The organism is Streptomyces sp. NPDC002588 (assembly GCF_040295925.1).
Classification (GTDB): domain Bacteria; phylum Actinomycetota; class Actinomycetes; order Streptomycetales; family Streptomycetaceae; genus Streptomyces.
The window spans coordinates 229,383-284,642 of the sequence record NZ_JBEOWF010000003.1 but is presented as its reverse complement, the minus strand read 5'-3'; the positions used below and the strand labels follow the sequence as shown (position 1 = coordinate 284,642).

General features: G+C 72.0%; 53 protein-coding genes and 2 pseudogenes (2 of these 55 running past the window's edge). 30 read left to right on the top strand and 25 right to left on the bottom strand.

What is annotated here, in order from left to right; all coding sequences use genetic code 11:
* Positions 1 to 42: the end of a sugar kinase gene (locus ABT057_RS05835; protein ID WP_352341229.1), read on the top strand. Its footprint begins 879 nt before the window's first position; only the last 42 of its 921 coding nucleotides appear in the window; the start codon falls outside the window, past its left edge; the stop codon is at positions 40 to 42.
* 15 nt (positions 43 to 57) lie between these two features.
* A complete protein-coding gene (locus tag ABT057_RS05830; protein ID WP_352341203.1) occupies positions 58 to 942 on the top strand; it encodes an SMP-30/gluconolactonase/LRE family protein in 885 nt (294 codons plus the stop codon).
* 7 nt (positions 943 to 949) lie between these two features.
* Here ABT057_RS05830 and ABT057_RS05825 read toward each other — a convergent pair whose 3' ends face one another.
* Positions 950 to 1,483, bottom strand: coding sequence for an ABC transporter permease subunit (locus tag ABT057_RS05825; protein WP_352341202.1), 534 nt, complete (start codon positions 1,481 to 1,483; stop codon positions 950 to 952).
* A 48-nt stretch (positions 1,484 to 1,531) separates the two neighbouring features.
* Here ABT057_RS05825 and ABT057_RS05820 point away from each other — a divergent pair, with 48 nt between their 5' ends.
* From ABT057_RS05820 to ABT057_RS05800, 5 genes and pseudogenes are all read left to right on the top strand, one after another.
* Positions 1,532 to 2,848 (top strand): cellulose-binding protein, encoded by a 1,317-nt coding sequence (locus ABT057_RS05820; protein WP_352341201.1) that lies wholly within the window; start codon positions 1,532 to 1,534, stop codon positions 2,846 to 2,848.
* A 28-nt stretch (positions 2,849 to 2,876) separates the two neighbouring features.
* Positions 2,877 to 4,394 (top strand): glycoside hydrolase family 43 protein, encoded by a 1,518-nt coding sequence (locus ABT057_RS05815; protein WP_352341200.1) that lies wholly within the window; start codon positions 2,877 to 2,879, stop codon positions 4,392 to 4,394.
* A gap of 124 nt (positions 4,395 to 4,518) precedes the next feature.
* Positions 4,519 to 5,199 (top strand): annotated as a pseudogene (locus ABT057_RS05810) (glycerate kinase); the annotation flags it as partial.
* 42 nt (positions 5,200 to 5,241) lie between these two features.
* A complete protein-coding gene (locus ABT057_RS05805; RefSeq protein WP_352341199.1) occupies positions 5,242 to 6,141 on the top strand; it encodes a LysR family transcriptional regulator in 900 nt (299 codons plus the stop codon).
* A 112-nt stretch (positions 6,142 to 6,253) separates the two neighbouring features.
* A complete protein-coding gene (locus ABT057_RS05800) occupies positions 6,254 to 7,348 on the top strand; it encodes a tartrate dehydrogenase (protein ID WP_352341198.1) in 1,095 nt (364 codons plus the stop codon).
* Between the two features lie 194 nt (positions 7,349 to 7,542).
* Here ABT057_RS05800 and ABT057_RS05795 read toward each other — a convergent pair.
* Positions 7,543 to 8,064 (bottom strand): annotated as a pseudogene (locus ABT057_RS05795) (fumarylacetoacetate hydrolase family protein); the annotation flags it as partial.
* 146 nt (positions 8,065 to 8,210) lie between these two features.
* On the opposite strand from ABT057_RS05795, the gene ABT057_RS05790 reads away from it, so the two are divergent.
* A complete protein-coding gene (locus tag ABT057_RS05790) occupies positions 8,211 to 8,513 on the top strand; it encodes a type II toxin-antitoxin system Phd/YefM family antitoxin (protein WP_352341197.1) in 303 nt (100 codons plus the stop codon).
* Positions 8,514 to 8,708: 195 nt separating this feature from the next.
* On the opposite strand, the gene ABT057_RS05785 is transcribed toward ABT057_RS05790, so the two are convergent.
* Both ABT057_RS05785 and ABT057_RS05780 read right to left on the bottom strand, forming a co-directional pair.
* Entirely contained in the window at positions 8,709 to 9,356 is a 648-nt protein-coding gene (locus ABT057_RS05785) for a class I SAM-dependent methyltransferase (RefSeq protein ID WP_352341196.1), read from the bottom strand.
* A 56-nt stretch (positions 9,357 to 9,412) separates the two neighbouring features.
* The gene (locus ABT057_RS05780) at positions 9,413 to 10,504 is read right to left on the bottom strand and encodes a saccharopine dehydrogenase NADP-binding domain-containing protein (RefSeq protein ID WP_352341195.1); all 1,092 of its coding nucleotides are present in this window, start codon (positions 10,502 to 10,504) and stop codon (positions 9,413 to 9,415) included.
* A gap of 122 nt (positions 10,505 to 10,626) precedes the next feature.
* Here ABT057_RS05780 and ABT057_RS05775 point away from each other — a divergent pair, with 122 nt between their 5' ends.
* The 8 genes from ABT057_RS05775 (at position 10,627) to ABT057_RS05740 (ending at position 17,744) form a co-directional block, all read left to right on the top strand.
* Positions 10,627 to 11,214, top strand: a complete 588-nt coding sequence (locus tag ABT057_RS05775) for a TetR/AcrR family transcriptional regulator (RefSeq protein WP_352341194.1) — start codon at positions 10,627 to 10,629, stop codon at positions 11,212 to 11,214.
* 314 nt (positions 11,215 to 11,528) lie between these two features.
* On the top strand, positions 11,529 to 11,831 hold the full coding sequence (locus tag ABT057_RS05770) for an urease subunit gamma (RefSeq protein ID WP_010355509.1): 303 nt from the start codon (positions 11,529 to 11,531) through the stop codon (positions 11,829 to 11,831).
* Between the two features lie 14 nt (positions 11,832 to 11,845).
* Positions 11,846 to 12,157 carry an urease subunit beta gene (locus ABT057_RS05765; protein ID WP_352341193.1) on the top strand — a complete coding sequence of 104 codons (312 nt, stop codon included), beginning with the start codon at positions 11,846 to 11,848 and terminating at the stop codon, positions 12,155 to 12,157.
* Entirely contained in the window at positions 12,150 to 13,871 is a 1,722-nt protein-coding gene (locus ABT057_RS05760; protein WP_352341192.1) for an urease subunit alpha, read from the top strand. Before ABT057_RS05765 ends, ABT057_RS05760 begins: the two co-directional genes overlap by 8 nt.
* Before the next feature lie 10 nt (positions 13,872 to 13,881).
* Entirely contained in the window at positions 13,882 to 14,544 is a 663-nt protein-coding gene (locus ABT057_RS05755) for an urease accessory protein UreF (RefSeq protein WP_352341191.1), read from the top strand.
* A 46-nt stretch (positions 14,545 to 14,590) separates the two neighbouring features.
* A complete protein-coding gene (ureG, locus tag ABT057_RS05750; RefSeq protein ID WP_352341190.1) occupies positions 14,591 to 15,268 on the top strand; it encodes an urease accessory protein UreG in 678 nt (225 codons plus the stop codon).
* 1 nt (position 15,269) lies between these two features.
* The gene (locus tag ABT057_RS05745) at positions 15,270 to 16,028 is read left to right on the top strand and encodes an urease accessory protein UreD (protein ID WP_352341189.1); all 759 of its coding nucleotides are present in this window, start codon (positions 15,270 to 15,272) and stop codon (positions 16,026 to 16,028) included.
* Positions 16,029 to 16,220: 192 nt separating this feature from the next.
* On the top strand, positions 16,221 to 17,744 hold the full coding sequence (locus ABT057_RS05740; protein ID WP_502973792.1) for an alpha/beta hydrolase: 1,524 nt from the start codon (positions 16,221 to 16,223) through the stop codon (positions 17,742 to 17,744).
* 37 nt (positions 17,745 to 17,781) lie between these two features.
* Here ABT057_RS05740 and ABT057_RS05735 read toward each other — a convergent pair whose 3' ends face one another.
* From ABT057_RS05735 to ABT057_RS05710, 6 genes are all read right to left on the bottom strand, one after another.
* Positions 17,782 to 18,498, bottom strand: a complete 717-nt coding sequence (locus tag ABT057_RS05735; protein ID WP_352341187.1) for a lysophospholipid acyltransferase family protein — start codon at positions 18,496 to 18,498, stop codon at positions 17,782 to 17,784.
* A 127-nt stretch (positions 18,499 to 18,625) separates the two neighbouring features.
* On the bottom strand, positions 18,626 to 19,870 hold the full coding sequence (locus ABT057_RS05730) for a PP2C family protein-serine/threonine phosphatase (protein WP_352341186.1): 1,245 nt from the start codon (positions 19,868 to 19,870) through the stop codon (positions 18,626 to 18,628).
* 159 nt (positions 19,871 to 20,029) lie between these two features.
* Positions 20,030 to 22,447 carry a SpoIIE family protein phosphatase gene (locus tag ABT057_RS05725; RefSeq protein WP_352341185.1) on the bottom strand — a complete coding sequence of 806 codons (2,418 nt, stop codon included), beginning with the start codon at positions 22,445 to 22,447 and terminating at the stop codon, positions 20,030 to 20,032.
* Between the two features lie 111 nt (positions 22,448 to 22,558).
* Entirely contained in the window at positions 22,559 to 23,833 is a 1,275-nt protein-coding gene (gene rocD / locus ABT057_RS05720) for an ornithine--oxo-acid transaminase (RefSeq protein WP_352341184.1), read from the bottom strand.
* Positions 23,830 to 24,642 (bottom strand): dimethylargininase, encoded by an 813-nt coding sequence (ddaH, locus tag ABT057_RS05715; protein ID WP_352341228.1) that lies wholly within the window; start codon positions 24,640 to 24,642, stop codon positions 23,830 to 23,832. The genes rocD and ddaH overlap by 4 nt, the downstream gene beginning before the upstream one ends.
* Before the next feature lie 87 nt (positions 24,643 to 24,729).
* Complete coding sequence (locus ABT057_RS05710) at positions 24,730 to 25,242, bottom strand: Lrp/AsnC family transcriptional regulator (protein WP_352341183.1); 513 nt, start codon at positions 25,240 to 25,242, stop codon at positions 24,730 to 24,732.
* A 78-nt stretch (positions 25,243 to 25,320) separates the two neighbouring features.
* Here ABT057_RS05710 and ABT057_RS05705 point away from each other — a divergent pair, with 78 nt between their 5' ends.
* From ABT057_RS05705 to ABT057_RS05690, 4 genes are read left to right on the top strand one after another with little or no spacing between them, the layout of a single operon-like run.
* Positions 25,321 to 26,070, top strand: coding sequence for a LytR/AlgR family response regulator transcription factor (locus ABT057_RS05705; protein ID WP_352341182.1), 750 nt, complete (start codon positions 25,321 to 25,323; stop codon positions 26,068 to 26,070).
* Between the two features lie 2 nt (positions 26,071 to 26,072).
* The gene (locus ABT057_RS05700; protein WP_352341181.1) at positions 26,073 to 26,432 is read left to right on the top strand and encodes a hypothetical protein; all 360 of its coding nucleotides are present in this window, start codon (positions 26,073 to 26,075) and stop codon (positions 26,430 to 26,432) included.
* A gap of 13 nt (positions 26,433 to 26,445) precedes the next feature.
* Complete coding sequence (locus tag ABT057_RS05695; protein ID WP_352341180.1) at positions 26,446 to 28,161, top strand: sodium/solute symporter; 1,716 nt, start codon at positions 26,446 to 26,448, stop codon at positions 28,159 to 28,161.
* Complete coding sequence (locus tag ABT057_RS05690; protein ID WP_352341179.1) at positions 28,158 to 29,363, top strand: sensor histidine kinase; 1,206 nt, start codon at positions 28,158 to 28,160, stop codon at positions 29,361 to 29,363. Before ABT057_RS05695 ends, ABT057_RS05690 begins: the two co-directional genes overlap by 4 nt.
* Before the next feature lie 68 nt (positions 29,364 to 29,431).
* Here ABT057_RS05690 and ABT057_RS05685 read toward each other — a convergent pair whose 3' ends face one another.
* From ABT057_RS05685 to ABT057_RS05665, 5 genes are all read right to left on the bottom strand, one after another.
* Entirely contained in the window at positions 29,432 to 29,602 is a 171-nt protein-coding gene (locus ABT057_RS05685; RefSeq protein WP_352341178.1) for a hypothetical protein, read from the bottom strand.
* An 83-nt stretch (positions 29,603 to 29,685) separates the two neighbouring features.
* On the bottom strand, positions 29,686 to 30,636 hold the full coding sequence (locus ABT057_RS05680; protein ID WP_352341177.1) for a cytochrome c oxidase assembly protein: 951 nt from the start codon (positions 30,634 to 30,636) through the stop codon (positions 29,686 to 29,688).
* 104 nt (positions 30,637 to 30,740) lie between these two features.
* Positions 30,741 to 31,766 carry a 6-phosphofructokinase gene (locus tag ABT057_RS05675; RefSeq protein ID WP_352341176.1) on the bottom strand — a complete coding sequence of 342 codons (1,026 nt, stop codon included), beginning with the start codon at positions 31,764 to 31,766 and terminating at the stop codon, positions 30,741 to 30,743.
* A gap of 212 nt (positions 31,767 to 31,978) precedes the next feature.
* Positions 31,979 to 32,707: a type 1 glutamine amidotransferase gene (locus ABT057_RS05670; RefSeq protein ID WP_352341175.1), complete on the bottom strand. Its 729-nt coding sequence runs from the start codon at positions 32,705 to 32,707 to the stop codon at positions 31,979 to 31,981.
* 31 nt (positions 32,708 to 32,738) lie between these two features.
* Positions 32,739 to 33,977 carry a MurT ligase domain-containing protein gene (locus ABT057_RS05665; protein WP_352341174.1) on the bottom strand — a complete coding sequence of 413 codons (1,239 nt, stop codon included), beginning with the start codon at positions 33,975 to 33,977 and terminating at the stop codon, positions 32,739 to 32,741.
* Positions 33,978 to 34,134: 157 nt separating this feature from the next.
* On the opposite strand from ABT057_RS05665, the gene def reads away from it, so the two are divergent.
* Positions 34,135 to 34,671 (top strand): peptide deformylase, encoded by a 537-nt coding sequence (def, locus tag ABT057_RS05660; protein WP_352341173.1) that lies wholly within the window; start codon positions 34,135 to 34,137, stop codon positions 34,669 to 34,671.
* 85 nt (positions 34,672 to 34,756) lie between these two features.
* Here def and ABT057_RS05655 read toward each other — a convergent pair whose 3' ends face one another.
* A complete protein-coding gene (locus ABT057_RS05655; protein WP_352341172.1) occupies positions 34,757 to 35,401 on the bottom strand; it encodes a TetR/AcrR family transcriptional regulator in 645 nt (214 codons plus the stop codon).
* A gap of 177 nt (positions 35,402 to 35,578) precedes the next feature.
* Here ABT057_RS05655 and ABT057_RS05650 point away from each other — a divergent pair, with 177 nt between their 5' ends.
* Positions 35,579 to 36,805 (top strand): acyl-CoA dehydrogenase family protein, encoded by a 1,227-nt coding sequence (locus tag ABT057_RS05650; protein ID WP_352341171.1) that lies wholly within the window; start codon positions 35,579 to 35,581, stop codon positions 36,803 to 36,805.
* A 20-nt stretch (positions 36,806 to 36,825) separates the two neighbouring features.
* Here ABT057_RS05650 and ABT057_RS05645 read toward each other — a convergent pair whose 3' ends face one another.
* The 5 genes from ABT057_RS05645 to ABT057_RS05625 all read right to left on the bottom strand — a co-directional run bounded on the left by ABT057_RS05645 (position 36,826) and on the right by ABT057_RS05625 (position 41,539).
* Complete coding sequence (locus ABT057_RS05645; protein ID WP_189927474.1) at positions 36,826 to 37,062, bottom strand: DUF6213 family protein; 237 nt, start codon at positions 37,060 to 37,062, stop codon at positions 36,826 to 36,828.
* A gap of 25 nt (positions 37,063 to 37,087) precedes the next feature.
* Entirely contained in the window at positions 37,088 to 38,473 is a 1,386-nt protein-coding gene (locus ABT057_RS05640) for an NADP-dependent succinic semialdehyde dehydrogenase (protein ID WP_352341170.1), read from the bottom strand.
* Positions 38,474 to 38,544: 71 nt separating this feature from the next.
* Positions 38,545 to 39,009, bottom strand: coding sequence for an NUDIX hydrolase (locus ABT057_RS05635; RefSeq protein ID WP_352341169.1), 465 nt, complete (start codon positions 39,007 to 39,009; stop codon positions 38,545 to 38,547).
* Positions 39,006 to 40,544, bottom strand: coding sequence for an ATP-dependent DNA ligase (locus tag ABT057_RS05630; protein WP_352341168.1), 1,539 nt, complete (start codon positions 40,542 to 40,544; stop codon positions 39,006 to 39,008). The genes ABT057_RS05635 and ABT057_RS05630 overlap by 4 nt, the downstream gene beginning before the upstream one ends.
* Before the next feature lie 29 nt (positions 40,545 to 40,573).
* Positions 40,574 to 41,539 carry an NAD(P)/FAD-dependent oxidoreductase gene (locus ABT057_RS05625; protein ID WP_352341167.1) on the bottom strand — a complete coding sequence of 322 codons (966 nt, stop codon included), beginning with the start codon at positions 41,537 to 41,539 and terminating at the stop codon, positions 40,574 to 40,576.
* Positions 41,540 to 41,616: 77 nt separating this feature from the next.
* Here ABT057_RS05625 and ABT057_RS05620 point away from each other — a divergent pair, with 77 nt between their 5' ends.
* The 6 genes from ABT057_RS05620 (at position 41,617) to ABT057_RS05595 (ending at position 46,873) form a co-directional block, all read left to right on the top strand.
* Positions 41,617 to 42,189, top strand: coding sequence for a helix-turn-helix domain-containing protein (locus ABT057_RS05620; protein ID WP_352341166.1), 573 nt, complete (start codon positions 41,617 to 41,619; stop codon positions 42,187 to 42,189).
* 96 nt (positions 42,190 to 42,285) lie between these two features.
* Positions 42,286 to 43,263, top strand: a complete 978-nt coding sequence (locus ABT057_RS05615; RefSeq protein ID WP_352341165.1) for an NADPH:quinone oxidoreductase family protein — start codon at positions 42,286 to 42,288, stop codon at positions 43,261 to 43,263.
* On the top strand, positions 43,260 to 44,441 hold the full coding sequence (locus ABT057_RS05610) for an acyl-CoA dehydrogenase family protein (protein WP_352341164.1): 1,182 nt from the start codon (positions 43,260 to 43,262) through the stop codon (positions 44,439 to 44,441). Before ABT057_RS05615 ends, ABT057_RS05610 begins: the two co-directional genes overlap by 4 nt.
* Positions 44,438 to 45,529, top strand: coding sequence for an acyl-CoA dehydrogenase family protein (locus tag ABT057_RS05605; protein ID WP_352341163.1), 1,092 nt, complete (start codon positions 44,438 to 44,440; stop codon positions 45,527 to 45,529). Before ABT057_RS05610 ends, ABT057_RS05605 begins: the two co-directional genes overlap by 4 nt.
* Positions 45,530 to 45,713: 184 nt before the next feature.
* Positions 45,714 to 46,574, top strand: a complete 861-nt coding sequence (locus ABT057_RS05600; protein WP_352341162.1) for a phosphatidylinositol-specific phospholipase C/glycerophosphodiester phosphodiesterase family protein — start codon at positions 45,714 to 45,716, stop codon at positions 46,572 to 46,574.
* 104 nt (positions 46,575 to 46,678) lie between these two features.
* Positions 46,679 to 46,873: a hypothetical protein gene (locus tag ABT057_RS05595; protein ID WP_352341161.1), complete on the top strand. Its 195-nt coding sequence runs from the start codon at positions 46,679 to 46,681 to the stop codon at positions 46,871 to 46,873.
* An 18-nt stretch (positions 46,874 to 46,891) separates the two neighbouring features.
* On the opposite strand, the gene ABT057_RS05590 is transcribed toward ABT057_RS05595, so the two are convergent.
* Entirely contained in the window at positions 46,892 to 48,121 is a 1,230-nt protein-coding gene (locus tag ABT057_RS05590; protein WP_352341160.1) for a phosphodiester glycosidase family protein, read from the bottom strand.
* Positions 48,122 to 48,489: 368 nt separating this feature from the next.
* On the opposite strand from ABT057_RS05590, the gene ABT057_RS05585 reads away from it, so the two are divergent.
* Positions 48,490 to 49,845: a dihydrolipoyl dehydrogenase family protein gene (locus tag ABT057_RS05585; protein ID WP_352341159.1), complete on the top strand. Its 1,356-nt coding sequence runs from the start codon at positions 48,490 to 48,492 to the stop codon at positions 49,843 to 49,845.
* Positions 49,846 to 49,855: 10 nt separating this feature from the next.
* On the opposite strand, the gene ABT057_RS05580 is transcribed toward ABT057_RS05585, so the two are convergent.
* Positions 49,856 to 50,311 carry a carboxymuconolactone decarboxylase family protein gene (locus tag ABT057_RS05580; RefSeq protein ID WP_352341158.1) on the bottom strand — a complete coding sequence of 152 codons (456 nt, stop codon included), beginning with the start codon at positions 50,309 to 50,311 and terminating at the stop codon, positions 49,856 to 49,858.
* A gap of 135 nt (positions 50,312 to 50,446) precedes the next feature.
* Here ABT057_RS05580 and ABT057_RS05575 point away from each other — a divergent pair, with 135 nt between their 5' ends.
* Positions 50,447 to 51,637: an alginate lyase family protein gene (locus ABT057_RS05575; RefSeq protein WP_352341157.1), complete on the top strand. Its 1,191-nt coding sequence runs from the start codon at positions 50,447 to 50,449 to the stop codon at positions 51,635 to 51,637.
* Positions 51,638 to 51,690: 53 nt separating this feature from the next.
* Here the strand turns inward: ABT057_RS05575 and ABT057_RS05570 are convergent, their stop codons facing one another.
* Positions 51,691 to 54,801 carry an alpha-N-acetylglucosaminidase gene (locus ABT057_RS05570; protein ID WP_352341156.1) on the bottom strand — a complete coding sequence of 1,037 codons (3,111 nt, stop codon included), beginning with the start codon at positions 54,799 to 54,801 and terminating at the stop codon, positions 51,691 to 51,693.
* Between the two features lie 20 nt (positions 54,802 to 54,821).
* Positions 54,822 to 55,260: the 3' portion of a beta-sandwich domain-containing protein gene (locus ABT057_RS05565; protein ID WP_352341155.1), read on the bottom strand. Its footprint extends 458 nt past the window's final position; 439 of the gene's 897 nt are visible here — the last part of the coding sequence; its start codon lies off the right edge, out of view; the stop codon is at positions 54,822 to 54,824.

Here is a 55,260-nt window from a genome sequence, read left to right as displayed (position 1 = left end):
CTCGGCCTGTTCGACCAGCCCGACGGCACGACCATCCGCTGACCCGGAGGACCGATCATGACATCCACGGCAGTACCGACGGCGGTCGTCGTAGACGGAGCGTATGAACTCGCCGAAGGCGGCCGCTGGGCCGACGGCCGGTACGTGTACGTCGACATCCTCAGCGGCAGGCTCTTCGAACTGCGCGACGACACCGAACCGACCCCGCGCCAACTCGCCCGACTCGACGTACCGTTGGGCGCCGTCGCACCCGTGGCCGACCCGCCGGGCGCCTGGATCGCCGCCGCGGGCACCGGCATCGCACTGCTCACCCCTGACGGCGCGCTCGAATGGCTGGACCGCCCCGAGGACCGCACGCCGGTCCCCAGCCGGATGAACGACGGCGTCGCCGATCCCGCCGGCCGCTTCTGGGCGGGCAGCATGGCCTACGACGCCACCCACGGCGCGGGCTCGCTCTACCGGACGGACCCCGACGGCACGGTCGTACGCGTCCTCGACGGCCTGACCATCGCCAACGGACCCGCGTTCACCGCCGATGGCACCCTCCTGTACCTCGCCGACACGGCCGCCGGCACCATCCTCCGCTGCCGGGTCGACCCCGTCTCCGGCGATCTTCTCGACGGCCCGGAGACCTTTGTCCAACTGCACGTTGGTGAAGGCAGCCCCGACGGCATGACCGTCGACGCCGAGGGCTGCCTATGGGTCGCGATGTGGGGCGCGGGCGCGATCCGCCGCTACCACCACGACGGCTGGCTGCTCCACACCGTGACCGTCCCCGCCCCGCACCCCACGTCGGTGTGCCTGCATCCCAGCGACAACCGCCTCTACGTCACCACGGCCCGCTACGGGGTGAAGAGTCCGACCGCCGCCTCCGGCGCGGTGCTCCGCCTCCCCGTACCGGTCAGGGGAACGGCGGCCTCTTCCTGGCGCGGCGGACGCTGAGACACCGTCAGCCCTTGATCGCTTCGGTGAGCACACCGGTCCTGAAGTGCTTCTGCATGAACGGGTAGACGACGAGCAGGGGGACGAGGGTGAGCACGACCACGGCCATCTGCAACGACAGCGGAGCAGTCTCGGCGTGGGCGTTGCCGAAGCCGCTGTTGACGGATCCCGGCAGGCCGTTGCCGCGGTTCACGTAGGTCAACAGCACGTACTGCAAAGGCCACTTCTGGCTCTCCGTCGGCATGTAGAGCATGACGTTGAAGAAGGCGTTCCAGTAGCCGACGGCATAGAAGAGCGTGATGACCGCGGTGACGGCGCGGGAGGTCGGCAGGACCACCGACCACAGGGTCCGCCAGTCGCCGGCTCCGTCCATCCGGGCGGCGTCGATGAGTTCCGCCGACGTGCCGACGTAGAAGGAGCGCAGCACGAGGATGTTGAAGACCGACACCGCGCTGGGCAGGACGAGGGACCAGTACCTGCCGTAGCCGCCCAGGCCGGTGACCACCAGGAAGGTGCGGATCAGGCCGCCGCTGACGAACATGGTGTCACACCGTCAGCGGCGGCCGCTCCCGCTGCCGTCAGCGCCTCGGTGTCGGTCGACGCGAACCGTGCGCTGGCGACCGTCCCGGCGACCGGTGTCGGCATGAACGTCGCGGTCTACGACGGCAACATGAACCACCCCGACGTCCCGGGGCTGCTGAAGAACGCCGGTACCGGCATGGTCCGCTACCCGGGCGGCAGCTACGCCGACGGCTACCACTGGCAGACCCACACCGTCGAGGGCGGCTACGTCGCGCCCAACACGGAGTTCGACACCTTCATGGGCACGGTACGCGCCGTCGGCGCACAGCCGATCATCACCGCCAACTACGGCTCGGGCACACCCGAGGAGGCGGCGGCCTGGGTGCGCTACGCCAACGTGACCAAGGGCTACGGCGCGAAGTACTGGGAGATCGGCAACGAGGTCTACGGCAACGGCCTCTACGGCGCCACCTGGGAAACCGACCACCATGCCTGTAAGGCCGCCACGACCTACGCGACCAACCTCGTCCAGTACGCCACCGCCATGAAGGCCGTCGACCCGTCCATCAAGATCGGCGCGGTGCTGACCACCCCCGGGGCCTGGCCGGACGGCATCACGGGCCCCGGCGACTCGACGGACTGGAACCACACGGTCCTGTCGATCGCCGGGTCGAAGATCGACTTCGTGATCGTGCACCACTACCCGATCGGCGGCAGCCAGGCGGACCTGCTGGGCAAGCCCCAGGCGGAGATCCCGAACATGGCCGCCCCCCTGCGCTCGCTGATCAACCAGTACGCCGGGAGCAACGCCCCCGACGTGGGCATCGCGGTGACGGAGGTCAACGCCAACGCCTACAAGGACACCTCGCCGAACGGCCTGTTCGCCCCGGACGAGTATCTGACCTGGATGGAGAACGGCGCGTTCACCATCGACTGGTGGAACCTGCACAACGGCACGGACTGCACCCACGTGACCACGGTCGAAGGCGCCACGGACTACGACGACGGAGGAATCCTGTCCAGCGGTGCCTCCTGCGAGCCGCCCCTGAACACACCCTTCCCGCCGTACTACGGCACCCGCATGATCACCAAGCTGGGCGCGCCCGGCGACACGCTGGTCCGGGCCGTCGGCTCGACCCCGATCATCTCCGCGCACGCCGTTCGGCGGGCAGGCGGCGACCTCAGCGTCCTGCTCATCAACAAGGACCCCGTCAACGCCGCCACGGTCACGCTGTCGTACAGCGGGTTCAGCCCATCCGCTGCCGCCCCGACCGTGTACTCGTACCTGAAGAACGCCACCTCGATCGGCTCCGCGACGACGGGCAGCGCGACCCGCCAGACGGTACCCGCCTACTCGATCGTGGTCGTCCAGCTCCGCCGCTGAACCAACCCACCTACGACGTAAGGATTCGATGAGGGTGCCGAGCAAGTCCGAGAAGGCCAACACCATCAACAATCCGGTGATCCCCGGCTTCCATCCCGACCCCTCCGTCTGCCGGGCGGGCCAGGACTACTACCTGGCCTGCTCCAGCTTCGAGTACTTCCCCGGGGTGCCCGTCTTCCACAGCCGGGACCTTGTGAACTGGGCCCAGATCGGCAACGCACTCGACCGGCCGAGTCAGCTGCGCCTGCCGCTCGACACCCCGTCCTCGGGCGGCATCTACGCACCCACCCTTCGCCACCACGACGGCCGCTTCTGGCTGATCGTCACCAACGTGAGCGGGGACGGCAAACTGCTCTTCACGGCCACCGATCCGGCCGGACCGTGGTCCGATCCCGTGCGCCTGCCCGGAGTACAGGGCATCGACCCGGACCTCGCCTGGGACGAGGACGGCAACTGCTGGTGCACCACCGCCGGAGTCGGACAGATCCGCCTCGATCCCCACACCGGGGAGACGTTCGGTCCGTCGCGCCGGCTCCGGTCGGGCGCCCCCGGTGCCAAGGCGCCGGAAGCACCGCACCTCTACAAGATCGGCGACTACTGGTACCTGCTGATCGCCGAGGGCGGCACCGAACGCTGCCACAGTGTCTCGATCGCCCGCAGCCGCACGCCCACGGGTCCGTTCGAGCCGTGCCCGGCCAACCCGGTCCTGACCCACCGGGGCACCGACCACCCCATCCAGAACACCGGCCACGCCGACCTGGTGCAGGCACCGGACGGCTCGTGGTGGATGGTGCTGCTCGGCGTCCGGCCGGGCGGTGGCACCCCGGGCTGGCACGTACTCGGCCGCGAGACGTACCTGGTGCCGGTCGACTGGGTGGACGGCTGGCCGGTCGTCGGCGAACTGGCGACCTCGATGCCCGCCCCGAACTGGCCGCTGCAACTGCAGGCCGCGGTGCCGGGCCGGGAGGACTTCGACCTGCCCGCACTGGCCCCGCACTGGATCTCACTGCGGCACCGACCGCCGGAGGTCTGCACTACGAAGGAACGGTGCGGCTGGCTCACTCTCCAGGCGCGCGGCGGGTCCCTCGACGACACCGACGTGACGTTCGTCGGCCGGCGGCAGCAGCACGTGTCGTGCCGCGTGCGAGCCCTGGTCGACGCCGCGGACGGCCGCGGCGGCCTGGCCGTCCGCCTCGACGAGCAGCATCACTACGACATCGAGGCGTCGTCCGGCGAGGTTCGAGTGCTGGCCCGTATCGGCCCGTTGAGCACGGTCGTCACGTCCTGTCCGACACCCCCCGGGCCTCTGGTGCTCCGCGTCGAAGTGACGGCCGTACACGCGCTGGACGATGCGCGCTCCGGCCCGGACACCGTCAAGATCGGCATCGAGGAGCCGGACGGCACCTTCGTCGAACTCGCCTCCCTGGACGGGAAGTACCTCTCGACGAAGGTCGCCGGGGGTTTCACCGGCCGGGTGATCGGCATGTTCGCCGGCGCCGGTTCCGTCCACTTCGACTGGTTCGAGTACGAGCCGGTCGATCGCTGACGCGGCCCGCGCCGGGCCGGTGTCGCACCGCGCTGGGCCCGACAGGCGAGACGTTCGCCCGTCGGGCCCCGACCAGCCATGACCGCGGGCCGAACGGCGGACCGTCGGGCGGGAGGACGGCACACCGATCGGCCCGGGCGGCCGGGGGCTGGCCGCTCTCCGCACGGTCGACCTCGCCGAGGCCCGCGCGGCTCTGGCGGGAGTCGATCTCGTCCTCGCCACCGATGTGGACAACCCGCTGCTCGGGGAGACGGGCACGGCCGCCGTCTACGGTCCCCAGAAGGGGGCGAACGCGAGCGCGGTGCGGGAACTGGACGACGCGCTCGCCGGCTTCGTACGGCGACTGGAGGCGGCGGGCCTCGCGTAGGCGGCAGGTCTTGCCGACGCCCCCGGTGCCGGGGCGGCCGGCGGGCTCGGGTATGCCGGGATGCTGCTGGGCGGCAGGGTGCGCTCCGGAGCCGACTACTTCCTCACCCTGCTCGGCGCCGACGATCTGCTGGCCGGGCGCGACTTCGTCGTCACCGGCGAAGGCAGCCTCGACGAGCAGACCCTGTCGGGCAAGCTGCCGGTCGCGCTCGCCCGGCGGGCCCGTCGGCAGGGCACGCCGGTGCACGCGGTGGCCGGCCGCTGCACCCTGTCGGCCGACAGGACCGCAACCTACTTCCGCTCCGTCCAGGCCCTGACGGACCTGACGGACCAGGACTGCGCGAACGACAGCGCCCTGTCGGCGCGACTCCTCGCCCAGTGCGGGCGGACCCTCGCCGAACGGTGGATAGGGCACGAGAGGACGGAAACCGGCAGGTAGGCTCGCTCCGCCTGTCGTACCAGCACACAGCGGGGAGGCGCCGTGGACGCCCGGCAACTGGAGTACTTCCTCGCCATCGTGGAGCACGGCGGTTTCAGCAAGGCCGCCGCCGCCCTGCACGTGGCCCAGCCGTCGCTGTCCCAGGCGATGGCCAACCTGGAGGCCGATCTCGGGGTGGCGCTCTTCCACCGGGTCGGACGGGGCGTCGTACTGAGCGAAGCCGGTCAGGAGCTGCTGGAGCCGAGCCGCCGCGTGCTGCGGGACCTGGCCGCCGTACGGGACACCGCGGCCGCCCTCGCCGGGCTGCACGGCGGCACCGTCGAGATCGCCACCATGCCCTCGCCCGGCATCGAACCGCTCACCACCCTCATCCACCGTTTCTCCGAGCTGCATCCCTCGGTGACGGTGAGCACCCAGGCCGCCTTCACCCCCGACGAGGTCGTCTCCCTCGTCCGCAGCGGCGCCTGCGAACTGGGCCTGCTGGGCGGCGCCGCACCCGTGCACCCGTCCGGGCTGGACGTCCTGCACGTCGAGGACCAGCCGTTCGTGGTCGTCGCCGCGCCCGGCGGGGCGATCCAGGACGACGTCACCATCCGGCCCGAGGATCTCGCCGGCCAGAAGCTCATCGCCTCCCGCACCGGGAGCCTGATGCGCAGCATCGTGGACGACGTCACCGCGGGCGGCACCGGCACGGAGATCGTGACGGTCGTGGACCACCGCACGTCGATCCTGCCGCTGGTCCTCACCGGGGTGGGCGTCGCGATCCTGCCCTCCTCCTGGACCCGGCTGGCCCGCCGTTGCGGAGCCGTGGTCGCCCCCATCGAGCCCACGGCCCGCCTCCACGTGGCGATGGTCAGTCTGCCCGCGCACCTCACACCGGCCGCGCGGGCGTTCCTCACTCTCACCAGGTCCCTGGCCGAGCGGCGGGCACACCCCGCCTGACGCGGGACCGATCGGCCACGCCTATACGTCGTATCGAAAGCCGGTCTTGGACGCGTCCCGACGCCGGTGTGTTGACTCGGACCGACCGCACGACAGCGAGCCGGAGGCACCCATGACAGCCGCACCCCGCACGTTCCGCATCGCCGCCATCCCTGCAGACGGGGTGGGTGAGGAGGTCGTCGCCGCCGGGCGAGCCGTCCTGGACGCCCTGGCCGAGACCTCGAAGAACTCCGCGGCCCCCTTCGCCTTCACCTGGGAGGAGTTCCCCTGGGGCTGTGACTTCTACGAGCGTACCGGCAAGATGATCGACGACGACGGCCTGGAGCGGCTCAAGGACTTCGACGCGATCTACTTCGGAGCGGTCGGCTGGCCCACCGTCCCCGACCACATCAGCCTGTGGGGCCTGCGCCTGAAGATCTGCCAGAACTTCGACCAGTGGGCCAACATCCGTCCGGTGCACTTCCTGCCCGGCGTCCAGAGCCCGCTGCGCAAGGCCGACGACACGGAACTCGACTGGGTCGTCGTCCGCGAGAACAGCGAGGGCGAGTACGCGGGCCTCGGCGGCCGCAACCTCTCCGCCCGCGGGCACGGCGGTGAAGTCGCCGTCCAGTCGGCCCTGTTCACCGAGGTGGGCTGCGAACGCATCATGCGCTTCGCCTTCGACCTGGCCCGGACCAGGGCGCACAAGAAGGTCTCCTCCGTGACCAAGAGCAACGCCCAGCAGTACGGCATGGTCCTGTGGGACGACGTCTTCAAGCGTGTCGCCGCCGACTACCCGGACGTCGAGACCGAGAGCGTGCTCGTGGACGCCATGTCCGCCAAGTTCGTCCTGCGCCCCGAGGACCTCTCGGTCGTCGTCGCCTCCAACCTCAACGCCGACATCCTCTCCGACCTCGGCAGCGCCCTGGCCGGCAGCCTGGGCCTGGCCGCCAGCGCCAACCTCAACCCCGAGCGCCGCTTCCCCAGCATGTTCGAGCCCGTCCACGGCTCCGCCCCGGACATCGCGGGCCAGGGCCTCGCCAACCCGATCGGCGCGGTCGGCAGCGCGGCCCTCATGCTGGAGCACTTCGGCCTGCCCGACCAGGCGGCCCGCCTGAACAAGGCGATCGAGGCCACGACCGCCGCGGGCATCCTCACCCGCGACGTCGGCGGCACGGCCACGACGGAGGACGTGACCAAGGCTCTGATCGACGCGCTCGACGCCTGACGGTCCGAAAACGGGCTTGAGCCCGGCCTCGGCACCCGCCATCTCCGCTGGGCTGGTCACGACCCGGCTCGCGCTCCACTCTCCGCCGGATGCTGTGTCGGGCACCGGGGTCTGCCAGAGGCAGGTTGTTCAGCGGGCGGAGGCTTCGGGTGGGGGAGAGCCGTCGCTTCGGCCCGATGCCTGCCGGCACGGGGTCATTGCCTGCGGCGGGCGGAGGGTAGAGGCACCGGGGCAACGCCTTCGACGACGGTGTTGCTGATGGTGCCGATGCCGTCGACCGTCATGGTGACGATGTCGCCAGGGGTGAGCGGTGGGGGTTCCAAGAGGCCGTTGCGGCCCCAGAGTTCAGCCAGGCAGCCACCGTTGCCACAGGTGCCGGAGCCCAGGATGTCACCGGGGCGGATCCAGGTGCCGCGGGAGGCGTACGCCACCATCTCCTCGAACGTCCAGGCCATGTTGGCCAGTCGGTCCTGGCCGACGGTCTCGCCGTTGACCTGCACGGTCAGGGCGAGGTCGAGGAAGCCCTCCGGGGTGCGATGAGTTTCGAGTTCGTCGGCGGTGACCAGCCAGGGGCCGAGGGTGGTGGCGGTGTCCTTCCCCTTGGCCGGCCCGAGTTTCACCTTCATCTCGCGGCCCTGCAGGTCACGGGCGGACCAGTCGTTGAGGATCGTGTAGCCGAGGATGTGCTCGCGTGCCTGCTCGGGGGTCAGGTTGCGGAGGAGTAGGGCTGACAGACGGCTGCCGCCTCTCACACATTTCTCACGGACTGTATGAGAGGCGGCGGCTGAGAGGCGTCTGACCTGGTCTTTCCTTGCGCCCAGTGGAACTGATGGACTCCAGGGATGCCCCGTAAGCTAGGGGTATGGCCTACGAGATTCCGGTGACGCAAGCCAGGGCTGAACTCGCCGACCTGATCAACCGGGTGGTGTACGGCGGTGAGCGCGTCGTGGTGACGCGGCACGGCAAGCCCCTCGTCGCCCTCGTCTCCGCCGCTGACCTGGAGCGACTCGACGAGCTGGACCGGCCGGCCGAGGAGCCGGTGATCAGCTCGGTCTCCGCGGTCCGCGAAGTGGCGTCCGCTCCCCGCGAACGGCACCGTTTCGGCATCGCCGCCGAGCACCGGGGCGGGATGGCGGCGGAGCACCGGGGTCCGAACCCGTCGTAGACGGGGCGAAGGCCGCACACCGGTACGGGGCGCGGCCTCCGAAGGGGCGTCGGGCCGGCCGGTGGGCGCGGGCTCCTGGCCCGGCGGCACGGCTCGCCTTCCTGTGCCTGGATGCAGGTGGGGCGGAGACCCTCCGCGACGGCGGGCTCCCGGCTGTGCCGCGGGAGGAGCACGACTCGGTGTGAGGGTGACGGCTCAGGCCTTGCGGGCGAGCAGGTGAATCGACCGGAACTGCCGCCGGTCGGTGGGCTGGGGCTCGCGAACCATCCGGGCCACCTCGGCCAACCCGGACCTGCGCAGCATCGCGGCGAGGTGATCGGGCCACCACCGATAGGCCGGCGCGACCGTGTGATCGAAGACCTGCGTCGGGTGGGACGGGTCGTCGCTTGCCGAGAAGCCGATCAGGAGGTGGCCACCGGGTGCCAGCACTCGATGGAACTCCGCCAGGATGACGGGGAGTTCCTGCGGCGGGGTGTGGATGACGGACCAGCGCGAGAGTACGCCGCCCAGCGTGCCGTCGGCGATGTTCAACGCGGCCATCGAGCCCACGTCGAACCGCAGGCCCGGACAGGCCTGTCGAGCCAGCTCGATCATCGCGGGAGAGGCATCGACACCGAACGCCGAAAGCCCCAACTCCTCCAGATGGGCGGTGACATGGCCAGGCCCACACCCCAGGTCCGCGACCTGGGAGTTCCCACTCGCACTCACGACCTCGGCGAAGGCGGCCAAGATCGCACGGTCCAGGGGGTGTTCGCGCAGCGTGTCGCGGAACAGCTGCGCATAGGTGAGGGCGGCAGCGTCGTAGGCCTCGCGGGTGGCGCTGAGGGCATCGTGTTCGACCATGCTCGCGACAGTAGTTCCCGGCGCCGAGGCGAGCCGCGAGCAGTCGTCGATCGCCCTCAGTTCATGATGAAGGCTCCGCCCGTGGCAGTGGCGAGTCCGGGGCCGAAGGCGGCTGCCGGGGTGAAAGCGCCGTGCGGTGCCCGGCCGTCGGCGAGGCGGACGGCGGTCTCGGTGATGATGTCGGCGGTGTAGTCCATGCCGTCGTCCGCACGCAGCCAGGCTTCCCGCTGATCGCCGTCGGGCCAGGTGACCACGGCGTGGCCCCATGAGTGGGTACGGGGGCGGGGCGCTGCCTTGATCGGGGCCCTGGCCATCTGGCGCACGGCGAGACGGCGCATGGGCGGGACGGACAGCAGTGCGGCGAACAGCGGCAGCACCGCCCGCACGAGCGGAGAGGTGGGGGCGAGGCCGGAGGTGACGGTGACATTCGGCGCGCCGCTGGCCGACTGGGCGGCGAGCAGTTCGGCGGAGGGCGCGCCGGCGGATTTCGCCGTCTGCCCGTCGGGCAGCGTGTGGGACCGCACGTCGGCGCCGAGCCGGGTCTTGACCAGGCGGCCGTTCCGGTAGCGGCGGCCGCCGCTGGTGATCACATCCACGATGGTGGCGGCGAACGCCGTTCCCGTCGTCCCGGCCTCGGTGGCCACCGAGGCCAGAGCGTCGACCCGGACCGTCTCAGGGGTGGGCCGGCCCTCGCACAGTGTGACGACCAGGGCTTCGGTGGCCAGCACACCGAAACCGGCGCCGGTGACCAGCGTGCTGCCGGCGTCGGCCGCCTCCTGGTGCAGCGCGAGCAGGCGCGGAACGGCGGACAGGTCGGCGGCCAGGTCCGCGTAGTGCCCGCCCGGCATGCAGGCCCGGGCGAGCAGGGTCGCGGTCCCGGCGTACCCGCCGATGGTGTTGACGACCACGGCCGGGCGTCGTCGGGTGATCTCCGCCGCCATCTGCTCGACCGAGTCGGTCACGAGCGTCCCCGCCTCCGGGCAGCCGGCATCCGCCGCCACCTTGCGCAGGCTCTCGCCGTTCCGGCCGACCAGGACGAGATCCGCACCGCGGGCGGCCAGCCGGGCCGCCGCCGCGCGGCCGATGCGGCCGGTGGCCCCGAGAATCCATATCCCGCCCGTTCGGGCGCCTGAGCCGGGATGCGTCATGACCCGTTCCTCCCCTCGGGATCGGCCGCGTTCGACGGCGAGCCCGATCCGTGATGTCTCACTGTGACATCACCAGGCTAGCACCGATGACACGGTGAGACATCACTTGTTACGATCGGCCCATGGCGAGATGGGATCCCGGCACCGAGCAGCGCCTGACCAGGGCGGCGCTCGACCTCTTCGGAGAACACGGATACGACGACGTGACCGTGACGCAGATCGCCGAACGTGCGGGGATCACTCGGCGCACGTTCTTCCGCTACTTCCCCGACAAGCGCGAAGTCCTGTTCGCGGGCTCCGACCGGCTGCCCGTCGCCGTGGCCGAGGCCGTCCTCGCCGCAGACCGGGGCGGCACCCCGCTGTCCGCGGTCCTCGACGCCCTCGCCCAGGTCGGCACAGAGCTCGTCGGGCACATCGACCACGCCGCCGAGCGCCGCGCCGTGATCGGCGCCAGCCCGGAACTCCAAGAGCGCGAACGCACCAAACTCGCCGCGGTGGCCGACGCGATCCGCCTCGCGCTCCAGCAGCGCGACGTGGACCACGGCCGGGCGAAGCTGGTGGCGCAGACCGCCACGCTCGTCTTCCAGAACGCCTTCGAGCGGTACATCGACGCCGACGGGCACGACGACTTCGCGGCCTGCCTTCGCACAGTCGCCGAGTCCCTCCGGGACGCGCTGGCCACCGGCGCGGACTGCGCGCCCCGCAGCTGAGACCGCATCCCGCCACGACGCCCTCGCCGTGTACGAGTCCGGCGGGGCGCACCAAGGCCCGACGACGCCGGCCGGCCGGCGACCGGGCTGCCCGAGATGCGTCCCCCACCCCCCGTCACCCGCCCCTTCGGCCCCGTCGCCGAGCTGTCGACGACGCTCGTGGGACCGGCGGCTGGTTCGGGGAGGATCACAGGTCGGTTAACTTGCCTGAAATGCGGTCCAACTAGCCTGCCCATCCACGCCACCAGGGATTTTGCCCCGTGGCCGCGGCAGCCGGGCCCCGCACGGTCCGGAGCGAGGATGTGAGGTGGGACGTGCAACTGACCCCGCACGAGCAGGAGAGGCTGCTGATCCATGTCGCGGCCGACGTCGCCGAGAAGCGCCGGGCCCGCGGTCTGAAGCTCAACCACCCCGAGGCGGTGGCCCTCATCACCTCGCACATCCTCGAGGGCGCGCGCGACGGCCGCACGGTCGCCGAACTCATGGCCTCCGGGCGCAAGCTGCTCACCCGTGACGACGTCATGGAGGGCATCCCCGAGATGATCCACGACGTCCAGGTCGAGGCCACCTTCCCCGACGGCACCAAGCTCGTCACCGTCCACGACCCGATCGTCTGACGAGGGAGGCCGCCATGATTCCCGGAGAGATCCTCTTCGCCGAGGACCCCGTCGTCTACAACGAGGGCCGCGAGGTCACCCGGCTCACCGTCCTCAACGCCGCCGACCGGCCCGTCCAGGTCGGCTCCCACTACCACTTCGCCGAGGCCAACCCCGGCCTGGAGTTCGACCGCGCCGCCGCGCGCGGCAAGCGGCTGAACGTCGCCGCCGGCACCGCCGTGCGCTTCGAGCCCGGCATCCCGGTCGACGTGGAACTCGTCCCGCTCGCCGGCGCGCGGATCGTGCCAGGTCTGCGCGGGGAGACCGGAGGTGCCCTCGATGCCTGAGATCTCGCGTGCCGCCTACGCCGACCTGTTCGGCCCGACCACCGGGGACCGGATCCGCCTCGCCGACACCGATCTGCTGATCGAGATCGAGGAGGACCGCAGCGGCGGTCCCGGACTCGCCGGCGACGAGGCGGTGTTCGGCGGCGGCAAGGTCATCCGGGAGTCCATGGGCCAGGCGCGTGCCACGCGCGCGGAGGGCACCCCGGACACGGTCATCACCGGCGCCGTCATCGTCGACCACTGGGGGATCGTCAAGGCCGACGTCGGCATCCGCGACGGGCGGATCACCGCCATCGGCAAGGCGGGCAACCCCGACACCATGGACGGCGTCCACCCCGACCTGGTGCTCGGCCCGGAGACCGAGGTCATCGCGGGCAACGGACGGATCCTGACGGCCGGCGCGGTCGACGCGCACGTCCACTTCATCTGTCCGCAGATCGCCGACGAGGCGCTGTCGGCCGGTGTCACCACCCTGGTCGGCGGCGGCACCGGACCCGCCGAGGGCTCCAAGGCCACCACGGTCACCCCGGGCCCCTGGCACCTCGCCCGCATGCTGGAGGCGATGGAGCAGTACCCGCTGAACATCGGCTTCCTCGGCAAGGGCAACACCGTCTCGCACGAGGCGATGCTGTCCCAGATCCGCGGCGGCGCGCTGGGGCTGAAGCTGCACGAGGACTGGGGTTCGACGCCCGCCGTCATCGACGCGTCCCTGACGGTCGCGGACCGGACCGGCATCCAGGTCGCCATCCACACGGACACCCTCAACGAGGCCGGGTTCGTCGGCGACACGCTCGCCGCGATCGCCGGCCGCGGCATCCACGCCTACCACACCGAGGGCGCGGGCGGCGGGCACGCGCCGGACATCATGACCGTGGTCTCCGAGCCGCACGTACTGCCCAGCTCGACCAACCCGACCCGCCCGTACACCGTCAACACCGCCGAGGAACACCTCGACATGCTGATGGTGTGCCACCACCTCAACCCGGCCGTCCCGGAGGACCTCGCCTTCGCCGAGTCCCGCATCCGCCCCTCCACCATCGGCGCGGAGGACATACTCCACGACCTGGGCGCCATCTCGATCATCTCCTCCGACGCTCAGGCCATGGGCCGGGTCGGCGAGGTGATCCTGCGGACCTGGCAGACGGCCCATGTGATGAAGCGGCGGCGCGGCGCCCTGCCGGGTGACGGCCGAGCGGACAACCACCGGGTCCGTCGCTATGTCGCCAAATACACGATCAACCCGGCGCTCGCTCAGGGGCTGTCCCGCGAGATCGGCTCCGTGGAGACCGGCAAGCTCGCCGACCTGGTCCTGTGGGAGCCGGCGTTCTTCGGCGTCAAGCCGCACCTGGTCATCAAGGGCGGGCAGATCGCGTACGCCCAGATGGGCGACGCCAACGCGTCCATCCCGACCCCGCAGCCGATCCTGCCGCGTCCGATGTACGGCGCGATCGGCCGGGCGCCCGCCGCCAACTCGTTCAACTTCGTGGCACCGCTCGCGATCGAGGACGGGCTGCCGGAGCGGCTGCAACTGGGCAAGAAGTTCGTCGCCATCGAGTCCACGCGCGGGGTGACCAAGGCGGACATGCGGGAGAACGACGCGCGCCCGAGTGTCCGGGTCGACCCCGACAGCTTCGCCGTGCACATCGACGGCGAGCTCGTCGAGGCCGCTCCCGCGGCCGAACTGCCCATGGCCCAGCGCTACTTCCTGTTCTGATGGCAGCGGCATGACACGGGCAGCACTTCTCGTCCTCGCCGACGGCCGCTTCCCCGCCGGAGGGCACGCCCACTCCGGCGGGGCGGAGGAGGCGGTCAAGGCGGGCCGGATCACCGGCGCCGCGAGCCTCGAGGCCTTCTGCCGGGGCCGGTTGCACACGGCCGGCCTGGTGGCGGCGGCGCTGGCCGCGGCGGCGGCCGCCGGGGCGGACCCGGTGGAGCTGGACGCGGCGGCCGACGCCCGCACACCGTCCCCGGCACTGCGGCTGGCCGCCCGCAAGCTGGGCCGGCAGCTGATGCGGGCCGCCCGCTCCACCTGGCCGAGCACCGAACTGGACGCCCTGGCCCGGGAGTTCCCCAAGGGCGCCCACCAGCCGGTGGTCCTGGGCCTGACGGCCCGCGCGGCCGGCCTCGGCCCCGAGGACGCGGCCCACTGCGCGGCCTACGAGAGCGTCGGCGGACCGGCGACGGCGGTGGTACGGCTGCTCAGCCTCGACCCGTTCGAGGCGACGGCGGCACTGGCCCGGCTGGCCCCCGAACTGGACCTGGTCGTGGACCGCGCGGTGACCGCGGGGACGGCGGTCCCACCGGCGCTGCCGGCCGCGTCGGCGCCCCTGCTGGAGATCGGAGCGGAGCGACACGCGGCCTGGCCGGTACGCCTGTTCGCCTCGTAGCGCCCCGACCACCTTGACGCGACACCCCCCGAACAGGAGCCGCCCCATGCACCTCGACCACACCCACCACGGTCCCGCCGCGGTCGGCGCCGACGCCCGTCGTGCCGACGGCTCCCGGCGGGCCCTGCGGATCGGGCTCGGCGGGCCCGTCGGGTCCGGGAAGACCGCCACCGTCGCGGCCCTCTGCCGGGCCCTGCGGGACGAACTCTCCCTGGCCGTCGTCACCAACGACATCTACACCCGTGAGGACGCCGAGTTCCTGCTGCGGGAGGCCGTGCTGCCGCCCGAGCGGATCACCGCCGTGGAGACCGGGGCCTGCCCGCACACCGCGATCCGGGACGACATCTCCGCCAACCTCGAAGCGGTGGAGGATCTCGAGGACGCCGTCGGCCCGCTCGATCTCGTGCTGGTCGAGTCCGGCGGGGACAACCTCACCGCCACCTTCTCCAAGGGACTCGTCGACGCGCAGATCTTCGTCATCGACGTCGCCGGCGGGGACGACATCCCGAGGAAGGGCGGTCCCGGCGTCACCACCGCCGACCTCCTCGTCGTCAACAAGACCGACCTCGCGCCGTACGTCGGGTCCGACCTCGCCCGGATGGCCGCCGACGCCAAGGCGCAGCGGGCCGAACTCCCCGTCGTGTTCCAGTCGTTGCGGAGCGAGGCGGGCGTCACCGATGTGGCCGCCTGGGTGCGGGCACAGCTCGGCGCCTGGACGGCGTGACATGAGCGGTGTGCACGCCGTCGCCCGGATCAGGGCGACGGCGGACGGGCGCGGCGGGACCTCCCTGCCCGTCCTGGAGAGCGACGGCCCGCTGGCGCTGCGCCGGACCCGGGGGAGCGGGGCCGAGGCGCGGGTCATGCTGGTCGGCGCGATGAGCGGCCCCCTGGGCGGGGACCGGTTCGCCGTCGAGGCGGAGGTGGCGGACGGCGCCCGGTTGCGCGTCGGCTCGGCCGCAGCCACCCTGGCGCTGCCCGGACAGAGCAAGGACGAGGCGCGCTACGAGGTACGGCTCACCGTCGAGGACGGCGGTGAACTCCACTGGACGCCCGAGCCGTTGATCTCCGCGACCGGCAGCGACCTGTACGTCACCACCCGGGCCGACCTCGCCCCGAGCGCCCGGCTCGTGCTGCGTGAGGAGCAGATCCTCGGGCGGGTGAAGGAGGAACCGGGGCGGCTCACCAGCCGGTTGACCGTCCGGGTGGGCGGACGGGCCCTTCTCGACCAGGAGTTGGCCTGTGGGCCCGGCGGGCCCGGCGGCTGGGACGGTCCGGCCGTCCTCGCGGGACTACGAGCCGTCGGTCAAGTCCTTGTGGTGAGGCCGGAGTTCCGCGACAATCCGGTGGCCACGCGCGTGCTCGGAGAGCACGCCTCACTCATGCCGCTCGCCGGGCCAGGTGCGCTGGTCACCGCCGTCGCGGCGGACGGGCTGCGGCTGCGGCGGGTGCTGGACGAGGCGATGGCCGCGCTCGGCATCCGGTGAGCGGTAACCCGCTCTCCGGTTATCGGATTGGCAAAGAAGGTCAACAAACCCTGTTCTCAGGAGCCTCACAGCCGCGAGGATCCCCGGTACCGCCATGACCAAGGCAGGGGGAGTACCCACTTGACGGACATACGACCGAACAGCAGGACCGCGGCGCTCGGCACGGCCGGCGCGCTCGTCGCCGCCACCTTGATGGCCGGTGCCTTCGCGGCGCCGGCGAGCGCGACCAGCGGCAGTTCGGGGCAGGACAGGGAGCAGCGGGGTGCCGCGGTCGCCGCGGCACGCGCCGCCAAGGCCGGTATCGACTGGCAGGACTGTCCGGCGGACTGGGGACTGGTGAAGCCGGTCCAGTGCGGCTGGGTCAGCGTGCCGCTCGACTACGCCAAGCCCAACGGCAAGCAGATCAAGCTGGCCGTCGACCACATCGGCAGCACCGGCACCGAGAAGGAGCGCCAGGGCGCGCTCGTCTACAACCCGGGCGGCCCCGGCGGCTCCGGGCTGCGTTTCCCGCTCCGCGTCACCAACAAGAACCCGCTGTGGACCAACGTCTCCAAGGCCTACGACTTCGTGGGCTTCGACCCGCGTGGGGTCGGCCACTCCGCGCCCATCTCCTGCATCGACCCGCAGGAGTTCGTCAAGGCGCCGAAGGCCGACCCGGTCCCGGACAGCGAGGCCGACAAGCTCGCACAGATCAAGCTCGCGAGCGAGTACGCCGACGGCTGCTACGAGCGCAGCGGCGAGATGCTGCCGTACATGACCACCCCGAACACCGTGCGCGACCTGGACGTCATCCGCGCCGCCCTCGGTGAGAAGAAGCTCAACTACCTGGGCGTCTCCTACGGCACCTACATCGGCGCCGTCTACGGCACCCTCTTCCCGGGCCACGTCCGCCGGATGATCGTCGACAGTGTCGTCAACCCGTCCCGCGAGAAGATCTGGTACGAGGCCAACCTCGACCAGGACGTCGCCTTCGAGGGCCGCTGGAAGGACTGGGAGGACTGGGTCGCCGCCAACGACGCCACCTTCCACCTCGGCACCACCCGCTCCGCCGTGCAGGCGAAGTGGCTGGAGCTGCGCGCCACCGCCAAGAAGAACCCCATCGGCGGTCTCGTCGGCCCGGCCGAGCTGATCGGCTTCTTCCAGAGCGCCCCGTACTACGACTCGTCGTGGATCCCGGTCGCCACGGTCTTCAGCAAGTACTTCGCCGGTGACACCCAGGCGCTCGTCGACGCGGCCGCCCCGGACCTCACCGACACGGCCGGCAACATCACTGCGGAGAACGGCAACGCGGTCTACACGGCCGTCGAGTGCACCGACGCCAAGTGGCCGACCAGCTGGAGCAAGTGGAACCGCGACAACACGCGGCTCAACAAGGACTACCCGTTCATGACCTGGGCCAACGCGTGGCTGAACCTGCCGTGCGCCTTCTGGCCGGTCAAGCAGCAGACGCCGGTGAACGTCAAGACCCACAAGGGTCTGCCGGGTGTGCTGATCGTGCAGTCCACGAACGACGCGGCCACCCCGTACGACGGCGCCGTCGAGCTGCACAAGCGGTTCAAGGGCTCCCGTCTGATCACCGAGAAGGGGGCCGGCTCCCACGGTGTGACGAACCTCGTCAACTCCTGCATCAACCCCCGGGTGGACGCCTACCTCCTCACCGGAAAGCTGGACGGCAAGGACGTGACCTGCACGCCGCACGCCACGCCGAAGCCGTAACCCCGGTTCGGTAACCGCGACTCCCTCGGATGTCCCGTCAACTCAAGGGCATCCGGGGGAGTTTGCGCTTCTGCTCGGTGGCCTCGGCGGCCTTCACCACCGCCGCGTACTCGTCGACGTACTCCTGCTCGGACAGCTTCAGGATCGCGTACATGATCTCGTCGGTGACCGCGCGCAGGATCGCCTTCTCGTTCTCCATGCCGGCGTAGCGGGAGAAGTCGAGGGGCTTGCCGAAGCGGATGACCACCGGGTGGAGGGTGGGCAGGACCTGGCCGGGCGGCTGTGCCTCGAAGGTGCCGATCATCGCGCAGGGGACCACCGGCACCCCGGCCCTGAGCGCCATCACCGCGACGCCGACCTTGCCCTTGTAGAGCCGTCCGTCGTGCGAGCGGGTGCCCTCCGGGTAGATGCCGAGCAGTTCGTCCTTGCTCAGGACGCCGAGTCCCTCGCGGATCGCGGCCTGGCCCGCCTCCTTGCCGGAGCGGTCGACCGGGATCTGCCCGGCGCTGCGGAAGAAGCCCGCGGTCAGCCGGCCCTTGATGCCCGGGCCGGTGAAGTACTCGGCCTTGGCCAGGAACGTGATGCGGCGCTTGAGGACCGCGGGCATCAGGAAGTGGTCCGCGAACGACAGATGGTTGCCCGCGATGATGGCAGGCCCCGTCTCCGGTACGTGCTCCAGGCCTTCGATGCGGGGCCGGAAGGCCAGTCTCAGCAAGGGGCCCAGCAGGACGTACTTGAGCACGTAGTAGAACAACGGGTCGCTCCTCACTCCGGCGGTCGGCGGCCGGTGACCGGCGGCCTGCGGCCTGCGGCCGCGCCACCAGGTTCCTGCCCTGGGCGGCCGGGCGGCAAGTCCTGCTGCGGCCCCGCCTCGGACGTCTTCACAGCCGTACGACCACCAGGGCCGTGTCGTCGGTCGCGCCACCCGGAGGCAGCAGTTCGAGCAGGACGGCGTCGGCGAGGGCCTCCGGATCGGCGTGCCGGTGCCGGGTGAGGGCCCCGGCGAGGCGGCCGAGGCCCCGGTCGATGTCCTCGTGCCGCCGCTCCACCAGACCGTCGGTGTAGAGCGCGAGGGTGGCGCCGTGGTCGTAGCGGGTGCACTCCTGCGGCCGCAGGACCGGTGAAGGGCGGGCGTCGAGCGGGGGATCGGTGGCCCGGTCGAGGAATTCGACGCGGCCGTCGGCGTGGACCAGCACGGGCGGCGGATGGCCGGCGCTGCTGTAGGTGATGGTGTGGTGGTCGAAGTCGATGAACGTGGTGACCGCCGTGGCCGATTCGGCGCCGTCGACGACGCCCGCGTACCGCCCCAGGACGTTCAGGGCCTCCGCGGGGCCCTCGGCGACCCGGGAGGCGGCGCTGAGCGCGCTGCGCAACTGGCCCATCACCCCGGCCGCCTCCAGTCCGTGCCCGACGACGTCGCCGACCGACACGCCGATGCGGTTGCCGCCGACCAGGTCGACCAGGTCGTACCAGTCCCCGCAGACGTTCAGCGAGCCGACCGCCGGGCGGTAGCGGACGGCCGCGTGGTGGTGGCCCACCTGACGGCGGGCGGGCAGCATCGCCTTCTGCAGGGCGAGCGCCACCTCCCGCTCACGGGCGTGCGCGAGCCGCAGCCGCTCGTTGACCTCCTGCAGTTCGCGGGCGCGTGTGTACAGCTCGGCCTCCAGCACCCGGGTCCGGCTGCCCGGGCGGCCGGTGTCGCCGCGCCCGCCGCGGGCCCGGATCAGCTCGGTGACCTCCTCGACCCGGTGCACCAGGAGCACCACCGAGCCGTCGGGCCCGATCACCGGCGCGTTGACCGGGCTCCAGTACCGCTCGTCCCACTCCCCGGGCCGCTCGGGATCCTCGACGTCGTAGCGCTGCAGGGCCATCGCGTCCCGCTCGCCGGTGGCGAGGACCCGGCGCAGCGAGGCCTCGAGGTTGCGGGCACCGGTGGCCGCCGGGTCGTTGGGGTTGTCCGGGAAGACATCGAAGAGATGCCGGCCGACCATCTGCTCCCGTTTGCGGTGCGCCACCCGCAGGAACTCCTCGTTGGCGTCCGCGTACACCAGCTCGGGGGTCAGCAGCGCCACCATGCCCGGCAAGGCCTGGAACACCGCCGCGTAGTCGATCGCCGTGTCGTCCATGACTCGCGCCCCATCCGCCGGTATTGCGTCATTTTCTCACGCAATACGAAGAATGGGGGGCCGGGTGTCCCGCACCCCGGAGGCCGGGTGCCGCGCGCCCCGGAGGCCGGGTGCCGCGCCCCCCGGACGCCGGGTGTCACCGGCCCAGGGCGTCCTGTGTCACGCGCCGGGGGCCGGGAGCGGCTGCTCGGCCCAGATGATCTTTCCCTCGGGCAGGAAACGGGTACCCCAGCGCTGGGTGACCTGCGAGACCAGCAGCAGGCCGCGGCCGCCCTCGTCGGTGGTGCGCGGATGGCGCGGATGGGGTGCGGTGGCGCCGCCGTCGAAGACCTCGCAGACCAGGGTGCGCTCACGGATCAGCCGGAGCCGGATCGGACCGGTCGCGTACCGGATGGCGTTCGTGACCAGTTCGCTGACCACCAGCTCGGTCGTGAACGACAGCTCCGCGAGCCCCCACTCGGCCAGTCGGCGGCTCGCCGTCTTGCGGGCCTCGGCGACCGCGGCCGGGTCGGCGGCGAGCTCCCACTCGGCGACCCGGTCCGGGGAGAGCCGGTGGGTGCGGGCCATCAGCAGGGCCGCGTCGTCGTGCGGACGGGCCGGGACGAGCGCGTCGATCACGGCCCGGCAGCGCACGTCCAGACCGGGCGCCTCCCGCTCCAGGGCCTGCCGCAGCCGGGTCCGGTCGGTGTCCGGCGCCCACTCGTCGCCCTGCGCCAGCAGTCCGTCGGTGTGCAGCGCCAGCGTGCTGCCCTCCGGCAGCGTCACCTCCACCGACTCGAACGCCGGTCCGCCCGCGCCGAGCGGCGACCCCTGCGGCAGATCGACGAACGTGACGCGGCCGTCGGGCAGCACCACGGCCGGGGCGGGATGTCCGGCGGCGGCCATCGCGCACCGGCCGTCGACGGGGTCGTAGACGACGTACACACACCCGGCGCCCCGCGCCCGGCTGCCCGTCTCCGGCCCCTCCTCGCGGGCCATGCGGCCCACCAGGTCGTCGAGATGCGCGAGGACCTCGTCCGGCGGCAGGTCCAGGGCGGCGAGGGTGTGCACGGCGGTCCGCACCCGGCCCATCGCCGCGGCGGCGTCGATGCCGTGCCCCGGCACCTCGCCCACCACCAGCGCCACCCGCGCCGCCGACAGCGGGATGAGGTCGTACCAGTCGCCGCCCAGGCCCGTCAGCTCGTCGGCCGGCCGGTAGCAGGCGGCCGCCTCGACCGCGTCCTGCTCGGGCAGCCGGCGGGGGAGCAGGTTGCGCTGGAGCACCAGGGCCGCCTCCCGCTCACGCGTGTAGCGGCGGGCGTTGTCCACGCAGACGGCCGCCCGCGAGACCAGGTCCTCGGCCAGCGTCAGGTCGTCGGCGTCGAAGGGCTCGCGCCGCCGGTACCGCAGGAAGGTGGTGACACCGAGCGTGGCCCCCCGCGCCCGCACCGGCACGATCAGCGTGCTGACCGGCCCGGACTCCCCGGCCACGGTCGGCAGCCACTCCTCCGCGTCCGGATCGAGCCGCTCGGCGGACCAGGGGCGGCCGCTGATCAGGCAGCGGACGGGTGGCGAGTCGGCGGGGTGGAGGACCGTGGGGGCGGGGTCGCGGGAGTCCGGTGCGTTCGTGTGCCGGGCCGTTCGCAGGCCCGCCCTGCGCAGTCGTAGCGAGCCGTGCGGGTCCTGGGCCGTCACGGGTTCCGCACCCCGCAGGACCGGTTCCAGGAGGTCCACGGTGACCGCGTCGGCGAAGCCGGGGACGGACACGTCGGCCAGCTCCCGCGCGGTCCGGGCGATGTCCAGGCTGCGGCCGATGCGCCGCCCCGCCCGGTCGAGGAGGGCGAGCCGCTGCCGAGCGCGATGCCGGTCGGTGATGTCGACGACCGTGTAGTACACGCCCATCGCGTTCCCGTGGTCGTCGTCGAGCCGGGTGAACGACAGCATGTGCGCCGTCTCCCGGTGCGGCGCGGCCCGTACCTGCCCCAGATGCTCGTAGCCGACGACGGGCTCCCCGGTCTCCAGCACCCGCCGCATCTGCTCCTCGACGGCCACCGAGTCCAGCCCCGGCTGGACGTCCGCCAGCCGCAGCCCCAGCCGCTGTTCGGGCCGGCCGCCGCCGAACCTGGTCAGCGCGTCGTTCGACCACACGTACCGCAGATCGGTGTCCACGATCGCGATGCCGATGGGGGAGCCGGCCACCATCTGCTCCAGTACCGAGCGGCTCATGGTCCAGCCGGGGGCGTCCCCCATCTCGTTCAGCAGCACCAGCCAGCGGGCCGGGCCGCCGGGCTCGTCGGCGGAGGTGAACCGGGCCATCACCGCAACCGGCCGGCCGTCCCGCCGCCGGGCCGACAGCAGCCCCGCCCAGCCGCCGTCCCGGCGGCTCCGCTCCAGGATGTCCGGCACCCGGCCCGCGTCCCCGTGGGCCAGCAGACCGGCCAGGTCCTTGCCCACCGCCTCGGCCGCCGGGTACCCCAGCAGCCGTTCGGCGTCCCTGGTCCAGCTCGTGACCACGCCCCGCCCGTCGAGCAGCAGGGGTGCCGCGTCCGCCACGTCGAACCGCCGGCGGGCACTGTCGTCCTCGTCGTGTTTGCCCACGGCCGACCTCTCTGTCGCTGAGAGTGGTCTACCACCTCCTGACCCAGTCTTCACCCTGCCTGCACAACAGTGACCGAGCCACCCGGCCGGCCACCGGGGAGCCCGCTCGGCTCAGGCCCCCCGCGTCAGCACACTCGCCAAGGCCTCCAGCGCCCAACGCAGTTCCTCCGCCGTGACGGTCAGCGGCGGGGCGAGCCGGATGGTCGAGCCGTGGGTGTCCTTGACGAGGACGCCCTCCCGCATGAGGCGCTTGCTCACCTCGCGGCCGGTGCCGAGCGCCGGGTCGACGTCGACGCCCGCCCACAGGCCGCGCGCCCGGAAACCGACGACACCCTTGCCGACCAGCCCGGTCAGCCCGTCCCGCAGGACGCTCCCCAGTTCGGCCGCCCGCCGCTGGAACTCGCCCGTCTCCAGCAGCTCCACCACCGCCGTGCCGACCGCCGCGGCGAGCGGGTTCCCGCCGAAGGTCGAGCCGTGCTCGCCCGGCCGCAGCACGGACAGCACCTCGCGCCGCGCCACCACCGCCGACACCGGCACGATCCCGCCGCCCAGCGCCTTGCCCAGCAGCAGCACGTCGGGGACGACCGACTCGTGGTCCACGGCCAGGGTCCGGCCGGTGCGGCCGAGGCCGGACTGGATCTCGTCGGCGACGAACAGGGTGTTCGTCCGCCGGGTCAGTTCCCGTACCCCGGTCAGATAGCCGTCGTCGGGAATGACGACCCCCGCCTCGCCCTGGATCGGCTCGATCAGCACCGCGGCCGTGGTCTCGTCGACCGCCGCCTCCAGGGCCGCCAGGTCGTTGTACGGCACGATCCGGAAGCCCGGCGTGAAGGGGCCGAAGCCCGTCCGGGCCGTCTCGTCCGTGGAGAAGCTCACGATCGTCGTCGTACGGCCGTGGAAGTTGTCCGCCGCCACCACGATCGTCGCCCGGTCGGCCGGGACTCCCTTCACCTCGTAGGCCCACTTGCGGGCCACCTTGATGCCGCTCTCCACCGCCTCCGCGCCGGTGTTCATCGGCAGCACCATGTCCAGGCCCGTCAGCGCCGCGAGCCGCTCGGCGAACCCGGCGAGACGGTCGTTGTGGAAGGCGCGCGAGGTCAGGGTCAGCCGGTCGAGCTGGCGGTGGGCCGCCTCGACCAGCGCGGGGTGGCGGTGGCCGAAGTTGAGAGCCGAGTACCCGGCCAGCATGTCCAGATAGCGGTGGCCCTCGACGTCCTCCACCCAGGTCCCCTCGGCGCGCGCGACGACCACGGGCAGCGGGTGGTAATTGTGCGCGAGGACCGGCTCCTCGGCGCGGATCAGCTCCTGCGAGGAACGCGGGGAGTCCGCTGAGGAACGCGGGGCACCTTCGGCGGACGTACGCGCGGGGACGACGGGTGCGGTCATGAGCGGATCTCCTGAGTGCAGCACTTGATGCCACCGCCGGCCTTGTGCAGCTCGGACAGGTCGACGGGGACGGGGAGGTAGCCGTGCTCGCCGAGCCGGGCGGTGAGCACCTCGGCCTGCGGCGCGATGAAGACATGCCGGCCGTCGGAGACGGAGTTCAGACCGAACGCCATCGCGTCGTCACGGGTGGCCAGCACGGCGTCCGGGTACAGCCGGGCGAGCACCTCGCGGCTGCCGGGCGAGAACGCCTCCGGGTAGTAGCAGACGTTGTCGTCGTCGAGGACGAACAGCGCGGTGTCCAGGTGGTAGAAGTACGGGTCCACCAGCGTCAGGCTGACCACCGGATGGCCGAAGAACTCCTGCACCTCGCGGTGCGCCTCACGGGTGGTGCGGAAGCCGGTGCCGGCCAGCACGTACCGCCCCGTCCAGACGAGGTCGCCCTCGCCCTCGCACACCGACTCGGGCCGGTGGACGTCGTAGCCCGCCGCCTTGAACCAGGTGTCGTAGTGGTCGGACTCGGGGCGCCGCTCGGGCGCGTGGAAGAGGGAGCCGAAGACGCGGCCGCCGACGACGACCGCCGAGTTCGCGGCGAAGACCATGTCCGGGAGGCCGGGCACCGGGTCGACGGTGTCCACCTCGTGGCCGTGGGCGCGATAGGCCAGGATCAGTGACCGCCACTGATCGCGAGCAAGATCGACGTCCACCCGGGTGTCGGGATGCATCCACGGGTTGATCGCGTACCGCACGTCGAAGTGTCTGGGTTCACAGACGAGGAAGCGCCGGGCGCGCGGGGCACGGCCGGTGGTCATACTCTCGGGCATGCCTCCAAGGTAAGAAGCGACAGCGGAGCGCGACAAGGAAAGAACGCTGCGTGTTCACGCACGGTTGCTGCGCAGTCAGCCTTCCCGACGCACGTTCGCTGCGTCATCGGGTGCCGCATGGGTCGCCCCCGCCTCCGGACTCTCCGGCAGCAGATGCGACAGCACCATCACACTGATCGTCTTGCGGATGAACGGCTCGGCCCGGATCCGCTCGAGCACCTCCTCGAAGTGCTCCACGTCCCGCGCCCGCACATGCAGCAGCGCGTCCGCACCGCCCGTCACGGTCATCGCCGCCGTGATCTCCGGATGGTTGCGCACCACCTCCGCCAGCCGCCGGGGCGGGGCGGCACCCTCGCAGTACACCTCCACGTACGCCTCCGTGCGCCAGCCCAGCGCCGACGGTTGCACCGTCGCCGTGAACCCCGTGATCACCCCGGTGTCCCGCAGCCGGTCCACCCGGCGCTTGACCGCCGTCGCCGACAGACCGACCGCCGACCCGATCTCCGCGAAGCTCGTCCGGGCGTTCGCCATCAGCGCGGTCACGATCTTCCGGTCCAGCTCGTCGAAAGGGGCAGTGCCGCTGTTCATGCGGGCACCTTATCCAGCGGACACGTCCACACCCCGGCACGTGTCCCGCCGCGCCGATCGCCCCTACACTCCACGTTCATGCTGCGCGCCCTCGCCGTCGACGACGAACGCCCCTCGCTGGAGGAACTGCTCTACCTCCTGAACACCGACCCCCGCATCGGCAGCGTGGAGGGCGCCGGCGACGCGACCGAGGCGCTGCGCCGCATCAACCGCGCCCTGGAGTCCGGCCCGCACGGTCCGGAGGCCATCGACGTCGTCTTCCTCGACATCCAGATGCCCGGCCTCGACGGCCTCGACCTGGCCCGTCTCCTCACCGGCTTCGCCCGGCCCCCGCTCGTCGTGTTCGTCACCGCCCACGAGGACTTCGCCGTCCAGGCCTTCGACCTCAAGGCCGTCGACTACGTCCTCAAGCCCGTCCGCAAGGAGCGCCTCGCCGAGGCAGTCCGCCGCGCCGCCGAACTCCGCGGGACGGCACCCCGCATCCCGGTCCACGAGCCCGACCCCGACCACATACCCGTCGAACTCGGCGGAGTGACGCGCTTCGTCGCCGTCGACGACATCACCCACGTCGAGGCCCAGGGCGACTACGCCCGGCTGCACACCGACCGCGGCAGCCACCTCGTCCGCATCCCCCTCTCCGCTCTGGAGGAGCGCTGGCGCGGCCGCGGCTTCGTCCGCATCCACCGCCGCCACCTGGTCGCGCTGCGCCACATAGGAGAACTCCGCCTGGACGCCGGCACGGTGAGCGTCCTGGTCGGCGGGGAGGAACTGCAGGTCAGCCGCCGCCACGCCCGCGAACTGCGGGACCTGCTGATGAGGAGGCCCTAGCCGTGCCGCAGGACCCCGTCGAGCGGCGCGTCGTCGTCACCGGCCCGCCCCGCCGTACCCGCCGCGCCTCCGCCTACTACCGCCCGCGCACCGAGATAGACGAGCAGACCACCCTCGGCCACACCTACGTCCGCTCCCTGATGCGCTCCCAACTCCGCGCCGCCCTCACGGCGTTCGCCGTGCTCGCCCTCCTCGTCGGCCCCCTGCCGCTGCTCTTCGCGGCGCTGCCCGACGCCCGCCGTCTGGAATGGGCCGTCCTCGGCTTCTGCCTCTACCTCCCGATCGTCCTGCTCGCCCGCTGGTACGTACACCGCGCCGAACGCAACGAACGGGACCTCGTGCGGCTGGTCGAGGACAAATGAGAGCCACTGACCGGTGAACTCGACCTATGCCGTCCCCGCCGTCGCCCTCGTCGTCGTGGCGACCGTCCTCGTCGGCGCCTTCGGCCTGCGCGTCTCCCGTACCACCTCCGACTTCTACGTCGCCTCCCGCACCGTCGGTCCCCGCCTCAACGCGGCCGCCATCAGCGGCGAGTACCTGTCCGCCGCCTCCTTCCTCGGCATCGCCGGACTCGTCCTCGTCCAGGGCCCGGACATGCTCTGGTACCCGGTCGGGTACACCGCCGGATACCTGGTCCTGCTCCTCTTCGTGGCGGCCCCCCTGCGCCGCTCCGGCGCCTACACCCTCCCCGACTTCGCCGAGGCCCGCCTCGCCTCCCAGACGGTCAGACGGCTCGCGGGCGCCCTCGTCGTCGGTGTCGGCTGGCTCTATCTGCTGCCCCAACTCCAGGGCGCCGGACTCACGTTGACGGTCCTCACCGGCGCACCCGACTCCCTCGGCGGACTGATCGTCGCCGTCGTGGTCACCGCCACCGTCGCCGCCGGCGGCATGCGCAGCATCACCTTCGTGCAGGCCTTCCAGTACTGGCTCAAGCTCACCGCGCTCCTCGTCCCCGCCCTCTTCCTGGTCCTCGCCTGGCAGGGCGACGGGGCGCCCCGGCACGCCTTCCAGGAACCGGCCGCCTTCCGCGAGCAGCGGACCGTCCGCGTCGACGACACCCTCGACCTCACCCTGGACCGTCCGCTGACCGTGACGGTCGACGGCACCGTCGACGGCCGCCCGCACGACGACACCGTCCTGCGCCTGCCCGCCGGCACCCACCGCATCCAGCAGGGCACCAGGCTCACCTTCGCCGAGGGCACGGCGGTCCCCAGGGCCGAGCGCGGCACCAGCGGCGGCATGTCCACCTCCCTGGCCGCCGGCCGCGAGGAGCGCCCGCTGTACGCGACGTACGGCCTGATCCTCGCCACCTTCCTCGGCACCATGGGCCTCCCGCACGTCGTCGTCCGCTTCTACACCAGCCCGCACGGAGTCGCCGCCCGCCGCACCACGGTCGCCGTCCTCGCCCTGATCGGCGTCTTCTACCTGCTCCCGCCCGTCTACGGCGCCCTCGGCCGTCTGTACACCCCCGAGCTGGCCCTCACCGGCGACGCCGACGCCGCCGTCCTGCTGCTGCCCGACCGGCTCATCGGCGGCCTGGCCGGTGATCTGCTGGGCGCACTGGTCGCCGGGGGAGCGTTCGCCGCGTTCCTGTCCACGGCGTCGGGGCTGACCATGGCGGTGGCGGGCGTCCTCACCCAGGACGTCCTGCCCACCCGGGGCGTACGGCACTTCCGGCTCGGTACCGGGCTCGCCATGGCCGTACCCCTGGCGGCGAGCCTGCTGGTGGGCGGGCTGCCGGTGGCGGACGCGGTGGGCCTCGCCTTCGCGGTGTCGGCGTCCTCCTTCTGCCCGCTGCTGGTCCTCGGCATCTGGTGGCGCCGGCTCACCCCGCCCGGCGCGGCGGCCGGGATGGTGGTGGGCGGCGGCTCGGCGTTCCTGGCCGTGGCCGCGACGATGGCGGGCCTGCCGGGCACGGGCCGGCTGCACGCGCTGCTCGCCTGGCCCGCGCTGTGGTCCGTACCCCTGGGGTTCCTGACGATGGTCCTGGTCTCCCTGGCCACCCCGGCCCGGATCCCGGCCGGCACGGCGGCGATCCTGGCCCGCTTCCATCTGCCGGAGGAACTGAGGGCCACGGAGGTGAAGGCGTGAGCGGCTTCCTGGCGGGCCTGTGCATCGCCATCCTCCCCTTCCTCGCCCTCGGCTTCTGGCTCGGCCGCCGCACCGCCCGCCCCGAGAACCTCGGCGGCCTGGGCACGCCCGTGGAGCACGCCACCTTCCAGACCCTGCACACCGCCTCCCTCGCCGCACCCCCGCTGCGCGCCGGACTGACCGAGGAGACGGCCCGCAAGTCCGCCCGCAGACTGCGTACCCTGCTCGGCACCGACGCGCTCTGTCTGACCGACCGGGGGGAGGTGCTGGCCTGGGACGGCGTCGGCGCACACCACCGCGCCCAGATCACCCAGCGGCTGGCCGGCGTCCTGGACAGCGGCCGCGGCGAGGCCTTCCGCCTGACCTGCGACCACGCCGACTGCCCGGTCCGCTGGGCGGTGCTCGCCCCGCTCACCGTCGACGACCGGGTGCACGGCGTCCTCGTCGCCTGCGCGCCCCGGGAGTCCGCCGTGCTGGTACGGGCGGCGGGGGAGGTGGCCCGCTGGGTCAGCGTCCAACTGGAGCTGGCGGATCTCGACCAGTCCCGTACGAGACTGATCGAGGCGGAGATCAAGGCGTTGCGCGCCCAGATCTCCCCGCACTTCATCTTCAACTCGCTCGCCGTGATCGCGTCCTTCGTCCGCACCGACCCCGAACGCGCCCGCGAACTGCTGTTGGAGTTCGCCGACTTCACCCGCTACTCGTTCCGCAGGCACGGCGACTTCACCACCCTCGCGGACGAGCTGCACGCCATCGACCACTACCTGGCCCTGGTCCGGGCCCGCTTCGGTGACCGGCTCGCCGTCACCCTCCAGATCGCCCCGGAGGTCCTGCCCGTGGCCCTGCCCTTCCTCTGCCTCCAGCCCCTCGTCGAGAACGCCGTGAAACACGGCCTCGAGGGCAAGGCGGAGCAGTGCCACATCCAGATCACCGCGCAGGACACCGGCGCCGAGGCACTCGTCGTCATCGAGGACGACGGCGCCGGCATGGACCCGGTCCAGCTGCGCCGCATCCTGGCCGGCGAGGTCGGTCCGTCCGGCGGCATCGGCCTGTCCAACGTCGACGACCGGCTCCGCCAGGTGTACGGCGACGATCACGGCCTCGTCATCGAGACGGCCGTGGGAGCGGGCATGAAGATCACCGCCAGGCTGCCGAAGTACCAGCCGGGCGTGCACTCGGCGGCCCGGGTCGCCCCCCAGTGACCAGCACGGTGACCGGCACGGCGACCGGCCGAGCGCCGGCCCGGTGATCAGCTCCGGTCAGCCGGCTTTCAGCTGTTTTTCAGCGCGATCATCGCGAGGGTGATCAGCCCGAGCACGACCCAGCCGAACCACAGCCAGCCGTTGCTGCCGAGAGCCACCGTGTAGGCGGTCACCACGACCAGCCCGCCGAGAGTGAGCACCCCCATGGTCTTCGTGGAACCGTCCGTGGAACCGGCCATCGCGACACCCTCTCCTCAGGGCCGCCCACCGCTGGGCGTGTCCACCTCCATGGTGCCCTGCGTTCCCCGATGGCGCCCCGGGTTCAGCGCCCGCGTGCGTCCAGCGAGGCGAGATAGGCGTTGTACGCCTCCAGCTCCTTGTCGCCGTCCCGGTCGGCCGCCCGGTCCTTGCGCTTGGCCTGCCGCTGCTCGGAGCCGTACCACTGGAACAGCAGCGCGATCAGCACCAGCACGGACGGGATCTCACTGAACGCCCACGCGATGCCGCCGGCGGCGGTCTGGTCGGAGAGGGCGTCGATGCCCAGCGAGGCGGGCGGGTTCTCGAACGTCTTCACCATCGGCTGGGAGGCCATCATCAGCGCGATGCCGAAGAACGCGTGGAACGGCATGCCCGCGAACAGCTCCAGCATCCGCATGAGGTAGCCCGGCCGGTGCGGGCCCGGGTCGACCCCGATGATCGGCCAGAAGAACACCACGCCCACGGCGAAGAAGTGCACCATCATCGCGATGTGCCCGGTCCTGGAGCCCATCAGGAAGTCGAAGATGGGCGTGAAGTAGAGGGCGTAGAGCGAGGCGATGAACAGCGGGATGGTGAACGCCGGGTGCGTGATGATCCGCATGTACCGGCTGTGCAGCAGCATCAGCAGCAGCTCGCGCGGCCCCTTGCGCCCCGCGCCCGCGGCCGGCACCGCGCGCAGCGCCAGCGTGACGGGGGCGCCGAGCAGCACGAGGATCGGCGACAGCATGCTGATGATCATGTGCTGCACCATGTGCACGCTGAACATGACCATCCCGTAGTCGTTCAGCCTGGTGCACATCACGAGCATGACGGTCAGCACCCCGACGACGTACGACACGGTCCGCCCGACGGGCCAGGAGTCCCCGCGCCGCCGCAGCCGTACGACCCCCCAGGCGTACAGCCCGAGCCCCGCCACACAGGCGACGAGGAAGAACGGATCCGCCGACCACTGAAGGCCCCGCCCCAGCGTGAACGGCAACAGATCCATACTCACGCCGTGCCCGCTGTGGTCCATGGTGGGCGGCTCCTGATTCGTGGGGGGTTGTACGTTTCCTGCCGCCCCAAGAGTAGAACCGCCCCCGGCGATCTCCGTCACCGGGGGCAGTGGGAGTCGACGCCCTAGAGAACGGTCTCCGCTTCGGCGTACCGCTCGGCCGGCACGGTCTTGAGTGTCTTCACGGCCTCGGCCAGCGGGACCATCACGATGTCCGTCCCGCGCAGGGCCGTCATCTTCCCGAACTCACCCCGGTGCACCGCCTCCACCGCGTGCCACCCGAACCGGGTCGCGAGCACCCGGTCGTAGGCCGTCGGCGTCCCGCCCCGCTGCACGTGCCCGAGGATGACCGGACGGGCCTCCTTGCCGAGCCGGGACTCCAGCTCGATCGACAGCTGGCGGGCGATCCCGGCGAACCGCTCGTGCCCGTAGATGTCCTTGCCGCCCTCGTCGTAGACCATGGTGCCGGGCTTCGGCTTCGCCCCCTCCGCCGCGACGACGATCGCGAACCGCTTCCCCGCCTCGAACCGCTCGCCGACCCGCCGGGCCAGCTCCTCGATGTCGAAGGGGCGTTCGGGTACGACGATGGCGTGGGCGCCCGCCGCCATGCCGGACTGCAGCGCTATCCAGCCGGTGTGCCGCCCCATGACCTCGACGACCAGCACCCGCTGGTGGGACTCGGCGGTGGTCTTCAGCCGGTCCAGGGCCTCCGTGGCCACGCCGACCGCGGTGTCGAAGCCGAAGGTGACGTCGGTGACGGCGATGTCGTTGTCGATGGTCTTCGGCACGCCCACGATGGGCAGCCCGCCGTCGGACATCAGGCGGGCCGCCTTGAGGGTGCCCTCACCGCCGATGGGGATGACCGCGTCGAGGCCGAGTTCCTCGAGGTGGCCCTTGGCCCGCTCGACGCCGTCCCGCAGATGCGAGGGCTGGACCCGGGAGGAGCCGAGGATGGTGCCGCCGCGGGCGAGGATGCCGCTCACCGCGTCGAGGTCGAGCTTGAGGTAGTCGCACTCCAGGAGGCCCTTCCAGCCGTCCCGGAAGCCGATGACCTCGTCGCCGTGGTCGGCGACGGCACGGTGCACGACGGACCGGATGACGGCGTTCAGGCCGGGGCAGTCGCCGCCGGACGTGAGGACACCAATGCGCATAGCCCGAAACAACCTTCTCCACGAGGGCCGGGTCCGGACCGCATTGTCCGGCTCGATCCCCGCCACCCTAGCGGCATGAGGGGGCGGGACCGAAGCACGCGTCCGCCTGCTGGACGCGCCTGCTCACCTGTGCGGAGGCACCGACAGACGGGCTGCTGACGGCACTCTGAAAAGCAGGTGAACAGACGGGTCGGAGGCGGGCTGGGGACGGGTCAGGCGGGCTGCTGGGCCGCGGCGATGCGCTCGCTGCGCAGCGCCTCGTACCAGCGGTCGTCGCTCGGCGGGAGCGCGTTCACGTCGAGCGCCAGCTTCAGCAGCAGGTCGGCGATGAGCGGGTTGCGGGCGAGCACCGGTCCGTGCATGTACGTACCGAACACGGTGTCGTTGTACGCGCCCTCCGTGCCGTCCCCCGTGCCGTTGCCCTTGCCGATCTGGACCCGGGCGAACGGCCGGGCGGTCGGACCGAGACGGGTGACGCCCTGGTGGTTCTCGAAGCCGGTCAGCGGGGGCAGGCCGAGCCGGGGGTCGATGTCGCCGAGGACGTCACCGACGCACCGCTCGCCCTCGCCGCGCACCGTGGTGACGTCGAGCAGACCGAGTCCGGGCTGACGCTGGCCGACGTCGTTGACGAACTCGTGGCCCAGGATCTGGTAGCCGGCGCAGACCGCGAACACGATCGCGCCGTTGTTCACCGCCTGGTACAGGTGCCCGTCGCGCAGCAGCCGCTCCGCCGCGAGCCGCTGCGGCCGGTCCTCGCCGCCGCCGATGAGGTAGATGTCGCCGGAGGTCGGGATCGGCTGGTCGCTGCGCACGTCGAGCCGGGCCACGTCGAGGCCGCGCTGCCGCGCCCGGCGCTCCACGACCAGGACGTTGCCCTGGTCGCCGTAGGTGCTCAGCAGGTCCGGGTAGACCCAGACGATCCGTAGCTGGTTGTCGCTCATGAACTGCTCGTCCTCCGTGGTCAGTTCGCGGTCAGTTGCCGACGCGGCGGCGCAGGTCCTGGAACGCGGTGTAGTTCGCGATGACCTCGATCCGGCCCGGCGGGCACATCTGCACGGCCTGGTCGACGCTGTCGCACACCTGGAAGTGCTGGTTCGCCACCTCGAGCCGGACCGCGAGGTCCAGCTTGCGGTCGCCGATGACGCAGATCGGGTGGCCGGTCAGCCGCGTGTAGTCGACGTCCCACAGCCAGGAGGTGTCGGTGCCGTCGGCGCCGCGCGCGTTCACCGAGAGGATCACGGGGGCGGGCGCAGGATCGATCAGGCTGAACGTCTCGAGCCAGCCCGCCGGGTTCTTGGCCAGCAGCAGGCGCAGGTCACGGCCCTGGAACTGGACGACGTCGTAGCGCCCGGCGACGGCCTGCACCTGGTACATGCGCTCCAGCGCGACCTGCGGCGGCACCCCGAACACGGCGGCGACGGCCGCGGAGGAGGCGGCGTTGGCCTTGTTGGCCCGCCCCGGCAGCTGCAGGTGGATCGGCCAGGCGGAGCCGTGCGGGTCGAGAACGTGGTCCCCGGAGAGCGCCCAGCTGGGCTGCGGCCGGCGGAACCCGCACTCGCCGCAGTACCAGTCGTCGCCCGGCCGCTGCATCACGCCGCCGCAGGACGGGCAGGACCAGGCGTCGTCCTTCCACATCTGGCCCGCGGCCACCCAGACCACGTTCGGCGACGAGGAGGCGGCCCACACCACCAGCGGGTCGTCGGCGTTGGCGACGATGACGGCTTTGGAACCGGCCAGCCCCTCCCGCCAGTTCTCGGCGAGCATCCGGGTCTCGGCGGCGCGGTCGAGCTGGTCCCGGGAGAGGTTGAGCAGGGCGATGCACTTGGGCGCGGTGTCCCGGGCCACGCCGGCGAGGTACTTCTCGTCGACCTCGATGACGCCGTATCTGGCCTCGGAACCGCCCGCGAGCGCCGAGGTGATGCCGGCCGGCATGTTGGCGCCGAGCGCGTTCGACACGACGGGGCCGGCCGCCCGCAGCGCTTCGGCGATCAGCCGGGTCGTGGTGGTCTTCCCGTTCGTCGCCGAGACGAGGACTACGTCCAGGTTCTGGGCAAGCCGGGCGAGAAGGTCGGGATCGAGTTTGAGCGCCACCCGGCCACCGATCACCGATCCGCTGCCGCGTCCGGCCGCGCGCGATGCCGCAGCGACCGCCTTGCCCGCGGTCACGGCGATCTTGGCCCGCGGCGTGAGCGGGTCCGAGTTGCCTGCCATCAGTTCTCGATCCTCCTTGCGTACGCGCCGCGCCTCTGCCGTACGGCAACGTGGTAGGTGGTCAGCCTATCGAGATCCATTCGCACTCCCGAATCGCGGCACCGCCTCACGCGTCCGTCGGCATGCGCGTGTCAGAAAGGACCGTACCCTTGCCGCCATGCGACACGGCTCCATCCCGGGCGCCCACGGGCGCGTCCGGCCTCTCAGTCTGCTCGGCGACCCGGTCCTCGCACAGCCCTGCCGCGAGGTCACCGACTTCGGGCCCGGACTCGCCCGCCTCGTGGAGGACATGTTCGCCACGATGTACGCAGCTCAGGGCGTCGGCCTCGCCGCCAACCAGGTCGGCGAAGCGTTGCGGGTCTTCGTCTACGACTGCCCGGACGACGACGAGGTCCGCCATGTGGGCCATGTCGTGAACCCCCGTCTGGTCGAGGCGGACGGGATCGTCCTGCGCGGCCCCGAGGGCTGTCTCTCCCTGCCGGGCCTGGAGGCGGGAACGGAACGCCCCGACCACGCGGTCGTCGAGGGCCGCACGGTGACGGGCGACCTGGTGAGGGTCCACGGCACGGGATTTTTTGCCAGATGCTTGCAACACGAGTGCGACCACCTCGAGGGCGTGGTCTACGCGGACCGGGTGGGGGGCTGGCGGAGGAAGCGGCTGATGCGCCAAGTGCGCCGTGCCTCCTGGAGCTAGTGCCGCGGCAGCGTGCCGGGCGCCGCGACGGGGCGAACGTTGCCTGCCGCGGCACTGGCCGGGGGGCGGGGAAGCCGGCCGGGGATCAGAACCCCGGACCCCCGATCTTGTCCCCCGCGGCCGCGAGACGGCCCCACAGGAGGTCCGCCAGACTCCGCACCAGCTCCGCCCTGGAGCAGGGCCGTTCACCGAGCCACCAGTCCCCGGCCGCATGCATCATCCCGACGATGCCGTGCCCCCACACCCGGGCCAACTGCTGGCTCCCGGGCCCGAGATCCAGCCGGTCCTCGATCACCTGGGCCAGTTCCTCACCCATCCGGCGGAGCAACGGCGCACTGTGCTTTCCGACGTCGAACCCCTGGTCTCCCCCCTGGCCCCCCTCGGAGGGATGCATCAGGAACCGGTACACCTGGGGCCGGGCCTCGATGGCGGCGAGGTAGGTGTCGAGGGTCGCCTCGACCCGCTCCCGGCGCTCGGCGGGCGCGTCCAGCGCGGCGCGCAGCGAGTCGAGGAGCGCGTCGGTGTGCCGCTTGGCGAGCGCCGCGTACAAGCCTCCTTTGTCGCCGAAGTGGCGATAAAGGATCGGTTTCGTGATGCCGGCCTCCGCCGCGATGGCGTTCATGGAAGCCTGGGGGCCGTCCCGCAGCACCACCCGGTCCGCGGCCTCCAGCAACTCGCGCCGTCGGCGGTCGGCGGACCGTTGTTGCTCGGTCCGCTGCGTGGTGTCCATGTGCTCTCCCCACCCGTGTTGATTCGGTGACGCCTGCGCAAACTAACACCTGACAGCAGCCTGACATCGAACTGGCTGGCGGGCCCCGGGTCCGTCATCAGGAGTTGACTTTCTCTACTGATCAGTAACAGACTCGCGTTACCGCTAGTAACACGCACGCCCGCCGCTGGAGGGGACATGGCCGAGTTCACCATGGAGCTCAACGACGAACAGAAGGAGGTCCGGGACTGGCTGCACGGCTTCGCGGCCGACGTGATCCGCCCCGCGGCCGCCGAATGGGACGAGCGTGAGGAGACTCCCTGGCCGGTCATCCAGGAGGCCGCGAAGGTGGGCATCTACTCCCTCGACTTCTACGCGCAGCAGTACTTCGACCCCACCGGCCTCGGTATCCCGATGGCCATGGAGGAACTGTTCTGGGGCGACGCGGGCATCGCCCTGTCGATCGTAGGCACCGGCCTCGCCGCCGTGGGCGTTCTCGCCAACGGAACCGAGGAACAGATCGGCACCTGGATCCCCCAGATGTACGGCGACGCGAGCGACGTCAAGGTCGCCGCGTTCTGCTCCTCCGAGCCCGACGCCGGCTCCGACGTCGCCTCCCTGCGCACGCGTGCCGTGTACGACGAGGCCAAGGACGAGTGGGTGATCAACGGCACGAAGACCTGGGCGACCAACGGCGGCATCGCCAACGTCCACGTCGTCGTGGCCGTCGTCGACCCGGAGCTCGGCTCCAAGGGCCACGCCTCCTTCATCGTCCCGCCGGGGACCCCGGGCCTCTCCCAGGGCCAGAAGTTCAAGAAGCACGGCATCCGCGCCTCGCACACCGCCGAGGTCGTCCTCGACGGCGTGCGCGTCCCGGGCTCCTGCCTGCTGGGCGGCAAGGAGAAGCTGGACGAGCGCCTCGCCCGGGCCCGGGAGCGGGCCAGGTCGGGCGGCGAGCGGGTGAAGAACGCGGCGATGGCCACCTTCGAGGCCTCGCGTCCGGCGGTCGGCGCGATGGCCGTGGGCACGGCCCGCGCCGCGTACGAGGTCGCCCTCGACTACGCCAGGACCCGCGAGCAGTTCGGCCGGCCGATCATCGACAACCAGGGCGTGGCCTTCCAGCTCGCCGACATGCGCACCCAGATCGACGCGGCGCGGCTTCTGGTCTGGCGGGCGTCCTGGATGGCGATCAGCGGGAAGCCGTTCACCGCCGCCGAGGGCTCGATGTCGAAGCTGTTCGCGAGCGAGACGGCGAAGAAGGTCACCGGGCAGGCGATCCAGATTCTCGGCGGCAACGGGTACACGCGGGAGTATCCGGTGGAGCGGATGCACCGGGACGCGGCCATCTACACGATCTTCGAAGGGACGAGCGAGATCCAGCGGCTGGTCATCGCGCGCACGCTGTCGGGGATGCCGATCCGGTAGTCCCGTACGGGAGGGGTCGACTACGGCGTGCCGCCGCTGCTGTGCGCGATGCACGCCACGTCGATGCGGTCGGCCAGCTTGGCCAGCTCGATGGTCAGGGCGGCCACCGTGTCCTCGTCGAGCCCGTCCGCGCCCGCCTCGACGAGGTGCAGCCACCGGCCGCCCAGCGTCCGCAGCAGCTTGCTCACATCGGCCGCGGAGACCTGCAGGGTGCCGCGGTCGTCGACGATCAGAGGCAGGGTCACTTCGCGGTTCACACCCGGGATCGTAGCCGCGCGGCGCTCACGCGCCGTGCCAAACCGTGGTGATGTTGCAGAACTCTCGGATTCCGTGCCCGGACAGCTCACGTCCGTACCCCGACCGCTTCACCCCGCCGAACGGGAACGCCGGATGCGAGGCGGTCATCCCGTTGAAGAACACACCGCCCGCCTCGATATCCCGGACGAAACGGTCCACTTCACCCTCGTCCGTCGTCCAGACGTTCGAACTCAGGCCGAACGGTGAGTCGTTGGCGATGAGTACGGCCTCGTCCAGGTCGGCCGCCCGGTACAGCGTCGCGACCGGCCCGAACGCCTCCTCGCGGTGGATGCGCATCTCGCGGGTCACCCCGGCGAGGACGGTCGGCGGGTAGTACCAGCCGGACCCCTCCGGCCGTTCGCCCCCGCACAGCACGGCGGCCCCGGACCGCCGCGCGTCGTCCACCAGCTCCTCCAGGTCGGCCCGCCCCTGTTCGCTCGCCAGCGGACCCACCTCCGTCTCCTCCTCCAGCGGGTCGCCGACCTTCAGCGCCTTCATGCCCTCGGTGAAGCGCTCGGCGAACGCGTCGTACACGTCCGAGTGGACGATGAACCGCTTGGCGGCGATGCACGACTGCCCGTTGTTCTGCACCCGGGCCGTCACGGCGACCCGCGCGGCCCGGTCGAGGTCCGCGGACGGCATCACGACGAACGGGTCACTGCCGCCCAGCTCCAGCACCGTCTTCTTGACCATCTCCCCGGAGGCGGCGGCCACGGCCCGTCCGGCGGGCTCGCTGCCGGTCAGGGTGGCCGCCTTCACCCGCTCGTCGCGCAGGATCTCGTCGACCGCGCCCGAGCCGATCAGCAGGGTCTGGAAGCAGCCCTCGGTGAAACCGGCGCGGTGGAAGAGGTCCTCCAGGTAGAGGGCGGTCTGCGGGACATTGGAGGCGTGCTTGAGCAGGCCCACGTTCCCCGCCATCAGCGCGGGCGCGGCGAACCGGATCACCTGCCACAGCGGGAAGTTCCACGGCATCACCGCGAGGACCGGGCCCAGCGGCCGGTAGCGCACCAGGGCGCGGGAGGCCCCGGAGTCCTCGACGTCGGCCGCGGCGGGCCGCTCGTCGGCGAGCAGCCCTTCCGCCCGCTCGGCGTACCAGCGCATCGCCTTGGCGCACTTCGCGGCCTCCGCACGCGCCTGCTTCACCGGCTTGCCCATCTCGGTCGTCATCACCCGGGCGATGTCCTGCTGGTCCTCCTCCAGCAGGTTCGCGGCCTGCAGCAGCAGGCGCCCGCGGTCGACGAAACCGCTCAGCCGGTAGGTACGGAACGTGGCCTCCGCGAGCTGGAGCCGCCGCTCCAGCTCCTCCGCGCCCATGGCCTCGTACGTCTTGAGCGTCTCGCCGTTCGCCGGGTTCACCGTCGCGATGGGCATGACCGACCTCCTGTGGAGCCGTGTGTGCTTCGACCTTCCCGCGCCGCACCGGACACCGCAACGCGTGCGCGTCAGGGCGAGTGCTCCGTGAGACGGTCGAGAAACGCCGTCTGGGCCGGGACGATCAGTTCGCGGGCGCGGGCCAGGCCGTACCAGGCCACCCGGTCCAGCTCCGGGAACTCCTGCGTCCGCCCCGACCTGGGCGGCCACTCCATCGTGAACGTGCCGGGGTCCACCGCCGCCGGATCGAGGTCCGCCTCGACGGCCCACACGGTGACGATCTTGCCGTTCGACTGCCGGACCTCACCGAGACCGATCGCCTCGCCGTCGGGCGGCGGCAGCCCGAGCTCCTCCCGGAACTCACGGCGGGCCGCGTCCCAGGCGGGCTCGTCGGGCTCGTACTCGCCCTTGGGGACCGTCCACGCCCCGGTGTCCCTCTTCGCGAAGTACGGGCCGCCCATATGGCCGAGCAGCACCTCCGTGCCGGTTTCCCCGCGCCGGTACAGCAGCAGTCCGGCGCTGCGCTTCTGCGTCACGGGTGCACCTCCGGGTGGGCGGCGAGCAGGGTCTCCACCGTGTCGGCCTCCTCCGGCCGCTTGTCCTCGCGGTAGCGGACCACGCGCGCGAAGCGCAGGGTGACGCCGGCCGGGTAGCGGGTGGAGCGCTGCAGGCCGTCGTAGGCGATCTCCACGACGAGTTCGGGGCGTACGGTCACCCCCCACCCTTCCTCCCGCACGGCGAGCCCCTGGAGGTGTGCCGTCTGCCAGGTGAGCATCGCGTCGGTCATGCCCTTGAAGGTCTTGCCCAGCATGGCGAAGCCGCCGTCGGAGGTGCGGGCGCCGAGGTGCAGGTTGGAGAGCTTGCCGCTGCGCCGGCCGTGACCCCACTCCGCGGCCAGCACGACCAGGTCGAGGGTGTGCACGGGTTTGACCTTCAGCCAGGACGCGCCGCGCCGCCCCGCGCTGTAGGAGGCGTCCAGGGCCTTCACGACCACGCCCTCGTGACCGCGCCGCAGCGTCTGCCGGAGGAACTCCTCCGCCCGGTCGCCGTCCTCCGGTCCCCGCACCAGCGTCCGCCGCACCCGCATCGGCTCGGGCACCAGCCGGTCGAGCTCCGCGTGCCGCTCGGCGAACGGCAGGTCGAGCAGGTCGTGGCCGTCCACGGACAGCGCGTCGAAGAAGACGGGGGAGACCGGGACGGCCTCGGCGGCCGCCGACACGTCCACCCGGGAGCCGACCCGGCCCGCCGTCTCCTGGAAGGAACGGGGCCGCCCGCTCTCGTCGAAGGCGATGACCTCGCCGTCCAGGATGAAGCGTTCGCCTCGCAACTCCCGTGCCGCCGAAGTCACTTCGGGCAGGCGGTCGGTGATGTCGTCGAGCGTGCGGGTGTAGAGGCGGATGTCGTCGCCGTCCCGGTGCACCTGGACCCGGATCCCGTCGAGCTTCTCCTCCACCGCGCAGACGCCGAGCCTGCCGACCGCCTCGGCGACGGAGGACGCGGTGTGCGCCAGCATCGGCAGGACCGGGCGGCCGACGGTCAGCCGGAACTCCTCCAGCGCCGCCGGGCCGTCCGCGAGCAGCGTCCGGGCGACCGTCTGCAGGGAGCCCGCCAGCATCACCGCCCGCCGTACGTCCGCCGGCGGTGCCCCCGTCGCCCGTGCCAGCCCCTCCACGGCCACCGCGTCCAGGGCGCCCTGCCGGACCTCCCCGGTGATCAGCCCGAGCAGGAACCGCTGTTCCTCCGCCGTGGCCGCACCCATCAACTCGCCCACCAGCCGGGCCCGTTCGGCCTGAGAGCCGGCGCCGGACACCGTGCCGAGAGCGGTGAGGAGCGCGTCCACCTCCCGCACGGTCAGCGTCGGCGAACCGGCGGGGTCGACCGGGCGGCTCAGCACCTTCCAGCCGACGCCGATCCGCCCCTGTGGGAGCCGTCCGGCCAGGTAGGGGATGACGATCGGTACGTCGTCCGCCTCCGCGTCCCGGAACAGCTCGGCGAGCAGCGCGATCTTGCGGGAGCGCGCCGAGGCGGCGGCGACCTCCCGGGACACCTTGGCGAGCCGGGTCAGCAGCATGCAGCCATGGTGCAACGCCGCGCCGCGGACTACACCCGCACGGCCCGGTCGAGGTCCGCCATCAGCAGCTCCGCGTTGATCGCGGCCCCGGCCCGGTAGCCGCGGCTGGCCGCGTTCACCACCTGCTCGGCGAAGCCGGAGGCGTTGCCCGCCGCCCACAGACCGGGGACGGTGGTCAGCCCGCGCGCGTCGACCACCGGGTAGGCGCCGAAGGGCGTCTCCGTCATCTCCGCGCCCAGACGCTGCAGCAGATCCGTCCGCGGCACGGCGCGCGGCGCGACGAACAGCACCTCGCGGTCGTACGCCGTCCCGTCCCCCAGCCGCACCCCGGTGAGCCGGTCGTCCTCGGTCAGCACGGCGGCCACCTCGCCGGGCACGACCCGAACCCCGGCCGTCGCCAGCCGGCGCATGTCGTCGTCGGTCAGCTCCTCCTCGTCCACCGTGTGCAGGAACAGGGTCACGTCCTTCGACCACTGGGTCACCATCAGCGCCTGGTGCACGCTCAACGGGCTGGTGGCCAGCACCCCGAACGCCTTGTCGCGGACCTCCCAGCCGTGGCAGTACGGGCAGTGCAGCACATCCCGGCCGAAGCGCACGGCGAGTCCCTCGACCGGGGGCAGTTCGTCCTTCAGGCCGGTGGCGACGACGAGCTGCCGGGCGCGCACGGTCCGGCCGCCCTCGATGACGACGATGAAGTCCTCGCCCCTGACGGCGTCCACCGCACGGCCGCGGACCAGCTCCACGCCGTAGCGGGCGATCTCCTCGCGGCCGACGGCCAGGAACTCGGCGGGGGGCATGCCGTCCCGCGACAGAAAGCCCTGCATGTGGGCGGCGGGCGCGTTGCGCGGCTCGCCCGCGTCGACGACCAGTGTCCGGCGCCGGGCCCGGCCCAGCACGAGGGCCGCGGACAGGCCCGCCGCACCGCCGCCGACGACCACCGCTTCGTACCGCTCGGTGTACTGCTCGGGGTGCGGCTCGCTGTGCTTCAGGGTCATGGTGACCACCTCCACCGAGAAGGTGGCCCGGACCCCATGGGATTGACAAACCTCTTTGCCGATTCTGCAATACGGGTATGGCTGCCGAAGACGTTCTCGCCGAAGTGGGCCCCCGCCTGCGCCGGATCCGGAAGGAGCGGGAGGTGACGCTGGCCGCGCTTTCCGAGGCGACCGGTGTCTCCGTCAGCACCCTCTCCCGGCTGGAGTCGGGGCTGCGCAAGCCGAGCCTGGAACTGCTGCTGCCGATCGCCCAGGCCCATCAGGTGTCGCTGGACGAGCTGGTCGGCGCGCCGCCGGTGGGCGACCCCCGGGTGCGCGCCGAGCCGCTCGTGCGGCACGGGCGCACCTTCTGGCCGCTGTCCCGGCAGCCCGGCGGACTGCAGGCCTTCAAGGTGCTGGTACCGCAGCGGGAGGAGGAGCCGGAGCCGCGTACCCACGAGGGCTACGAATGGCTGTACGTGATGTCCGGGCGGCTGCGGGTGGTGCTCGGGGAGCACGACGTGGTGTTGACGGCGGGAGAGGCCGCCGAGTTCGACACGCGCGTGCCGCACTGGTTCGGATCGACGGGGGCGGGGCCTGCCGAGTTCCTCAGTCTCTTCGGGCCGCAGGGGGAGCGGATGCACGTGCGGGCGCGGCCCTCGCGGACGTGACACACGCGACTGGGCCACGGCTGTTCCCCGATCGACAAGCGACCGCTTAGTATGCCCTGGACCAGGGTCAGACGAAGCAGTCCGTGGAGGCTCCGCATGCAGGCATGGCAGGTGCACGAGAACGGCGAGCCGGGCGAGGTGATGCGGCTCGAGGAGGTGGAGCGGCCCGTGCCCGGTGACGGCCAGGTCCTGCTCAGGGTGCGCGCCGCGAACATCAACTTCCCGGATGTGCTGATGTGCCGCGGCCACTACCAGGTCAGGCCGCCGCTGCCCTTCACTCCGGGCGTGGAGATCTGCGGCGAGACCGAGGACGGCCGCCGCGTGATCGCCAACCCCGCGCTGCCGTACGGCGGTTTCGCCCAGTACGCCGTCGCGGACACCGCCGCCCTGCTGCCCGCCCCGGACTCCCTCGACGACGCCGAGGCCGCCGCGCTGCACGTCGGCTACCAGACGGGCTGGTTCGGACTGCACCGCCGGGCGGGGCTCGAAGCCGGCGAGACGCTCCTCGTGCACGCCGCCGCAGGCGGGGTCGGCAGCGCGGCCGTGCAGCTCGGCAAGGCGGCGGGCGCGACCGTCATCGGAGTCGTCGGCGGCGCCGAAAAGGCCGCCGTCGCCCGCGAGCTGGGCTGTGACGTGGTCATCGACCGGCGCACCGAGGACGTGGTCGGCGCGGTGAAGGAGGCCACCGGCGGGCGGGGCGCGGACGTCGTCTACGACCCCGTGGGCGGCGAGGCCTACACCCAGTCCACCAAGGTCGTCGCCTTCGAGGGCAGGATCGTCGTCGTCGGCTTCGCGAGCGGGAGCATCCCGAGCCCCGGGCTGAACCACGCCCTCGTGAAGAACTACTCGATCCTCGGTCTGCACTGGGGCCTGTACAACACCAAGAACCCGAAGCTGGTCCAGCACTGCCACGAACAGCTCACCGAGCTCGCCGCCCGGGGCGCCGTCAGGCCCCTGGTGAGCGAGCGGGTGCCGCTCGAGGGAGCGGCCGCGGCCGTGCAGCGGGTCGCCGACGGTGTCACCACCGGCCGGGTGACCATCCTCCCGTCGCTTCGGAACGGAGCCGCCGCATGACCACCGCCGAGGAACTGCAGAGCCGTACGAAAGAGTTCCTGGCCGCGCACCCGCCCGCGTCCACCGACCGCCTCGACTTCCTGCGGGCCCGCTTCGACGCGGGTCTGGCCTGGGTCCACTACCCGGAGGGCCTCGGCGGCCTCGGCGCGCCCCGGTCCCTCCAGGTCGTCGTGGACGCCGAACTCGAGGCCGCGGGCGCGCCCGACAACAACCCGCGCCGCATCGGCATCGGCCTCGGCATGGCCGCGCCGACGATCCTGAACTACGGCACCGAGGAGCAGAAGCGGCGCCATCTGCGGCCCCTGTGGGTGGGGGAGGAGGTCTGGTGCCAGCTGTTCAGCGAGCCGGGCGCCGGATCCGACCTGGCCGCGCTCGGCACCCGCGCCGTCCGGGAAGGCGACGTCTGGGTGGTCAACGGGCAGAAGGTGTGGACGTCCAGCGCCCACCTGGCCCGCTGGGCCATCCTCATCGCCCGCACCGACCCGGACGTGCCCAAGCACGCGGGTATCACCTACTTCATCTGCGACATGACCGACCCGGGCGTCGAGGTCCGGCCACTGCGCCAGATCACCGGCGAGGCCGAGTTCAACGAGGTCTTCCTGACCGACGTCCGCATCCCCGACTCCCGCCGGCTCGGTGCGGTCGGCGACGGCTGGCGGGTCGCGCAGACCACGCTGAACAACGAACGCGTCGCCATCGGCGGCATGCGGCTGCCCCGCGAGGGCGGCATGATCGGGCCGGTCGCGAAGACCTGGCGCGAGCGCCCGGACCTGCGCACCCACGATCTGCACCAGCGTCTGCTGAAGCTGTGGGTGGAGGCCGAGGTCGCCCGGCTCACCGCGGAACGTCTGCGCCAGCAGCTCGCCGCCGGACAGCCCGGCCCCGAGGGCGCCGGCATGAAGCTCGGCTTCGCCCGCCTCAACCAGGAGATCAGCGGGCTGGAGGTCGAACTCCGCGGCGAGGAAGGCCTGTTGTACGACGACTGGACCATGCGCCGCCCGGAGCTGGTGGACTTCACCGGGCGGGACGCGGGCTACCGCTATCTCCGCTCGAAGGGCAACAGCATCGAGGGCGGGACCAGCGAGGTCCTGCTGAACATCGTCGCCGAGCGCGTCCTGGGCCTGCCCGCCGAGCCGCGCACCGACAAGGAAGTCGCCTGGAAGGACCTGTCCCGATGAGCACACAGCCGGATCTTCTCTACTCCGAGGAGGAAGAGGCGCTGCGGTCGGCGGTACGGGACCTGCTGGCCGACCACTGCGACGCGCCGGGTGTGATCGCCCGCACCGAGTCGGACGCCCCGCACGACCTCGCGGCCTGGAAGGCGCTCGCCGACGGCATGGGCCTCGCCGGTCTGCTGGTGCCCGAGGAACAGGGCGGCCAGGGCGCCACTCATCGCGAAGTCGCCGTGGTCCTGGAGGAGTTGGGACGGGCGGTCGCTCCTGTGCCGTACCTGACCAGCGCCGTGGTCGCCACCGAGGCGCTGCTCCGCCTCGGCGACGGGGAACTGCTCGGACGGCTGGCGTCCGGGCGGACGATCGGCGCGCTGGCGGTCGGGCTGCACACGGCCCCGGGCGCTGCCTTCCCGGTCGTGCGCGTCGAAGGCGGCGCGCTGCACGGCGAGTTGACCGGTGTCGCGGACGCGGTTGCCGCCGACGTGCTGCTCGTACCGGCCGAGGACGGCGGCCTGTACGCGGTCGACGCCTCTGCCGCGGTCGTCACTCCGCAGGTGTCCCTCGACCTCACCCGCCCCCTCGCGACCGTCACCCTCGCCGGAGCCCCCGGCCGCCGCCTCGGCGATGCCGAACCCGCGGTACGCCGCGCCCTGCGGGCCGGTGCCGGGCTGCTCGCGTCCGAACAACTCGGTCTCGCCGACTGGACGTTGACCGAGACCGTGCGCTACCTGAAGGAGCGCAAGCAGTTCAACCGGCCCGTCGGCGGCTTCCAGGCGCTCAAGCACCGGCTGGCCCAGCTGTGGCTGGAGGTCGCCGGGCTGCGGGCCGCCGCCCGCAACGCCGCCGACGCGCTCGCCACCGGTACGTCCGGTGAGGAGGTGGCCTTGGCGGTCGCGGTCGCCCAGGCCTGCGCGGCGCCGGTCGCCGTCCGGGCCGCCGAGGAGGCGCTGCAACTGCACGGCGGCATCGGGATGACCTGGGAGCACCCCGTCCACCTCTACCTCAAGCGGGCCAAGGCCGACTCCATCGCCTACGGCACGGCGGGCGCCCACCGCGAGGCGCTGGCCGAACTCGTCGACCTGCGCGCGCCCTGACCGACGCCCCGGATCTCACCCGGTGAAGCCCGCCCCACCTGGGGCGGGCTTTTTCGTGCGGCTGCGCGGAAGGAGTGAACAAGCGGCGGCCGTCCGGCCAACTCCTGGCATGTACAGGTTCGTTGGGGCTCGGACGGCCTCATACTCCCTGTGGTTCGAAGCCCGCCCCACAGGGAGGAACAACATGGCCCTCATCACCCGCCGCAGAGCTCTCACCGGCCTCGGTGCCACGGTCGCCGCGGTGCTCGCCCCGCCGGCCGGCAGTGCGTTCGCCGACGGGCAGAAGCGCGGACCCCGACCGCTCTGGCGCGCCCACGCCCACAACGACTACGAGCATCCCCGCCCCCTCTTCGACGCGCTCGACCACCGCTTCGGCAGCGTCGAGGCAGACATCTTCCTCGTCGACGGCGAACTCCTCATCGCCCACTCGGCGGACGAACTCGACCCCACCCGCACCCTGGAGTCCCTCTACCTCGCCCCGCTGGCCGCCCGAGTCAAGGCCGGCCACGGTTCGGTGTACCGGGGTTACCGGCAGCCGCTGCAGCTGCTCATCGACATCAAGACCGAGGGCTCCACCACCTACCTCGCCCTCGACGAGCAACTGGGGCGCTACCGGCACCTCTTCACGACGTACGCGCACGGCCGGATCCACCCCGGTCCGGTCACCGCAGTCATCTCCGGCGACCGGGCGGCCCGTACGCCCATGGAGGCGCAGACCGTCCGCCGTGCCTTCTACGACGGCCGCCTCACCGACCTCGGCAGCAGCGAGGCCTCCTTCGCCTCGCTGATCAGTGACAACTGGACGCTCAACTTCACCTGGCTGGGCGTCGGTGCCTTCCCCGACGCCGAGCGGCGCAAGCTGCGCGCCATCGTCGACGAGGCGCACGCCCGCGGCCAGAAGGTCCGCTTCTGGGCCACCCCCGACCTGGCCGGCCCCGACCGCGACGCCCTGTGGACCGAACTCCTCGCGGCGGGTGTCGACTACCTCAACACGGACGACCTGGCCGGCCTGGAAACCTTCCTCGACGCCCACCGGACGGCTTAGACACCACCCGTTCGGCGGGCACGTCAGCTGCGCGGACGATCCCTCCGTTACGCCACACTTGCGGCCGAATGCCGCGAAAGCGGACGTAACGGAGGAGGTTGACGTTGGCCGTTTCCATTTCCGTGGTGCTGTTGCTGCTGATCCTGGCGGTGATCTTCATGCGCAACGGCGGACTCAAGGTCTCGCACGCACTGGTCTGTCTGCTGCTCGGCTTCTTCCTGGCCGGCACGAGCATGGCGCCCACCATCCACAGCGGCCTCACGGCGACGGCCGACCTCGTCGGCAGCATTCGACCGTGAGGCCGTGCGGGGTCCGCGTCACCGCGTGAAGACCCCGACGCCGTTCGGCACCCGGCGTTCCGCGCCGCCGGTCGGATGGTTGCGGACCGTGACCCGGGCCTGGCCCGCCGGCCGGGCCACCAGAGTCGACGAACCGCCGCCGTCCAGGTTGAACCCCTCGGTCGCGCCGAGATCCCGCAGCGCGCCGGCGACCTCGGCGACCGTCAGGCCCCTGCGGTAGGCGACCGCGCCGTCGAGCACGAACAGGAACACCCGCTTGCCACCGTCGCCGACGCCCACGGCCGTCCGTACGGCCGAGGTGCCGTTGTTCAGCCCGGGGAGCGGCAGGCCGCCCGCCAGCAGCGGCGAACCGCCGATGGCGAAGCGGTACGCCCGGCCCGATCCGGACCCCAGCCCGTACCGCACGTCCACGCTCTCGCCCACGGTGAACTCCCTGAGGCGCTCCGCACCCGCCTCCCGGCCGACGAGCACCGTGCTGCCCGCCGCGACGGCACCGCTGCCCGGCGAGTTCGCGACCGACACGACCCGGCCGCCCTTGAGCGTCACCTCGTAGGTGTTCGCGCTGCACGGGCCGCCGCGGTCGGTGTCCGTGCCGCAGATGGCCCGCTCGCGCGAGGCGCTGCCCCACTCCGGGGTGAACGCGCCGATCGAGCCGACCGGCAGCGCGTACTGGTTCAGACCGCCGAGCGGCAGCCGCTGCTCCGCGGTGGTGACCGTGCCCTGGAGGGAGAGGGTGTCCAGCCGGGCCAGGCCGTCGGTGCCGACGCCGAGCACGGCTCCGGTGCCGACGCCCGGCGGCAGCCCGGGCCCGAACCGCTGGCCCTTCGGCACCGCCCCCTTGAGCACCCTGCCGTCCGCGACGGCCGGGCCGACGCTCGCCCCGGTCACCTCGACACCGGGGTGCTGGGTCTCGGAGATGTGGAAGAAGTCGCCGTTGACTCCGGCCACCGCCCCCTGGCCGTCCGCCAGCCCGGAGACGGCCGCCCGGGCGGCGACCCTCCCCGGATACAACAGCCCGAGGCGGACATGGGAGTTGGTCAGGTCGACGCTGAGCACGTGCGCGTGCGTGACCCCGGCGGCGGCCGACAGGTCGTACTGCCGGTACTCCACACCCGCCGCCACCTCCGTCCAGCTCGCGGCATCGGCCGGCGCGGCGCCCGCGAGGGCCGCGCCGGCCAGCGTTCCGAGTGCGGTGAGCAGCGTCAGCGCCGTTCTGCCTGCTGCGGACCATTTCTGATGAAATGTCACGGATTCCCCTGGTTGGTCTGGGCCGCAACTTTCTCACGGTCCACGGGACCACCCGCCAGGGAAGGGCGGGCCGACACCGGGAGAACGGGTGACAAAACCACGAATACGGGTGTCTTCCTGGGCCGTTCGGCCCCGCCGGTCATACGGGCGTGATATTCCGCGCCGGTGACCGGTGCCTGGACGGGCGAACGTTGCCTGCCGGGGCCCAGGACGGCACACGTGGTGGTGCCGGTGAGTGCACGTGCGCTGTCAGGCCCGGGCCCGTGCACTCACGGTCACGGCGGACCGGCCCGCCGGTCCTAGCCTCGGGGTCCGGCGGCCTGTTGGGACGGCCGTACGCGCGAGCGCGGTACGAGGAAGGCACGGGTATGGACGAGCAGGTGGACGTGGTGGTCGTCGGCCTGGGACCGGGCGGCGAGCACGTGGCCGGCACCCTGGCCGAGGCCGGTCTCGAAGTGGTGGGCGTGGAAGCGGAGTTGGTGGGCGGGGAGTGCCCGTACTGGGGTTGTGTGCCCAGCAAGATGATGATCCGGGCCGCGAATCTGGTGGCCGAGGCCTGCCGGGCGCCCGCACTGGCGGGAGCGGTGACGGTGACCCCGGACTGGACGAGGGTCGCCGACCGGATCCGCCGCGAGGCCACCGACGACTGGAACGACCAGGTCGCCGCGGAGCGGCTGGAGTCCAAGGGCGCCCGTCTGGTCCGGGGCGCCGGGCGTCTCGCCGGGGAGCGGCGGGTGACGGTCGGCGACCGCACCTTCGAGGCCCGCAGGGGTGTCGTCCTCGCCACCGGCGGACGTCCCCGGATCCCGTCGCTGCCGGGGCTGGCCGGGACGCCGTACTGGACGAACCGGGACGCGATGGCCGCCAAGGAGCTGCCGGCCTCGCTGATCGTCCTCGGCGGCGGCGCGGTGGGCGTCGAAGTCGCCCAGGTCTTCGCCCGGTTCGGCTGCCGCGTCACCGTCGTCGAGGGCCAGGAGCGGCTGTTGTCGCGGGAGGAGCCGGAGGCGGGGGAGCTCGCGGCGAACGTGCTGCGGGCGGACGGTGTGACGGTGCTGACCGGTGTGAGGGCGCGTCAGATCGCCCACGACGGGGCCGAGTTCGGTGTCCGGGCCGGTGACGAGATGCTGCGCGCCGAGCGCCTGTTGGTGGCGGCCGGCCGGTACGCCGACCTCGGCGCCCTCGGTGTGGAGGCGGTCGGACTGGACCCGTCGGCCCCGGCCGTCCCGACGGACGGCCGGATGCGGGCGGCGGACGGTCTCTGGGCGGTCGGCGACATCACCGGCCGCGGGGCGTTCACCCATGTCTCGATGTACCAGGCGCAGATCGCCGTCCGGGACATCCTCGGGCGGCCGGGCCCCGAGGCCGACTACCGGGCCCTGCCCCGCGTCACCTTCACCGACCCCGAGATCGCGGCCGTGGGCCTCACCGAGCGCCAGGCCCGCGAGCAGGGCCTGCGCGTCCGTACCTCGGTCGTCCCCCTGTCCGCCTCGACCCGCGGCTGGATCCACGGGCCCGGCGGCGAGGGCTTCCTCAAGCTGGTCGAGGACGCCGACCGGGGTGTCCTGGTCGGCGCGACCTCGGCGGGTCCGGCGGGCGGCGAGCTGCTGTACGGCCTGAACGTGGCCGTCCACGCGGAGGTCCCCGTGGAGCGCCTCCAGCACATGATCTACACGTACCCCACCTTCCACCGGGCGGTGGAACCCGCGCTCGCGGCCCTGAGCTGAGCCGTGGTCCTCAGTGCACGGGGTGCTTGCTGAGGACGGACACCCGGTTGAAGGCGTTGATGGTGACGGCGACCCAGATCACCGCCGAGATCTGGTCGTCGGTGAGGACGTCCAGGGCCTCGGCGTAGGCGGCTTCCTGCGCGGCGGCGTCGGACGGGGTGGTGGTCGCCTCCGCCAGCGCCAGGGCGGCCCGCTCCGGCGCGGTGAAGAGCCCGGTGTCCCGCCAGGCGGCGAGGACGCCGAGCCGCCGGGTGTCCTCCCCGGCCCGCAGTGCGGCCTTCGTGTGCACATCGAGGCAGAACGCGCAGCCGTTGAGCTGCGAGACACGCAGATTGACCAGCTCCACGAGGGCGCGGTCCAGGCCGGCGTCCGCGGCGGTCGCCCGCACGGCCTCGGAGGTCTGGACGAGTGCGTGGTAGGCCTTGGGGCTCTGCTTGTCTATGAAGATCCGTCGAGTCACCGTCATGGTTGAATATTAAATCACTAGTCCGGCATGTTCGTCGCTCTGTGCATTGACATGTTCACGAAAGGTTCTTATGGTCCAGGCCAACCCGTCCACATCGGGGAACTGCGTTCTCATTCATGAACGGAGAGTCGTCGGATGGCACGAACCAGAACCGCCTTGTGCTGCGTACTCACCCTGCTGGCAGGCCTGCTGAGCCTTCAGCTCACCGGCCCGGCCCCACGGGCGGCAGCCGCGCCGGCCGCCTTCACCCACCCCGGTGTGCTGGTGAGCCGGACCCAACTCGACTACGCCCGGTCGCAGGTGCAGGCCGGCCAACAGCCCTGGAAGGCCGCGTACGACGGCATGATGGCCAGCTCCTACGCCTCGCTGTCGCGCACCCCCAAGCCGCGGGCCGTCGTGGAGTGCGGATCGTCGTCCAACCCCAACTACGGCTGCACCGACGAGCGCCAGGACGCGATCGCGGCCTACACCGACGCGCTCGCCTGGTACTTCACCCGGGACAGCAGATACGCGAAGAAATCGATCGAGATCATGGACGCCTGGTCCGCGACCATCACGGATCACACCAACACCAACGCCCCACTGCAGACCGGCTGGTCCGGGGCGACCTGGCCCCGCGCCGCCGAGATCATCAAGTACACCTACGACGGCGGCTGGCCCAACGCCGGCCGTTTCGCCACCATGCTGCGCGACGTCTACCTCCCCGAGGTGATCAACGGCGCGGCGACCAAGAACGGCAACTGGGAACTGGTCATGACCGAGGCGGCGATCGGCATCTCGGTCTTCCTCGAGGACCGCACCAGCTACGACAAGGCGGTCGGCACCTACCTCGCCCGGGTCCCGGCGTACGTCTACCTGACCGGTGACGGCGACCTGCCCGCCCCGCCCGCCAACAGCAGCATCGACACCAGCGCCGAGATCATCAAGTACTGGCAGGGCCAGAGCACCTTCGCCGACGGCCTCGCCCAGGAGACCTGCCGGGACTTCGGGCACACCGGCTGGGGCATCGCCTCCATAGCGGACATCGCGGAGACCAGCCGCATCCAGGGCCAGGACCTCTATCCCAAGATCCAGGACCGGCTGCGCTACGCGCTGGGCTTCCACACCTCCTACGAGAACGGCACCGCCGTGCCGTCCTGGCTGTGCGGCGGATCCGTCAACACAGGCCTCGCCCAGACCACCGAGGTCGGCTTCAACGCCCTCCACAACCGCCTCGGCATCAGCATGTCCAACACCCAGAAGTACACCGAGGCACACCGGCCGTCCGGCACGGACAACTACTTCAACGCCTGGACGACACTCACCCACGCGAACAACCCCTACTGACAGTTCGTGGCCGCCGCTGAGCACGGCGCGGCGGCCACCGGTGCCGTCGGAGATCAGGCCACCGTGAATCCGTCGAACGTGGCGATGCCCCGTGTGCCGGTCCAGCCGTTGGCCGCGGTCATGAAGACCCCGACGTCCTGTGCCGCGGCCGCGCCTCCCGGTGTGGCCGTGCCCACCGTCGTCCAGGTGACGCCGTCCGTGCTGGCCTCCCCGGTGTACGAGGCGCCGGACCTGGTCAGCCGCAGCCGTACCGGCGCGGTGAAGGAGCCGGAGAGCGCGATCGAGTCGAGACGGCCGTCGCCGTCGGCGTCCCAGCTCAGCGCGCAGCCGTTGGACGGTGTGACCGCCAGGTTCACATAGCCCGCGCTTCCCTGGGTGCCCAGGTCGTCGCGGACGACGAGACCCGCCCGTGCCCAGCCCCCGGTCGCGTCCTGGGAGGTGACCGTGACCTCGGCCACCGTTCCCTCGCGGTACGCGCCCGCCCGGTACACCGCCCCGAACTCGTTGGTGGCGCCCCACAGGTCGGCGCCGGCGCCCTCGACGGCGATCTCGTCGCCGGCCTGGCCGAACACGGCGTCGTTGTAGGAGACCGTGCGGTACGGGTCGCCGACCCCGGCCGCGGCCACCAGCCGTACCGGCGCGACCGCCTTCCCCCCGCCCGCGTACGCCGCCGCCGCGACGACCCTGCCGATCAGTTCCGCCGGCTTGCCCGTCAGCGAGACCTCGAAGCGGGCGGCGAACGTCGCGCCGGGGGCGACGGACGCCGTGCGCAGCGGATCGAGCGGCTTCACCGCCATGCCCTCGGGGGCGGTGACGGAGAGCGTCACACCGCGTGCCGCCGCGAACCCGTTCCTGTTGGTGAAGGTGACCGTCACCGTCGCGGGCGTGCCCTCGGCCACCGCTCCCCGGTCGGCCCCGGCGGTGAGGAGCGCCTGATGGGGAGTGGCGGCGAGCAGGTCGCGCACCCGGCGGGCCAGGGCGTACGGGGAGCCGTGGGGCTCGGTCGGGTGGGTCTCGTGCGCGTGCGCCCAGCGGTCCTCCAGGGCGAACCAGTCGGTCGTCGCCGGGTCCTCTCCCTTGGCGAGACCCGTGGCGAGCGCGTCGAAGTACGTCTTCCAGCGGGTGCGGTACAGGCCGCCGACCAGCCCGGACCACTCCCGGTTCGCGTAGTCGTGCAGGCCCTCGTCGCTGCTGGGCCGTCCGCCCCAGGTGGTGAGGAGGGAGCGGGCGTCGTATTCCAGGCGGTCCTTCTCGGCCCGGTCGGCGCCCCACGAGCGCGCGTCGGAGAGCCACCGCCCGAGCAGGTGCGGGCCGGAGGCCGCGAGCAGGTCGTCGAGGAGGTCCATCCAGTCCAGCCAGGTCCTGGTCAACCTGCCGAACAGGGCCTTCTCCCCGGCCTCGTACGCGCACTTGATCTGCGGCAGCAGGACACGGCTGCGGTTGGACAGGACCTGCCGGGCCACGTCGACGACGTCGTACCGATAGGCCGAGCTGTCCCTCAACTCCGCTCGCACCGCCAGGAGTTCGGTGAGTGCGGAGTCGAAGGCGGTGGTGTCGTAGCGGTCCTTCTCCGGGCCCCAGGCGGCGGCCTTGTTCGCCGTCAGGCTGGGACGGGCGCCGAACAGGCCGTCGGGTGCCTCGCTCCAGGCGTCAGCGCGGGACATGCCGTACGCGGTGTCCCGGATCGTCTGCCAGGCCGCGGCGGCGTGCCGGTCGGGGCCGCCGTAGCGGGAGACGGCGTACGCGGCGAACCAGTCGTCCAGGTCGACGGTGCCGGGCGTCCAGGCCAGGTCGGTGAGGAGGGCGAGGGCGGGGGCGTTGTTGTCGGCGGCCTCCGGCATCGCCGCGATACCGGCGAGCGAACTGCCCTCCTTGTCACGCCACTCGGGGTACTGCTCCACCCAGTCCGGGGCGTTGGCGCCGAGCGGGGTGTGGCCGCCGAAGTTCCAGATGCTGCCGAAGGCGTACGGGGTGCCGCCCCAGTCGCTCTCCCGGTCGGTGACGGTGGTGTAGCGGTCCGACAGACCGTCCACGATCAGCATCCGGCTCTTGTCGACGCCGCCGAGCAGCGCCTCGGACGGGTTGGTCTGCCAGCCCAGGATCGCCCAGACGGCCCCCGGGTGGGCCCTCTGCAGCGCGGCCTCGACGGCCCGGGCGGCCTCGCCCACCGGCACGTCACCGGGGTTGCCGCCCTCGTGCAGCAGGTCCATCTTGTACATCGTGCTGTCGCCGAAGCGCTCCGTCTGGGCCCGGTAGAAGGCGGCGGCCACGTCCTCGAAGGCCGTGGTGCGCGGGTCGAGCCAGTCGGGGCGTTTGAAGGCGCCCCAGGTGCCCTGCGCCACCACCGCCGCGTCCCCGCCGTGCCGGGCGGGGAAGTCGTCCGGAACGGTGCCGTAGTAGCCCGGCAGGACCGGCGTCATGCCCAGGTCGCGGATCCGGTCGACGATCTTCCCGGCGAGCGCGGCACGTCTCTCGATGAGCTGCCGGGAGACCGGTCCGCCGAAGCCCGACATGTTCTGCAGCAGCCACCAGGGCTGGTGGGCGGGGGCCGGGATCCAGGCGCGCAGCGCGGCGTCGGAGTAGCCGAAGCGGCGGAAGGTGTCGTAGTACACCGCGTCGCCGCCGATGTAGACGAGGACCCGGTTGACTCCGTGCACGGCCAGCACGTCCAGCTCGTGCTGCCACGCGTCCCAGTCGCGGTAGGCGCCGGTGTAGCCCTCGTTGGTGTCGTTGAAGGCGAACCGGTGCGGCACGTCGGCGTTGCCCGTGATCTCCTCGGCGGGCGCGGGAAGGACGCGCGGCAGGTTCAGCTGCTCGCCGGTCCAGGACACGGAGGCGTGCGCCGTCCGCCGCAGATAGGTGTGAAGGCCCGTGAGCAGCACGGCGGGACTGGTGCCCTCCACCGTGATGTGCCCGGCCGTGCCGGTGACCCGGAAGCGGTCGGTGTCGTCGCGGACGGCCCGCAGGGTGAGCTGCCGGTGGTGGTCGGGAAGCAGACGCTTCAGCGCTGCCGCGGCGGGAGCGGTGTCGAAGAGGGCGCCGCCGGCCGCGTGCGCGCCCTGCGGGCGGGTCAGCAGCGCGGCGCCGCCCAGCGCGACCGCACCCGTGAGGAGCCGTCTGCGGGTGACACCCGTGATGCCGAGGTCGCCTCGGTTGTCGTGCATGAACGTCCTTCCGACAGAGCTCAGTTGACCGTCATGGCGAAGAGGTGCAGGGCGGGGACGCCCGACTGGAGGCCGTCGCTGACCTTGGGCAGGACCAGGGAGCGCAGCTCCTTGCCGGCCACCAGATCGACGCCGAAGGTGAACAGGCTGACGGGGGTGTCGTCCCGGCCGGTGGTGATGTGGCGGTACGGCACCACCACCGCGGCGGAGGAGTTCGCCCCGTACCAGTCGGGGACGGCGACCGAGAACGCCTGCTCGGTGCCGTCGGCGTAGACGACCCTGCCGTCGCCCCTGCCCTCGCCCCAGGTGCTGGTGCCGAGGAAGGACAGCCGGGAACCGGAGCCGGACAGCAGCACGGTCTGGCCGGCGGAGACGACGTTGTCCTTGCTCCCGGGCCGGGTGTCCGGCCAGGTGAAGGGCACCCCGCCGTACGTGACCGCGGCACCGGGCGTCAGTCCC

What these genes read in the sequence shown, in the direction of transcription:
- ABT057_RS05830 (WP_352341203.1), top strand. Translation starts at nt 58, where the DNA reads ATGACATCCACGGCAGTACCGACGGCGGTCGTCGTAGACGGAGCGTAT.
- ABT057_RS05825 (WP_352341202.1), bottom strand. Translation starts at nt 1,483, where the DNA reads ATGTTCGTCAGCGGCGGCCTGATCCGCACCTTCCTGGTGGTCACCGGC.
- ABT057_RS05815 (WP_352341200.1), top strand. Translation starts at nt 2,877, where the DNA reads ATGAGGGTGCCGAGCAAGTCCGAGAAGGCCAACACCATCAACAATCCG.
- ABT057_RS05800 (WP_352341198.1), top strand. Translation starts at nt 6,254, where the DNA reads ATGACAGCCGCACCCCGCACGTTCCGCATCGCCGCCATCCCTGCAGAC.
- ABT057_RS05790 (WP_352341197.1), top strand. Translation starts at nt 8,211, where the DNA reads ATGGCCTACGAGATTCCGGTGACGCAAGCCAGGGCTGAACTCGCCGAC.
- ABT057_RS05785 (WP_352341196.1), bottom strand. Translation starts at nt 9,356, where the DNA reads ATGGTCGAACACGATGCCCTCAGCGCCACCCGCGAGGCCTACGACGCT.
- ABT057_RS05780 (WP_352341195.1), bottom strand. Translation starts at nt 10,504, where the DNA reads ATGACGCATCCCGGCTCAGGCGCCCGAACGGGCGGGATATGGATTCTC.
- ABT057_RS05775 (WP_352341194.1), top strand. Translation starts at nt 10,627, where the DNA reads ATGGCGAGATGGGATCCCGGCACCGAGCAGCGCCTGACCAGGGCGGCG.
- ABT057_RS05765 (WP_352341193.1), top strand. Translation starts at nt 11,846, where the DNA reads ATGATTCCCGGAGAGATCCTCTTCGCCGAGGACCCCGTCGTCTACAAC.
- ABT057_RS05760 (WP_352341192.1), top strand. Translation starts at nt 12,150, where the DNA reads ATGCCTGAGATCTCGCGTGCCGCCTACGCCGACCTGTTCGGCCCGACC.
- ABT057_RS05755 (WP_352341191.1), top strand. Translation starts at nt 13,882, where the DNA reads ATGACACGGGCAGCACTTCTCGTCCTCGCCGACGGCCGCTTCCCCGCC.
- ureG (WP_352341190.1), top strand. Translation starts at nt 14,591, where the DNA reads ATGCACCTCGACCACACCCACCACGGTCCCGCCGCGGTCGGCGCCGAC.
- ABT057_RS05745 (WP_352341189.1), top strand. Translation starts at nt 15,270, where the DNA reads ATGAGCGGTGTGCACGCCGTCGCCCGGATCAGGGCGACGGCGGACGGG.
- ABT057_RS05740 (WP_502973792.1), top strand. Translation starts at nt 16,221, where the DNA reads ATGGCCGGTGCCTTCGCGGCGCCGGCGAGCGCGACCAGCGGCAGTTCG.
- ABT057_RS05730 (WP_352341186.1), bottom strand. Translation starts at nt 19,870, where the DNA reads ATGGACGACACGGCGATCGACTACGCGGCGGTGTTCCAGGCCTTGCCG.
- rocD (WP_352341184.1), bottom strand. Translation starts at nt 23,833, where the DNA reads ATGACCGCACCCGTCGTCCCCGCGCGTACGTCCGCCGAAGGTGCCCCG.
- ddaH (WP_352341228.1), bottom strand. Translation starts at nt 24,642, where the DNA reads ATGACCACCGGCCGTGCCCCGCGCGCCCGGCGCTTCCTCGTCTGTGAA.
- ABT057_RS05710 (WP_352341183.1), bottom strand. Translation starts at nt 25,242, where the DNA reads ATGAACAGCGGCACTGCCCCTTTCGACGAGCTGGACCGGAAGATCGTG.
- ABT057_RS05705 (WP_352341182.1), top strand. Translation starts at nt 25,321, where the DNA reads ATGCTGCGCGCCCTCGCCGTCGACGACGAACGCCCCTCGCTGGAGGAA.
- ABT057_RS05685 (WP_352341178.1), bottom strand. Translation starts at nt 29,602, where the DNA reads ATGGCCGGTTCCACGGACGGTTCCACGAAGACCATGGGGGTGCTCACT.
- ABT057_RS05680 (WP_352341177.1), bottom strand. Translation starts at nt 30,636, where the DNA reads ATGGACCACAGCGGGCACGGCGTGAGTATGGATCTGTTGCCGTTCACG.
- ABT057_RS05675 (WP_352341176.1), bottom strand. Translation starts at nt 31,766, where the DNA reads ATGCGCATTGGTGTCCTCACGTCCGGCGGCGACTGCCCCGGCCTGAAC.
- ABT057_RS05670 (WP_352341175.1), bottom strand. Translation starts at nt 32,707, where the DNA reads ATGAGCGACAACCAGCTACGGATCGTCTGGGTCTACCCGGACCTGCTG.
- ABT057_RS05665 (WP_352341174.1), bottom strand. Translation starts at nt 33,977, where the DNA reads ATGGCAGGCAACTCGGACCCGCTCACGCCGCGGGCCAAGATCGCCGTG.
- def (WP_352341173.1), top strand. Translation starts at nt 34,135, where the DNA reads ATGCGACACGGCTCCATCCCGGGCGCCCACGGGCGCGTCCGGCCTCTC.
- ABT057_RS05655 (WP_352341172.1), bottom strand. Translation starts at nt 35,401, where the DNA reads ATGGACACCACGCAGCGGACCGAGCAACAACGGTCCGCCGACCGCCGA.
- ABT057_RS05650 (WP_352341171.1), top strand. Translation starts at nt 35,579, where the DNA reads ATGGCCGAGTTCACCATGGAGCTCAACGACGAACAGAAGGAGGTCCGG.
- ABT057_RS05640 (WP_352341170.1), bottom strand. Translation starts at nt 38,473, where the DNA reads ATGCCCATCGCGACGGTGAACCCGGCGAACGGCGAGACGCTCAAGACG.
- ABT057_RS05630 (WP_352341168.1), bottom strand. Translation starts at nt 40,544, where the DNA reads ATGCTGCTGACCCGGCTCGCCAAGGTGTCCCGGGAGGTCGCCGCCGCC.
- ABT057_RS05625 (WP_352341167.1), bottom strand. Translation starts at nt 41,539, where the DNA reads ATGACCCTGAAGCACAGCGAGCCGCACCCCGAGCAGTACACCGAGCGG.
- ABT057_RS05620 (WP_352341166.1), top strand. Translation starts at nt 41,617, where the DNA reads ATGGCTGCCGAAGACGTTCTCGCCGAAGTGGGCCCCCGCCTGCGCCGG.
- ABT057_RS05615 (WP_352341165.1), top strand. Translation starts at nt 42,286, where the DNA reads ATGCAGGCATGGCAGGTGCACGAGAACGGCGAGCCGGGCGAGGTGATG.
- ABT057_RS05610 (WP_352341164.1), top strand. Translation starts at nt 43,260, where the DNA reads ATGACCACCGCCGAGGAACTGCAGAGCCGTACGAAAGAGTTCCTGGCC.
- ABT057_RS05605 (WP_352341163.1), top strand. Translation starts at nt 44,438, where the DNA reads ATGAGCACACAGCCGGATCTTCTCTACTCCGAGGAGGAAGAGGCGCTG.
- ABT057_RS05600 (WP_352341162.1), top strand. Translation starts at nt 45,714, where the DNA reads ATGGCCCTCATCACCCGCCGCAGAGCTCTCACCGGCCTCGGTGCCACG.
- ABT057_RS05585 (WP_352341159.1), top strand. Translation starts at nt 48,490, where the DNA reads ATGGACGAGCAGGTGGACGTGGTGGTCGTCGGCCTGGGACCGGGCGGC.
- ABT057_RS05580 (WP_352341158.1), bottom strand. Translation starts at nt 50,311, where the DNA reads ATGACGGTGACTCGACGGATCTTCATAGACAAGCAGAGCCCCAAGGCC.
- ABT057_RS05575 (WP_352341157.1), top strand. Translation starts at nt 50,447, where the DNA reads ATGGCACGAACCAGAACCGCCTTGTGCTGCGTACTCACCCTGCTGGCA.
- ABT057_RS05570 (WP_352341156.1), bottom strand. Translation starts at nt 54,801, where the DNA reads ATGCACGACAACCGAGGCGACCTCGGCATCACGGGTGTCACCCGCAGA.